This is a genomic window from Microbispora corallina, from assembly GCF_016863035.1.
In the GTDB taxonomy this organism is placed as follows: domain Bacteria; phylum Actinomycetota; class Actinomycetes; order Streptosporangiales; family Streptosporangiaceae; genus Microbispora; species Microbispora corallina.
Window position 1 is genome coordinate 55,577 of record NZ_BOOC01000031.1, and the last position, 56,284, is coordinate 111,860.

The window sequence follows — 56,284 nt, forward strand, 5'->3', positions numbered from 1 at the left end:
CGGGCTCCTCGCAGGGGAACAGGAAGAAGTCGGGGAACTCCCGCACCAGCGGCGCCTGCCCGGTGTTCACCCGGTGGGCGTTGACCACCACGCCCGACTCCTGGGCCTGGCGGAAGATCTGCGTCAGCCGCACCCGGGGGATCTCCGGGGCGGCCAGCAGATCGCGCAGCACCTCCCCCGCGCCGACCGAGGGAAGCTGGTCGACGTCGCCGACGAACAGCAGGTGCGCGCCGGGCGCGACAGCCTTGGCGAGCTTGTTGGCCAGCAGCAGGTCGAGCATCGAGGCCTCGTCGACCACGACCAGGTCGGCGTCGAGCGGGTTGTCCCTGTCGAAGGTCGCGTCGCCGCCGGGCCGCAGCTGGAGCAGCCGGTGGACGGTCGTGGCCTCGTGGCCCGTCAGCTCCGCCAGCCGCTTGGCCGCCCGGCCGGTGGGCGCGGCGAGGATCACCTTGGCCCGCTTGGCCCGGGCCAGCGTCACGATCGAGCGGACCGTGAAGCTCTTGCCGCAGCCCGGCCCTCCGGTCAGCACGGCCACCTTCTCCGTCAGCGCCAGCCGTACGGCCTCGGCCTGCTCGGGGGCGAGGTCGGCGCCGGTGCGGCCGCTCAGCCAGCCGAGCGCGGCCGGCCAGTCGACCCGGGCGAAGGCGCCGAGCCGGTCGTGCCCGGACGACAGCAGGCCGCGCAGCGTCCCCGCGAGCGACAGCTCGGCCCGGTGGAAGGGCACCAGGTAGATCGCCGGCACCGTGTTCTCGCCGCCCTCGCCGGCCGGGACCTCCTCGCGGACCACCCCCTCCTCCGCGACGAGCTCCTCCAGGCAGGACGCCGTCAGGTCGGCAGGCACCTCGAGGATCTTGACGGCGTCGGCGACCAGGTTGGGGGCGGGCAGGTAGCAGTGCCCGTCGTCGGCGGCCTGCGACAGCGTGTAGCGCAGGCCGGCCTTGACCCGCTCGGGGCTGTCGTGCGGGATGCCCACGGCCTGCGCGATCGTGTCGGCCGTCTTGAAGCCGATGCCCCACACGTCGTCGGCCAGCCGGTACGGCTCGGTGCGCACGACGTCGACGGAGCCCTCGCCGTACTGCTTGAAGATGCGCACCGCGATCGAGGTGGACACTCCCACACCCTGGAGGAAGATCATCACCTCCTTGATGATCTTCTGCTCCTCCCAGGCGGCCCCGATCATCTTGGTGCGCTTGGGGCCGAGGCCCGGGACCTCGACCAGCCGTCCCGGCTCCTCCTCGATGACGCGCAGCGTGTCGGTGCCGAAATGATCGACGATCCGCTCCGCCATCTTGGGCCCGATGCCCTTGATCAGCCCCGACCCCAGGTAGCGCTGGATGCCCTGGATCGTCGCCGGCAGGACCGTGCTGTACGACCAGACCTCGAACTGCCTGCCGTACCTCGGGTGGGACCCCCACCGGCCGGTCAGCCGCAGCGACTCGCCGACCTGGGCCCCGAGCAGCGGCCCGACGACCGTGAGCAGGTCGTTTCCCGAGCGCTCGGTCGCCACCCGGGCGATCGTATAGCCCGTCTCCTCGTTCGCGTACGTGATCCGTTCGAGCACCGCGGTCAGTTCGGTGCCGGGCGGCCTGGCGGGACCGCCGGGAGGGGTGGTCATGGGTGGCATTCTCCCTCAGCGCGTACGGCGACGGGCGCGACCAGCGGGCGCGCCCGGGCTACCAGGCCTGGGCCCAGGCAGGGGACGGCAGGGGTTCGGGGGTCAGCTCGCGCAGGTCCTGGGACCATGTCTCCGTCCACACTCCGGACCGCTGCTCCATGATCTTGACCATCCCGTCACGGGTGGCCATCAGCAGCCGACCCTCCTCGTCCCAGTCCGCCCAGGCCGCCTCGGGCAGCGGCGTGAGATCGCCGTCGTCCTCCTCCCGTAGGTAACTGACCTGTACGCCCTCGATTCCGTGCCTTCGGAAGTCGGTCCCGGTATGGGCCAGCACCAGCGCGCGGTCGCCGCCCGGCCGAACGCGCGCGATGAGTACGGCCTCACGCAACTCGGGGGGCATTCGCTCCGCCACGCCTTCGGCCAGGGGGCGCCAGCCGCGTCTGTACTCGTTCTGCAGGTCCCGATGGACCCAGTCGAGGGTGAGGTCCTCCACGACAGCGCCATGGGGGTAGCTGCCGTGAAAGGGCTTCTTGCCCATCGAAGCCCGGATCGTCAGGCCGTTGTCCGGGGCGAACTCGCAGCCGCCGGTCCAGGTGCCGAAGGTGCGCCAGGCCACCAGCGCGGTAAGCCACGGCACCTTGGACACGGCGAAATACGTGGTCCACGGTGACGGCCCGTGCCCGAGCGCGAAGTACCCGAGGAGCTTTCCGTCCGGCGAAATGTCACACCGGCGCGGGTACAGCGTCCCGCGAAGCCAGGCGCCCGGCCTCACCTCACGGCTCCGCAGGTCCCACTCCAGCAGATGCCACCAGCCGGCCGGACCGCGGCGCATGATCAGTGCGACGGGCGCCGCCCTGGCGACAAGTACGTGCAGGCGGCAGGGCGGTGCGGAGCTGGCCCCGGGCTGCCCGCCGGAAGGGGTGGTCATGCAGGGCATTGTCCCGCAGCCGCGGCGCCGCGTCCCGCGTCCGATCGCCTGCTGTGCCGCCGATCGGCGCTAGCCTGGTCTGATCGTCGAGCGGGAGGGACGGACGATGGTTCTGGAGGGTACGGCGCGGGCGCTGCTGCGCCGGCTGGCGGCGGAGCAGGCCCAGCAGCGGGTGCCGTCGATGGTGGCGGCCCTCGTCCGGGGCGGCGAGACCGTGTGGTTCGGCGCGCGCGGGCGGGTGGACGGCGAGCCGCCGACCGAGCGCACCCAGTACCGCGTCGGGTCCATCACCAAGACCTTCGTCGCCACCATGGTCATGCGGCTGCGCGACGAGGGCCTGGTCGACCTGCTCGACCCGCTCGGCAAGCACGTCCCCGGCACGCCGCTGGGCGACGTCACGATCGCGCAGCTGCTGTCGCACACCAGCGGCGCCACCGCCGAGTCGCCGGGCGCGTGGTGGGAGCGCACCCCCGGCGCGCCGGCGGCCGACATGCTCGCCGCGCTCGGGCCGGAGTCGGTCCGGCACCGCCCCGGCCGCCGCTACCACTACTCCAACCTGGGGTACGCCCTGCTCGGCGAGCTGGTCGCGCGCAAGCGGTCGGCGCCCTGGGAGCGGGCGGTCCGCGAGGAGATCCTCGAACCGCTCGGCATGCGCGACACCACGACGCGTCCGCGCGCCCCCCACGCCACCGGCTTCGCGGTGCACCCGTGGGCCGACGTCCTGCTGCCTGAGCCGGAGAACGACCACGGCGCGATGGCCCCCGCCGGGCAGCTGTGGTCCACCGCCGCCGACCTCGCCCGCTGGGCCGCGTTCGTCGCCGGCGACACCGGCGGCGTGCTGCGGCCCGAGACCCTGGCCGAGATGCGCGAGCCCGCCGCCGTGGAGGACGCCGACGTCTGGACCCGCGGGTACGGCCTCGGCCTGCAGCTCGCCCGGCACGCCGGCCCCGGCGGGCCCCGGCGGCTGGCCGGTCACACCGGGTCGATGCCCGGCTTCCTGGCCACGCTGTGGGCCGACCCCGCCGACGGCGTCGCCGTCCTCTGGATGGCCAACACCACCTCGGGCGTGCGGGGCGGCTTCGAGACCGACCTGCTCGACATCCTCGCCAAGCGCGAGCCGCCGCTGCCCGCCGAGTGGGTCCCCACACCGGTCGACGACGACCTGCTGTCCCTGACCGGGCCGTGGTACTGGGGGCCCACGCCGTACATGCTGCGCCTGCTGCCGCGGCGCGGCCTGTCGCTCACGCCGGTCAACGGGCAGGGGCGGGCCTCGCGGTTCGCCGCGCAGGCCGACGGCACCTGGCTGGGCCTCGACGGCTACTACGCCGGCGAGACCCTCCAGGTCGTCCGCTCCCCCGGTGGCGTCCACCTCGACATCAACACGTTCGTCTTCACCCGCGAGCCGTACGACCCGGCTGTGCCGGTGCCGGGCGGGGTCGACGCCGACGGCTGGCGGTGACGGAGGCGGCGCCGTACCTGGGTCACCAGGGCAGGTCGCCGGCCCTGTCGGAGAAGGTGCCGGTCGGCCCGTCCGGGCCGATCGTCGCCAGGCGCACGATCGCGTCGGCGCCCTCCTCGACTGACTGGATGCCGGGCCCGCTCATCCCGTGCAGGCCGGTCGCGGTGAAGCCCGGTTCGGCCGCGTTCACGCGGACTTCGGGCAGCCCCTTGGCGTACTGCACGGTGAGCATGTTGACCGCGGCCTTCGACGCCGCGTAGACGGGCAGGGACCACGCGGACTCGCCGCGCCGGGCGTCGGTGACGATCCCGAACCCGCCCAGCCCGCTGCTGACGTTCACCATCACCGGTGCGGCGGAGGCGCGCAGCAGCGGCAGGAACGCGTGGGTCGTCCGGATCACACCGAGGACGTTCACGTCGAACACGGGGCGCGCCTCGGCGGCCCCGGCCTCCTCGGGCGTCATCATGCCCTCGAAGACGCCCGCGTTGTTGACCAGCACGTCGAGCCTCCCCTCCCGCTCGCCGAGCTCGGCCGCCGCCGCGGCGACGGAGTCGTCGTCGGTCACGTCCAGCCGCAGCCACCGGGCGCCGAGGTCGGCGGCCGCGGTACGGCCCCGCTCCGCGTCCCGCGCGCCGAGGTAGACGGCGTGGCCGAGGGCGGTGAGACGGCGGCCGGTCTCGCGCCCCAGGCCCCTGGTGCCGCCGGTGATGAGGGTGATGGTCATCGTGATGCCTTTCGCGTCGGATGCCGGGTTACGGGTGAGAGCCTCGGCCCGTACGCGAGGGCGTGGGTAGGCCCCTGTCTTCCTGGGGCCGGCGGGGACAGTCAGCCGGGGTGACCTGGTGGGACGCGTGCCGTAGCCGTTACCCGTTCCGTAAAGGATTCGGCCCCCGCCGGGCGGCGCCGAGGGCTGGTGGCGTCCGGATCCGGCGAGGGGCCGGCGACCGGCGCCGCGATCACCGGCCGGAAAGTCGTCTCACAGTTCGGACACGCAGAATCCCGGAAAATGGGACGGCTGAGGGTGGCGCGCATCGGTGGCCTTACCTGGCCGCCGGCGGAAATCCCGGCCGTACCGGCCATGGCGCCGGCCGGCAGGACGCCGGCCGGGCTCCGGAGGCACTGGATGTCGTGGCGGCCGTCCATGATCGCTATGCGGGTCGCACGGGTATTCCCCCTGCCGCCGTCCGCCGGACGCGTGCCGCCACCCCGTCCGAGGGACGGGTTTGCGGGAGAGTTTGCAGACCCTATCGCACGTAAAACCCGACTTGTCCTTACTTGACCGGTTTCGGTGTAGCTATTACCTTTTAGGCAGCTCAGGGCATACCTGTCCAATTCTCGGTCAAGGGTGCCCACCTCAAGACCGACGCGGCCTCCCGGCTCCGGGATGCCGCCCGGCCGTCGAGTCCGCGTCCGCGCGGAGCCGGGGACCCACCTCTCCTGGGGTGAATCGGCACCTGTGCCGTAGGGCCACTTCCAGCCCGAACCCGTCAGCTAACCCGGTAGGCGGCAAGGAAGCAAGGGAGTAGACCCCAGCATGCACGCCCTTAAGACCTGTCTCCGTGCCGCACTCGTCACGGGTGTCGTGGCCTGTGCCGGTGTGGGCACCGCGTCGCTGACGGCGCACGCCGACGCCGCGCACGCCGTGGACCCCGCGGGCAACGGCGGCACGACCGTCGACCCCCTGGCCCAGGCGGCGGCGAGGCTTCCCAAGGTGGGCCCTGCCGACGTCATCAAGCTGGCCTCCAGCCAGGTGGGCATCAGCGAGAACGCCTACGGCGGCGGCACCAAGTTCCAGCAGTGGTACATGTCCACTCCCCGCGCCCGGCAGACGCTGGCCCGGGACGGCGGCAAGCTGTCGGCCTACCTCAACGCCCCGTGGTGCGACATGTTCGTCTCCTGGGTGGGCCAGAAGCTGGGCATCACGCCCGTCATGGGCTGGGACTCCTACACGGTCGAGCACGCCCGCTGGTTCTCCCAGCACGGCCGCTGGGGGAACGTTCCCAAGCCCGGTGCCGTGGTGTTCTTCGCCTGGAACGGCAGCAAGTCGATCGACGACATCGACCACGTCGGCTTCGTCGTCAAGGACAACGGCGACGGAACGATCAAGACCGTCGAGGGCAACACGGGCAACGGCGCCGTCGAGGTCCGCACCAGGCCGACGGACTCCGTCGCGGGATACGGCTACCCCTACTACCCCGCTTCCTGACCGGGTGCGCACACAGGGGAAGCGCGCACCGCTCTCGGTGCGCGCTTCCTTCGCGTCCACCCCGGGTTCAGCCGACCCCGGCCGGTTCCGGGGCCGGGTCCTGGATAGGGGCCTGGGCGGCGGGGGCCGTCCCGTCGTCCCCGGTCCTGCCCCTGAGCACGACCGCGGCGAGGACGGCGGTACCCATGAAGATCAGGGCGCCGACGGCGGCGACCACGTGGAGGCCGCTGGTGAACGCGGCCCGGGCCGCGTCGAGCACGTCGGCGCCGAGCGCGGCCGGCAGCTCGCGGGCTGAGGCGACCGCGGCGGCGACGCCGCCCTTCACCGCCTCGGCCGTCCGAGCCGGCAGGCCCGCCGGCAGCGCGAGGTGGGTGCGGTAGACGAGGGCGCCGAGGCTGCCCATGGCCGCGACGCCGACCGCCACCCCGAACTCGCCGCCCGTCTCCGACAGCGACGCGGCCGACCCGGCCCTCTCCGGCGGAGCCGAGCGGAGGAGCAGGCTCATCGTCAGCGACATGGGCAGGGCGACGCCGAAGGAGGCGAGCACCAGCCCGATCACCAGCAGCCCCACCCCGGCGACCTGGGTGTGCACCAGCAGCCCCACCGCCGCGATCGCCAGGCCGAGCGCGATCACGTACGCCGGGGGGAGGCGGCGGGCGAGGACGGGGGCGACCACGGTGGCGGCGACCATCGCGACGTTCTGCGGGGCCAGCCACAGGCCCGCGCCCATCGGGGACAGCCCGGCGACGGTCTGCAGGTAGAGCGTCGACATCAGTGAGATACCGGCCATGACGATCCCGCCGATCAGCCCGACGGCCAGTGCCATGGTGAAGACCGGGTTCCGGAACAGCCGCAGGTCGAGCAGGGGGCTGGTCAGACGACGCTGGCGCCGGACGAACACCACGGCCACGGCCGCCCCGGCCACGACGGCCAGCACGGGTACGGCGTGCACGCCGTTCCTGGCCAGCTCCTTGAGTCCGTAGACGACCGGCAGGATGGCGCCCAGCGAGAGCGCCACGCTGGCCAGGTCGAGCCGCCCGGCCGCCGGGTCGCGGTGCTCGGGCAGCAGGATCGGCCCAGCCACCAGCAGGACCACCATGAACGGCACGCCGAGCAGGAACGCCGAGCCCCACCAGAAGTGCTCCAGCAGCAGCCCGCCGACGAGCGGGCCGAGGGTCATGCCGCCGAGGAAGCAGCTGAACCAGACGCCCACGGCCTGCCCCATCTGACGCGGATCGTGGAACATGGTGCGGATCAGGGCCATCGTTGAGGGCATCAGCGTGGCCCCGGCGACCCCGAGCAGCGCCCGGGCCGCGATCAGCATCGCCGGGCTCGTGGAGTACGCGGCGAGCACCGAGGCGAGGCCGAACCCGGCCGCGCCGGCGAGCAGCAGCCTGCGGCGGCCGATCCGGTCACCGAGGGTGCCCATCGTGACGAGGAATCCCGCCAGCGCGAACGAGTAGACGTCGAGGATCCACAACTGCTCGGTGCCGTCGGCGCCGAGGTCCGCGCTCAGGTGCGGCAGCGCCAGGTAGAGCACGCTGATGTCGAGCGAGAGCAGGAGCGTGGGCAGGGCCAGCACCGCCAGCCCGATCCACTCGCGGCGGCCGGCGCGCGGGGCCGGTCCGGAGGCGCTGATCGTTTCCATGGGATGACCCTTTCGATCCGGTCGTACGCGTGACGGTCGTGGAAGCCGCGGTCAGGCCGTGGCGGGGGCGGAGAACGACCGGTCGAGCCAGGAGCGCCAGGCCCGCTCGATCCCCTCGTGATCGGCGTCCTTGGCGAAGTTGTGGTGCTCCACGAGCACGGTGTCCTGGTAGCCGTGGACGAACGTGTAGAGGCCGTCGTCCACCCGCACGCCCACCGCGGTCGGCAGGTCGGCGAACTCCACCACGCCGTCCTGGGGGCCCAGCCCCTCGATCCGGAGCCGCACCGGGGCGCCCGCCGTGAGCGGTCCGGTCAGGCCGAGCGCGTCGCGGACCGCCGCCCACGTCCGCTCGCCGTCCGCCTGGGGGCCCGGCGCGAAGACGTTGTGGACCGAGGTGAGGCCGGGGAAGTGCTCCAGGTAGGCGGCCAGTTTGCGCAGGTAGACGCGGTCACCCTTGGTGAGCGCGTCGTACTCGGCCGCCCAGTCGCCCCCCAGGGCGCCGCTGTGGACCATGCGCAGGACGGTCGAGCCGCCCTCGCGCTCCTCCAGCAGGTACTCGAACGCCATGTAGGAGTCGTCCTGCGGGTTGGGGGCGCTGGAGTAGGCGAAACGGCGGCCCGGCTCCCAGGCCGTGATGGTCGACGTCTGGGTGAAGCCCAGCATCGTCATGCGCGCGGCCCCGCCCACTCCGGGCTCGATCTCGGTGTGGCCCATCAGCCAGGAGTCGATCCCCGGCCCGGTGGCGATGGCCTCCCAGACCTGCTCCGGCGTGGCGGCCAGCTCGATCTCCTCGCGGATCGCGAACTCGTGCGACATGTCACTGCTCCTTCGTCTCGTCTCAGCGGCCCTCCCGGGCACGGGTCAACCGTCCCATCCGAAGAGAAGGCTTGTCAAGAATAAAAAAATTGTCGGAGCACGATCGGCTGCTTCGTCGTGACGGTCAGCCGGGCGTGGTTGACTGGTCGGGCCCGCCGGGGGACGCGCGGGCGCCGGCCCCAGCGCCGGTGAGGCGCCGGACCGCCGCACCGCCGTACGGGCCCGGACGGCGACGGAGACGACCTGGGACCCAGACGTGATGACCGATGACCTCGGCGTCGAGGACCTGCTGCGCCGGCTCGCGCCGCAGGCGCTCGGCGCGCTCATCCGCAGGTACGGCCACTTCGACGCCTGCGAGGACGCGGTTCAGGAGGCGCTGCTGGCCGCGGCCGTCCAGTGGCCGGAGGAGGGCGTGCCCGGCAACCCGCTGGGCTGGCTCACCACGGTGGCCGGGCGGCGGCTGATCGACCAGTGGCGCAGCGACGAGGCCCGCAAGCAGCGCGAGGCGACGGTGGCCGCGCTGTCCCCGGCGGACGCCTTCACCGCCCCGGGACCCGGCGACGACCTGCCGCCCGACGAGGACGACACGCTCACGCTGCTGTTCATGTGCTGCCATCCGGCCCTGTCGGCGCCCTCACAGGTGGCGCTCACGCTGCGGGCCGTCGGCGGTCTCACCACGGCCCAGATCGCGCGGGCCTTCTTCGTGCCCGAGGCCACGATGGCCCAGCGGATCAGCCGGGCCAAGCAGCGGGTGAAGAGCACCGGCATCCCGTTCGGCATGCCGCCCGAGCAGGAGCGCGAGGAGCGGCTGCGGGTGGTCCTGCACGTGCTGTACCTGATCTTCAACGAGGGCTACACCACCAGCTCGGGCCCCGACCTGCAGAGCCCCGAGCTGGCCGGCGAGGCGATCCGGCTGACCCGGTCGGTCCACCGGCTGCTCCCGGAGGACGGCGAGGTCGCCGGCCTGCTCGCGCTGATGCTGCTGACCGACGCCCGGCGCGGGGCGCGGACCAACCCCGACGGCACCCTCATCCCGCTCGCCGAGCAGGACCGAGGCCGGTGGAACCGCGACCAGATCGGCGAGGGCGTGGAGCTCATCACCGAGACCCTGTCCCGCGCGCCGCTCGGGCCGTACCAGCTGCAGGCGGCGATCGCGGCCGTGCACGCCGAGGCGCCGCGGGCCGACGACACCGACTGGCCGCAGATCCTCGCGCTGTACGAGCTGCTCGGGCGGGTCTCCCCCAACCCCATGGTCACGCTCAACCACGCCATCGCCGCCGCCATGGTGAACGGCCCAGAATCGGGGCTGGAGATGCTCCGGGCGCTCGACGCCGACGACCGGCTGGCCGAACACCACCGTCTCGACGCCGTACGCGCCCACCTGCTGGAAATGGCCGGCGACCACCGGGCGGCGTGGGAGAGCTACCGCACCGCCGCCCGGCGGACCACGAGCCTGCCCGAGCAGCGTTACCTGGAGGCCCGGGCGGCCCGGCTCGCCCCCGAAGGAGGCGTGCGCGAGACGGCCGAGCCGTAGGGGATCATCGTCTTATTCAGAGCTGACTTATATTCTGGCGTCATGCACGCGTTCGACGTCCTCGGGGATCCGGTGCGCCGCCGGATCCTCGAACTGCTCGCCGGCGGGGAGCGCTCGGCGGGCGAGATCGGCGCGGTGGTCCAGGAGGAGTTCGGGATCTCCCAGCCCGGGGTCTCCCAGCACCTGCGCGTGCTGCGCGAGACCGGCTTCACGACGGTCAGATCCGAGGGAACGCGCCGCCTGTACGCGGTGGACCCGGCGCCGCTGCGGGAGATCGACGGCTGGCTCGACAACTTCCGGAGGTTCTGGACCCAGCGTCTCGACGCGCTGGGCACCGAACTGGTCCGGGGCAGACGCGAGCGCCGCCTGGCCGAGGCACGGGAGGATCCCGCCGACCGGACCGGCTGAGGGGTGACGCGGGCCCTCGTCGTCCGGTCAGGGACGGCCCGCGTGGGCGACGGAGACCTCGGCGACCACCACCTGCCCAGTGCGGTGGGGCTCGTGGAGCCGGTCCATGCCGCGCCACTCGGCCGTGGTCATGAACAGCGTCCTCCCGTCCGGGCCCCCGAGGACGCAGGCGAAGCAGCCGCGGTCGAGATCGATCATCCGCAGCACCTCGCCGCCCTCCCGCACGCGGACGCAGCGCTGGTTCGGCACGTCGGCGTACCAGAGGGCGCCCTCGGCGTCGAGGCAGACGCCGTCGGGCGGCCCGTCGACCTCGGCCCACACCCGCCGGCCCGCCAGGCCGCCGTCCTCGGCGATGTCGAACGCGGTCAGCCTCCGGCCGTGGGACTCGGCGACGATCAGCGTCGAGCCGTCCTCCGTCACCGCCATGCCGTTGCCGAACGCGATGTCCCCGGCCACCTCCTGGGCCCGGCCGTCGGGCGTGACCAGGGCGACGATCGAGCCGTTGACGTAGGCGTTGCCCCGCGCGTCGACGACGATCTCGTTGAACACCTCCCCGAGGGCACGCAGGTCGGCGTGGGTCACCAGCGAGCCGTCGGGCTCCCGCCGCAGGACGAGCGCCTCCTGGCCGGACACGACGAGCATGCGCCCGTCGGGCAGCCAGTCGAAGGAGTACGGGATGGTGGTCGGGATCTCGGCCACGACCTCGCTCGCGCCGTCGAGGCCGACGGTCAGGATCTGCCCGGTGCCCCAGTTGGCCACCCACAGGCGGCCGTCGTGCCAGCGCGGCGACTCGCCGTACATCAGGCCGGTCAGCAGGACGTTCGGTGCGGTCATGGGGACCTCCGGGGCCCGTGGCGGGTTCAGCCGGCGCTCGCCGGCGGAGCCGCCGGGAGGTTCTCTGGCGGGGTCATCGGCGGCGTCGCAGCGAGGGTCGCCTGTGGCGTCACACGCGGGGTCGTGGGCGGCGGGGTCGTGGACGGGGTCGCCGGGCGAGGGAAGCAGGCGACGAGGCGCTCGGCGGCGCGGACGTCGCCGGTCAGGCGCAGATCGCCGGACTCGACCGCGTCCGCGATCGGGCGGCCCGCGAACATCACATCGCGCAGCACCGGGGCGGAGACATCGAGGAGCGCGTCGGCGCGTCCCGCCGGCCCCCGGGCGATCCAGAACCGCCCCGAGACGATCTCGGCGTGGAACCGGTCGTCGCCGAACGCCAGCTCGTAGCGGGCGTCCAGGTCACCGGCCGCCGCCGGGTCGAACGTCGTCTTCAGGGCCAGCACCAGCGCGTCCACGCTGAGGTCGCCGCCTGCGGGCAGCGGCTCGCGGCTGCCCCACCGGGCCAGCGCGAGCAGCACGTCCTCCAGCTCCTGCCCGCGCGTGGTCAGCTCGTAGACCCCCGTCCCCACCGGCGGCCCCAGCCGGCGCCAGCGGACGATTCCGGCCTGCTCCAGCTCTCGCAGCCGCTGGGACAGCACGTTCGGACTCATGCCCGGCAGGCCCCGGGTCAGGTCGCCGAACCTCTTCGGCCCGAACACCAGCTCCCGCACGACCAGCAGCGCCCACCGGTCGCCGACGACGTCGAGAGCGCGCGCGATCCCACAGGGGTCGTCGTAGCCCCGTCTTCCCGCCACGTCGTCAAGAATAGCTTGTGATTCCGCATGGACCACTCCTAATCTAGGACCGACTCGGAGGTGGTTTCGTGAACGACCCGATGACGCCGGTCCTGGGGAGGCACTGACATGGCGACCTATGTGCTGGTCCCGGGCGCGGGAGGCGGGGTGTGGTTCTGGCACCGGCTCATCCCCGAACTCCGCGCGCTCGGCCACGAGGCGATCCCGGTGGATCTGCCGACGGGCGACGAGACGGCCGGGCTGAAGGAGTACGCGGACGCCGTGGTCGACGCCGTCGACGGCCGGCCCGGCACGATCGTGGTCGCCCAGTCGATGGGCGCGTTCAGCGCGCCGCTGGCCTGCGCGCGCGCGCCGATCGGCCTGCTGGTCCTGCTCAACCCCATGATCCCCCGCCCCGGCGAGGCGGCCGACGACTGGTGGGCGGCGACCGGCATGGTCGCGGCCCGGGCTGAGCAGGCCGTGCGGGAGGGCCGCACGCCGCGGGAGGACGTGGACCTCCTCGTCGACTTCTTCCACGACGTCCCGCCCGACGTGACGGCCGAGGCCGTGGCCGCCGGTTCGCTTCCTCAGGCGAACAGGCCGTTCGGTGAGCCGTGGCCGGCGGCCGCGTGGCCCGAGGTGCCCACCCGGGTCCTCCAGGGCCGCGACGACCGCTTCTTCCCGCTCGACTTCCAACGACGCGTGGCCCGGGAACGGCTCGGCGTCGAGGTCGACGAGACGCCGGGCGGCCATCTCAGCGCCCTCAGCTACCCGGCCGAGCTCGCCGGCCACCTCGACCGCTACCGGTCGGAGCTCGGCCTCTGAACTGCCGGAACGGTCAGGACGCGTCCGGCTCGCCGGGGACGCCGGTGTAGAAGGCGGTCGTGCGGTCGGCGGCGGCCCGCGCCTCGTCGGGGTCGGTGCCGGAGGCCGCGCTGGCCTCGCCCCACAGCTGACTGCTGAGGGTCATGTACCGCCGGCCGTCCTCGGAGGCCACCCAGGCGTTGACCTCGTCGCGATCGGGGAGGCCGCCGGACGTCAGGTGGAGAGCGAGGCCGAGCAGGCCCATGTCCCAGCCCACGCCGACCGCGCCGGGGCCGAACTGCGCCCACCGCACGTCGTCCACGTGGGCGATGTGCTCCAGCTCGAACCGGGTCCGCCCGTCCGCCTCCCCGGTCACGCGCACCTCGATCCAGCTGACCTCGCCGCCCATCTCCCAGGTCGCGGCGTAGCTCCGCGGCGGGTCGCACCGCTCGACCGTGCCGCCCGCGTTGCCCTCCAGCTGGTAACGGCCGTGCAGCCGCAGGTCGCCGGAGACGGGGAGGAACCACCGCGAGATGCGCTCGGGGTTGGTGACCGCGTCCCAGACCTCGTCCACCGTCGCGTCGTAGGTCTGGCCGAGGGTCACGACGCGCGCCTCCCCCGCGTCGAGTACGCGCGTGCCGACGTGCCGGCGTACCGCGCTGATCTGCTCGTCCACCTTGATCACGGTCTTGTCCTCTCGTCGTGCCCGGTCGTGGACGGGACAGAAAGTATCACGACTAGCTTATATAAGCACGCGCTATGAGCTCTGGTCCTCTCTGCCGGCGCGCAGCTCCGCGGCGACGGCGCGCTCCCGGAGCTGGGCGGCCTCGGACCTGGCCACATCCAGCTGGGCGCGCAGATCCGAGAGCCGCGCCCGCTCCAGAGCCAGCTCGGCCCGGACCCGCTCCCGTTCCGCCGCGGCCGTACGGGCGTCCTCGACGGCCCGGGCGGTCTCCTCGGCGGACGCGCGCACGCGGGCCTCTGCCTGCGCCGCCTCCGCCGCGGCGCGCGCCGCGTCCGCGACCGCCTGCCCACGGGCCGACTCGGCCTCCTGGGCGCGGCCGAGCGCCCTGTCCCGCTCCTCGTGGGCGAGTGCGACGGCCCGATCGCGTTCGGCCTCCGCGCGGGCGACCGCGCGGTCGCGCTCCGCCTCCGCCGCCTGGGCTCGGGCCAGGGCGGCGGCTGTGGCCTGTTCGGCCTCACGGTGGGCGCGGCGGGCCAGTTCCGCCTCGTCGCGGGCCTGGGCGGCGCCGGTCAGGGCGCGGTCGCGCTCCTCCTCCGCCCGCGCGGCGCGGCCCCGCGTCTCGGCGGCCTCGGCCTCGGCGCGGTCCACCCGGTCGGCCAGCTCGCGAACGGCCTGCTCGCGGGCCGACTCCGCCGCCTCCGCCCGCCGGACGGCCGCCGCCGTCTCCTGGCGGGCGCGCCGCTCGATGCTCGCGGCCTCCCGCAGCGCCGCCAGCGCCTGCTCCCGCGCCGTCTCGGCGTCGGCGAACGCCGTGTCGCGCTCGGTGTAGGCCTCCTCGGCCCGGCGCCGGGACTCCTCCGCCTCCCGGCGCGCCTCCTCAGCCGCCTCCCTGGCCAGCCGTACCTGCTCCAGGGCCTGCTCGCGTTCCGCCCGGGCGATCGCCACGCTCGTGTGGGCCTCGGCCTGGATCGCGCTGAGCTTCGCCTCGACACCCGCCGGGCTCAGCTCCTCGGACAGCACCTGCGCCAACGGCTCGATGGCGGCGGCAAGGCCCTTCTCCATTCGCTCATACAGGTCCTCCACGCGCGCCAGCGCGCCCTCCAGCCCCGGGGTCGCCCGCCGCATCTCCCGCTCGCGCTTGGCAGCCGCCTGGCAGTCGCCGTCCGGGCAGTACTCCTTCGGCCTCCCCCGGCGCGCCTGCTGCTCGATCGACGCCCCGCAGTGCTTGCACGCCGTCCTGGTCGTGGAGATCGTCACGGGCCAGAGTGTAGCTATTTTCTGGATTTCTGGAAATCAATAGTCGAAAACATCAATCCGTTGCGTGCCTGACGGGCGTCGATAGCTTGGGAGACGTGTAATTCTCGCAAGTTATCCAGACGTAGATCGACTTGAGCGGTGAGGCTGAGACCGACCTGAGAGTGGTCACCTAGTTGGGCAGGCGTTTCGTCACGACCGTCAGCGGGCTCCTCACGGCGTGTCAGCGGCTTAGCCGCCTGCTCGTCGCCTGAATGCCCCGTTCGTGGCGGCCGACGAGAACCGCATCGTGTGGCTGATCGCCCAGGTGCCGCTGTTCTCCGGCGGCCAGCCGGTGATCCTCAAGTCGGTCGCGAACGTCCCGGTGGAGTCGCTGCTCGGCAGTCCCTGCCTGCACCTGGCGGACGATATCGGCGAGGATTTCGTCATGTGCCCGAGGGATGTAGGCGGGCAGCTCCCCTAGGCCGCGATCGGAGGTGTCGACGCGAATGGCCGGATGGACTTCCAGGTCCAGCGGCCGGACCTGGCTGATGGGCCAGCCAGGTCCTGTGGTGGCCGGGGGTGCGGTGGCGGAAGCAGACATCGGGAGGGGGAAGGTCAGCGGTCGGCCGTTTTGCGCGTCGTCGTAGGCCTGCTTCCAGGCCGCCATGCTGCCCAGCACGGTGTCGGGATCCCCGCGCTCATCGTCTTTCACCTTCTGGCGGTAGGCCTTAAGGAGGGGCTCGGCCTGCTCCGTCCAGTCCGGCAGTCGCTTACGCCTGCCGTTGATGAGCGATTCGACGGTGGTCTTCGGGATGCCCGAGTGGCGGGACAGCCACTGTGCCGGGGGTTCCAGGACGCCGACTGCGCCTGCATCAGGTAGCCGAGGAAGACACGCACGCCGTCGCCACGGTCGTTGGGCGGTCCCGCCATGTCGTGGCCCCTTCGCTGTCCTCCCCCGGCAGATCCCGGTACCGCCACCTACGGTGGCGATCTCACCCTAAATCGGATCAGCGGCGCCGTACCGTAGTCGTCGGATACGGTAACCCCGGATAATCCGGGGTCGCCCTGCAAACCGGACACCGCAGGCTGTCGGCGGATGAAATCGTGCCATGACCCGCTCGACTTTCCGCCCCGGCCGCGCCGCCGCGCTCGCGACCCTCGCGGCCGCCGTACCCGCTGCCGGCGGGGCCGTCCACCCCGCGCTGAGCACCGTCCTCGCCGGGCTCGAGGGCGCCGTCGGCCTCACCATCATGGCCACCGCTTTGTTCGGCTCCGACCGCCTCAGCGAGCGCGCCTTCCGGCTCCTACGCTGGATCGCCGACCGCCCCGAACCCTCCAAGCGCTCCCGTAGGTAGGCCACCACGTCAGTGCCTGGTGCATTCAGGGGAACTGCCCGCCTTCCGCGTGGGGCCGCTCGTTCCGCATCCCCGAGGAGCTCTTGACGACCACCTTCGTTCCCCCTCCCAATTTCCGGCTATGAGCGCCCGCATCCTCGGCGTGACGCCCGGCCGCGTGTCCCAGCGCCACAGCGATGCCCGGCGCCGCCTGGCCGACGGCCCGGTCGCCGCGTTCCACGACCTCTTCCGGGAGGAGGAGAGGCTCCGGGCAGTCGCCGAAGACGCCCAGACGCCGCTGTTCGAAAGGGTCCGCGCCGGCTCCGTGGCCGCGGCGCTCAAGAAGGCCGCCCAGCGCCTGCTCGGCTCCATGTCCGTCGCCGCGAACCCGGAAATCCACCACGGGGCGGAGCTGTCCTGAGCGGCCCCGCCCCGTCGTCAGACACAAGCCGGTGCGGTCACCTCAGTCCGAAGGCCCGCACGATGGTCTGGCTGACGCTGTTGCCCACGGTGTCCTTGGCGAACGTGCGCAGCGTGACGGCGCCGGCCGAGCCGGGGGCGCGGAGCTTCGCCGTCCATCCCTTGTTCGTGCGGTCGAGGTGCGCCCTGGTCCACGTCGCCCCGTCGTCGTACGAGATGTCCACGGTGATCGTGTCGATCGGACCGTTGTCCACCGCGGTCGGGATGTGCAGAGGAGTGACCGTCAGGTCCGCACGGCGTCCCGCCCGTCCCGCCGCGTCCAGGTCGACGTCGTAGTCGAGCTGGATCAGGGGCAGGTCCCTCGACGAGTCGCTCTCGACGTACCCCGACGTGAAGTTCCACTCGGTCAGGGTCCGGGTCGAGTACGGGTACACCGAGGCATCGCGGGAGGCCTCGTTGACGAGCCGGTAGGGCAGCCGGTCGGGGCTGACCAACGGCACCATGGACAGGCCACGGTCGAGCCGTTCCGTCTTCACCTGGTCCACGAGGTCGTCGCCCTGGTAGAGGGAGATGGTCTGCGTGGCATACGGGTTGAAGAGCGCCTCACCCGCGTGGCTCCCGCCGGAGTCACCCCATGAGGGGACGGTGATCGCGAGCGCGTCGCCGCCGCGGTTCGGGAACGAGACCGAGTTCATCCGCGGGCGCTGGATGGGGCCGAACCAGCGGACCGAGGTGGTCGTGCCGCCCACGTAGGCGAGCCTCTCCGAGGACTCCTGGATCTCCGCCGGGATGACGAGCGCGTTCTCGAACCACGTGACGCCGCCGTCCGCGGACACCCAGTCGGTGCGCCTGCTCTGGGCGGGCATGGCGGTGAGGTAGCCGCTGACGCCCGCGCGCCCGTCGGGCTGGATGTCGTAGCGGGACTCCATGGCCCTGTCCTGCTGGTAGTTCTCGAAGGAGACGTCGACGCGGGCCAGGTCGCCCTGCTTCGGGCGGTATGTCGGATCGGCCGGGACCGCTCCGTCCCACCAGTGCACGAGGTCGAAGAGATAGGCGACCTCCGGGTGGGAGACCACGTGCAGCGGCGTCCTCCCGTGCTGGACGCGGGAGATCAGCTGCTCGCCCTCGTCCCGGGTGATCGACGCCACCGGCAGCGGGGCGTCCGTCTGCACCGCGTCCCACGCGTCGAGCCGGCCGTACCCCGTGTTCACGATCAGGAGCAGCTTGGCCCCCGCCTTCGCGGCGGCGTCGGCCTGCGCCTCCGGCGCGACGTTGCCGGTCCAGCGCACCACGGCGACCTTGTCCCGGGCCTTCACCCGGGCGAAGTCCGCCGCGGAGCCCTCACCCGCGAAGACCGTGTCAAAGGTCCGCTGCCCCTCGGGCAGCGGCTTGAAGCGGGTCTGGAGGAGCAGGTCGTCGTAGTCGCGATCTCCCGTGGACACCGCGAGGCGGGGCTGCTCGTCACGCCAGCGCGCGCCGAAACGCAACGCCCCGTCGGTCGCCTTGTCGGTGGGCTGCGCCCACATGCTGTCGTACTGCCGGCCGAGCAGGTAGGAGTCGCCGATGCCGCCGTTGCCGAATCCGCGGAGGAAGTCGATCCTGGACTCCGCCGTGGTCCTCGGCTGGTCCCCGTCCGGGGGCAGGATGGTCCTGACCTGGTGTGCGGTGGAGGCGTCCAGGGTGACCTCCGTGTCGGCGGCGAGGTCGATCCGGGGCTTGCCGAGCAGGACCTTGCCGAGGGAGTACGGGCCGTGGACGCCCTGTACGTCGCCCCACATCCAGATGGCGTAGGTGCCGGTCGCCACTCGCAGCTCCGTTGTGCCGGAAGCGTCGACCGAGTAGTAGTCGATCGACTGGTGGCCGTTGGGCAGAAGGCGGGTCACCAGCAGGTCTCCGGCGAGGGGCTTGCCGTCCCTGTCCTTGGCGTGGACGGTGAGCCGCGCCCGCTCACCTTCCTTGTAGAAGCCGATCACGGTGTGGGCCAGCAGGGCGCCCTGGGCGTCGGACGCCTCGATCCGAGCGCTGAAGTGGCTGTCGAGATCCGCCCGGTCCAGGTTGGCTCTTACGGTCACGGTGCTCGTCCCGTGGGCCGGGATGGTGACCTGGGGCGTGGACAGCTCGAACAGGCCCGCCGGGGCCCCGCCCGAGACGGCGAGGTCGAGGGTGACCGGGCTGTCACCCGTGTTGGTGTAGGTCACCGGACGCTCGGCCCGCTGGCCTGCCGTGTACGGCCACTTCGCCGCGATGAACGCCGTGCCGGTGGCGAAGACCGTGTTCCGAGCGGCCGACGCGACGTCGAGGAGGCCGCCGCCCACCTGGTATGCGTTGTACTGCCGGAGCAGTTTGCTGGTGCTGATCAGACCGTCCTTGAGCTGCTGCCCGGTCCAGTCCGGGTGAGCGGCCGCCAGCAGCGCGGCGGCTCCCGCGACATGCGGGGTGGCCATCGAGGTGCCGCTGAGGGTCTGGTAGGAGCCCTCGCCCTCGGACGTGTACTGCGACCGGGCGGCCAGCACGTTCACGCCGGGCGCGGCGATCTCCGGCTTGGGGGCGGAGTCGCCGACGCGCGGGCCGCGGCTGGAGAACGACGCGAGGGCCGTGCCCTTCGCGCCGACGCTCACGGCCGCCACCGAGAGCGCGGCGTCGGCGGTGCTCGGCGTGCTGACGGTCCCGGGCTCCGGGCCCGCGTTGCCGGCCGCGATGGTGAAGAGCGCGCCGGTCTCGGTGCTGAGCTTGTTGACGGCCTGGCTCAGCGGGTCGGTGCCGTCGGTGGGGCCGGCGCCGAGGCTCATGCTGATGACCTTGGCGTGCTGGTCGCGGGCGGCCCATTCCATACCGGCGATGATCCAGGAGTCCTGGCCGCTTCCCGCGTTGGAGAGCACCTTGCCGATCAGGAGGTTCGCGCCGGGGGCGACGCCCCTTTCCAGTCCCCCCGAGGCTGCGCCGGTGCCGGCGATGGTCGAGGCGACATGAGTGCCGTGGCCGTTGTAGTCCTTGATGTCCTCATCGGGGACGAAGACGGCGGTGGCCGTGACCCTGTCCTTGAGGTCGGGGTGGTCGGCGTCGACTCCGGTGTCGAGGACGGCGATCTTGACGCCCTCGCCGGTGTTGCCCGCCGCCCACACCTCGGGGGCGCCGATCTGCGGGACGGTGTCGGCCAGGTCCGCCTTCGCCTTGCCGTCCAGCCAGATCTTGGCGATCCCGCCGGTCAGGGACGGCGCGGCGGACGTCTTGCGTGCCGAGTCCCCCGGGGCGGAGCCGGTGAGGGAGGTCCAGAAGCCGGCGGCGCTGTCGTGGTCGGCGGACAGCGCGGCGCCCTGGATGCTGCTGAGGGTGCGGACCTTCCTGGCCCCGCCCGGCACCGTCTCGGCCTGCTTGCGGGCGGCCGCGTCCGTGTAGGTGACGATCAGCGGCAGATGGTCGCTCCGCGCGTCGTCGTAGCCGTCGGCGACGAGCTCGGTGACGTCGAAGAGACCCTTGTCGAGCAGTCCCGCCGCGACGTACGGCACGGCCGAGTCGGGGAAGACGTAAAGATGATCGTCGACGGTGGTCACCCTGGCGCCGGCCCGCCCGCCGTTCGGGCCCTGGATGGAGACGCCCGCGGGGCCGGAGGTCCCACCCCTGAGCGAGACCTTGTCACCCGTGATCAGCGTTACGGTGCGTGTGGTGGCGCCGGCCGCGGCGGCCAGGGCGGCGGTCTTGTCCGGGGGAGGTGAGGTCGTGGCCGCGAGGACCGGCGAGGCCGCCATGACCGCCGTTAGGGCGGCGGAGAGGACGGTCAGCCCACGCCGATGAGAGAGGGGGTTGCGCAAGGAGTTTCTCCCGAAATGGGGCATAAAGAGCACTCGACATGATCGAGAGCACCTAGGGAGTAATCAACTCCAGCTCTTGGCGGCTTTGCGACATGTCGCGGTTTCGACAGTCAGCGGCGAAACCAGATGCCCCGCAGGCGGTCATCCGGCATCGTGGTCGCCGACGTGCCGGTAGACCGGCCGGCGGTAGCGCTGGGCATGCTTGAAGATCTTTCCCGTTCGCAGCCAGCTCTCCACGATCGGGTGGCCGTACTCCAGCTGTCTTCTCGCCAGCTGCTTCCACCGCTCGCCCCTGAAACCGTCACGGCCGAGGATCTCCACGATTCGCCGCTCAGCGACGAGCCGCCTGTGTCGCATTCCCGGGCTGTCACGGGCCACGCCCGGGGCGTGCTCTCTCTCGATCTCATGGAGATCGTTAGGTGAGAGTTCCACCGGCTCGACGTCGGCGCCGTCCACCCGGTTGTCGCCCGCCTCAGAGCTGTCGCCTTCTGGCCCATCGCCGTCTTCATGACTACCATCCGCCGTCCCCTCCCCACTTCGCGACTCCTCTTGAAGGAATTGGCTGACCTCCGAGAGGTCCGATCCAGGTGTCGCACGCGCCACGGGATCCCTGCTGGGCGGAGATGTGTGCGACACCATGAACGCCTCCTCGCGGGGGAGGGACGGGCGCGGCTCGCCATCGAGCCGCACCTATAGGTGTAAGCCGAGGGCCTGCGCCATCACGGCCGGGACATGACCAGGCCGCTGACGCTCTTCGGACTCACGTGATCATTCCCGACCGATCGCGAGAACGACGGAGCCCTGGGGAAGCGGCAGCCTACTTCCGGGCGTCGCCTTCGGGCCGCTCTCTTGGGGTCAGCCGCCCGGCGACAGGCGGTAGTTCCAGGAATCCCAGCGCCAGCAGCAGTGCGGATATGGCGGTCAGCACCCCGCCTGCGACGTCGGGGGGGTAGTGCACTCCCAGGTACATCCGGGCCAGCGCCACCCCGGCCGTCACCAATGCCCCGAGTACCGCTGCCAGGGCTCGAGCGCGCCCGCGCAGCACGAGGACCAGGGCGAGCGCCACGGCTGCGGCGATCGTGGTGTGCCCACTGGGGAAGCTCTGCGCATTGTCCGGAGCTTCGACCCACAGCCGGGCCGGTGGGCGGTGCTCAGATACCGTTACCTTCGCCACGAGGGCCAGAACCAGCGCCCCGCAGAGGGCGAGCAGCACCCGGACCGCATCCCGCCGCCGGTGCAGCATCCACAGCACTGAGGGAATCAGTATGGCCAGCGCCACCCCGACCAAGGTCTGCGACGCGTCCGTCGCCGATTTCGCCAGCCATGTCAGTGCACCGTCACGCCGTTCGGCGAGTTGCTCGTCGAAGGCTATGTCCCACCGTGTCAATACGGCCGTTTTAGCCGCCAGCCCCAGCCCGAACAGCGCCGCCAGCACGACCAGGCCACTGGTCAGCTTTTTTCCACCTGAGGTCACGTCACGTCCTTATCACGGCCGGCTATCTTCGCCGCCGAATACTTCCTGGGTGAGCGAGCGCAGTAGTGATGGACCAAGAACGCACACTCCTGCCTATTGGCGATTGCGCGGTTTTCCCATGCACCGAGAAAGAATTTTTTAGCGCCCCAGGCTGCAATATCTGTAATGTCGCGTCCGCATTGCGGCCTATGAGGAAATCTGAATCAAACGCTCTGCCGCACTAAACCCGGCGCAGCTGCTGCAGTAGGCAGGCAACGCCCCAAGCGCGCGTCCGACCTCGGCATACCCAAAGCTAAGAGTCACGCCCCCGGGTGACGATCACGCGTTCCAGCCGCCGTCTACGCGGATTTCTCCGCCGGTCGTGTAGGAGGCATCGGGGCTCGCCAGGAAGGCGATCACACCGGCTACTTCGTCGGGAGACGCGTAGCGGTGGTAGGGCAGGAGGCCAAGGAGAAACTTGCCGAGGTCGCTTTCCTGGGGGATTCCCATGTCGGTGTCCGAGGGGCCGGGCAGGACCGCGTTGACCGTGATCCGCCGGGGTGCCAGGTCGTGGGCCCAGGAGCGTGTGTAGGCCGACACTGCGGCTTTCGTCGCCGCATAGTCCACGAGGCCGGCGGCGGCGCTGCGTTCCCCGTTGACAGAACCCATGTTGATGATGCGCCCGCCGTCAGGCATGGACTTGACCGCTTCCAGCGTGGTCGCGACCAAGCCCTGCACGTTCACGGCCCACTGGCGCGTGATGTCGTCGAGTGACAGCGAGCCGATCGGGCCGGTGACGAAGACACCGGCATTGTTGACGAGTACGTCGATGCGGCCGAAGCGGTCCGCGACACCGCGCACCATGCCGATGACCTCGTCCGGCTTGCCCTGGTCGGCCTGGAACGCCGCCGCTTTCACCCCGAGGCTGGTCAGCTCGTCGACCACTGCCTCGGCCTTGTCCTTCTCGTGGACGTAGGTGAGGGCGACATCTGCGCCTTCCCGTGCGAGGCGATCAACCTTAAGAAGATCATCACTTGGTGGCCGGACATGCTGCGCGTGGCCGGGTCGCTGATCACCAACCAGGTCCGCGCCTATGACCTGCTGCGCATGTTCGGCCGCGAAGGCCGCCCCACGCCGCTCGGGCAGGCCTTCGAGGAGTACGGCCGCATCGCCAAGACTCTCCATCTCCTCGCCGTGATCGACCCGGTCGATGACACCTACCGGCGCCGGGTCAACCGGCAGCTCACTATCCAAGAAGCCCGCCACACGCTGGCCCGGGAGATCTGCCACGGTCGACGCGGCCGTATCCACCAGGCGTACCGTGAGGGCCAGGAGGATCAGCTCGGATCCCTCGGCCTTATCCTGAACGCGATTGTCCTGTGGAACAGCCGCCACCTGGATGCCGCCGTGGAACAGCTGCGTGCCCATCCGCCCAAGGACCGAGAAGTGCTCGACGAGGACGTGGCCCGGCTCTCACCCCTCGGCTATAAGCACATCAACACGCTGGGCCGCTACAACTTCATCGCCTCCCAGCCCGGCGAAGGCCTTCGCCCGCTACGAGACCCCTCCCAGCACGAAGAAGACGAGGGCTGATTGCAGGCCTTAACCCGCCCATGAGGGGTCGTAAGTAAGAGGCATGCGCCCAGCCGCCAAATTCGTGATCATGGCGACCCCGTCCGACCTTGTCCAGGATTGGGATTTCGTTCCAAATCACTCCGACCCCCTCAACCGTGCGGGCAAGATCGATCGTCGAGCGCTCGCCAAGGTGCTCGATCCCGCACTCCCCCACCCGGACGCAACACGCAACCCTCACGTTGTGCCGTTCACTGGCACGGGCGGGACGGATACGGGAAACTGTCCCAATGCCTGCTGAGTACACCCAAAGTGACCAGTTCCGTGGTGCCCGCATCCACCTGAGCGACCTCTCCGGCCTCGAGATTCGCGATTGCGACGTCACCGGCCTGAAGATCGTGGACTGCTATGGGGGCAACGTCTCCCTCGGTGGCGGCTTCGAGCGTGTCGTTGTCAACGACGTCGACGTGACCGCCTACGTCGAGGCCGAGCTCGACCGGCTGCATCCCAACCGGGTGCTGGCCCGTGAGGCCACGTCCGCCGCCGAATACCGGGCCGCTTGGGATGCCATCGAGAAGCAATGGGAGGAGACGCTCGACCGCGCCAGGCGCCTACCCGAGGCGAAGCTGCACGAGCAGGTCGACGGCGAGTGGTCGTTCGTCGAGACGCAGCGGCATCTGCTGATGGCCAGCGATGCCTGGATCGGCAACGCCGTACTCGAGGAGGACGCGCCGTACCACCCGTTGGGCCTTCCTAGCGGCGGGATGCCGGCCGAAGCATCGGCGAAGCTCGGGCTCACCCTCGATGCCACCCCGACGCTCGACGAGGTACTCGCGCCGCGGCTCGCCCGCATGGCCACAATGCGCCGGGTCGTCGACGAGCTCACCGAGGCCGAGCTCGACCGGGTATGTGGTCGCAAGCCGGCCGACCCCTACCCGGACAAGGAGTACGTCGTGCGCCGCTGCCTCACAGTGGTGTCCAAGGAAGAGGCCGAGCATCACCGGTATGCGGTCCGCGACCTCACCGTGCTCGAGGCCGGTGCCCGAACCGAGTGAAGGCGCGTCCCGGCAACGGACGGCGATCTCGCGATCCTGCGCTTGACCAGCCCATCTTGCTGTCGGAGCCCCTCATCGCACCCGCACTGCCCAGCCAGGGCGCGGTGCCGACCGGCGAGGTAGTCCCGACCGGCGAGGTAGTCACGACCGGCTACGGAAAGACCAGCAATGCGGGCTTCCCCAACGAACGACGCGAGGTCTTCCTCGATGTCACGCCGAGGTGGACCTGCGAAGGCATCCACCAGTTCGTGAAGCCGATCACGCCCGGAATGAACTGCACCCGCAAATCCGGCCAGACGACCCGAGCATGCGGCACTGGGTGATGTCGTCATCGGAATCGACTCCTGAAATATCTCTGGCCAGTGCGGCAACCGACCTATCCCACCGTGATTAGGAATGTTTCTCAGCACCGAACCTGGATAAGCGGCAACGTGGGGAGGTAGCCGGCGGTTCATCCCCCTGCCTTCAGCCGGAACGCGAGGCGGCGGGGCGCCTGCACGCGATAGCTGTCCGTCACCAGCTCGGCAACCTCGACCCAGTCCGTCTCGTCGTCCAGCACCATTCCCACGACATTCACACCCCAGTCGGCCCGGAAGAACGGAGGGCCGGCATGCGCCAGCGCGGCCGACTCCCCGGGCGGCGCCCGGAAGGTCATCAGGATGGCCGGATCGTCCATATCGATGTACGCCGACCCCCTCACGTCGGTGGTGTAGACGTGCAGGAACGTCCGCCGGCGAATCCGCCACCGCAAGCCGATCCACGCCGGCTCCTCGTACGCCTCGGGCAGTTCCCCGCAGATCACCCGGAGCCGGCCCACAACGGCGGGTGGAACGTCCGCGATGTCACTCATCTATACCTCCCGCGCCCATCCTGCCCGCCGGGTAGGACATCAGCACATCAGAGTCTCCGGGGTTGGCGGGGCCGCGCCGACGTCATAGGACTATCGGGCCCTGGGCGCGCGCTTCACGTGGCCGATCTTGACGCCCTGGATGGCACGCCGGTGCTGGACATCAAACCGTACCTCCGCGAGTTCGCGCCGCAGGACGAGGTACGGCAAGCCCCCTGGGCAACCAACCTGATGCATCAGTACTACTAAAACTGGATCGCGGGCCCCGGAAGATCTCGTCCCACAGAACCGGTCGGCTGAAGGCTGGGCCCGCGAGATCACTTCCGGTCGATCCCGGCGGGCGTTTGATAGACGAGCACACATGAAACAGTTCTCACCGGAGATCGCGAACAGGGCATTCGCCGTTTCATAGGTCGTTTCAAAACTGTAGCCACATGAAACGACCCCATGAAACACTCACCGGGTGAATGACGGGTACCTCAGCGTGGAAACCCACGGCTGCCCCATGTCCAGCTGTGCCGCGCCTGCCGGGTCACCTTGCCGGACCAGCAAGGGCAGGGTGGCGATCAACTACCACACCGCCCGGTTCCGCCTCGTCCCCTCGCTCGCCAAGGCCCTGACGGTTGTCACCCCGCCGATCCGCAAGCCGGGCACTCCGTGGGTCGAACTGCCCCGCCCCGCAAGCTCCGGGGCCGAGCTGAGCGGGCACGTCCGGATCGGGTACGCTCGCGCGTCCACAGCCCGACAGTCGCTCGACACCCAGCTCGACTCTCTCACCGCCGCGGGCGTGACGAAGATCTTCTCCGAGAAGATCTCAACCCGCGCCGTCAGTCGTCCCGAGCTCGACCGTGCGGTGGAGTTCGCGCGGGAGCTGCGGGCCGCCAGCCTCGGTGTCACGCTAGTGGTCCACGAGCACAAGCGCCTCGGACGCGGCCTGGCCCTGGCTGAGCTCGCCGAGCAGCTCAAGTCCTATGGCGTCGCCCTGGAATTCCTCACCGGCGAACTTCAGGGCAACCACAACCCGTCCGGCATCGTGTTCACCGTGCTCGCCGCGCTTTCCGGCATGGAACGCGAGTACATCCGCGACCGCAGCCTGGAAGGCCACGAGTCAGCCCGTACCCGCGGCCAGACCATCGGCGGCGCCACCGTCACCGACGACGCCATGCTCTCCCTGGCCCTCCACCTGCGCGAGAAGAACCTCAGCCTGCGCGAGATCGCGGCCAAACTCGTCATCACCAAGGGCAAGAAGAAGGGCCGACATCCCTCGCCCGCGACCGTCCTGCGGATGCTCCGCGAACACGACGAAGCCGATGAAGATCATTCTCACCGCTAATGGCTGTACCGCTGTTCCTCAACCCCGGGCCCGCTGGGGTCAGCACCAGCAGGGACGATCGGCGGTCGTCCGGGTTGGCCTTGCGCCGACACCAGCCCTTGGCCTCGAGCCGGTCGACGACGGGCGGCCCCTCGCAGTTGTCCGTGTCGTGGATGACGACGCGGCGCGACGCCGCCGATATCCGTACACATCAGAGACGGCCGCGGCGGCCGCGCCGATGTCGCCGGCCGCGAGCGGGAGGACCTACTGGACGATTCGGCGCTGTATCTCCTGTCGATCGGCCTCCCAGGTGCGTCCGGGCACGGTCGCCAGGACCGTGGTCACGACTTCGCCGCACCCTCGCAGCGAGTATGACCAGGTCCTGGCGTCCTTCAGTTGTCGAAAGGGATGTGCCGGCAGGGCTCAGCGGGCCGTGCGCAGCGTCGTGGGCGCCGGCTCGCCGGTGGCCACCGGAACGTCGGCCGTGCGTGCGGCGGCCAGGCTGCTGGTGATCGGACGTCCTCCGGCGACGGTGAAGGTTCCCTCGTTGAACGTGCTGCCCGAGGGGGCCGTCGCCACCGCGAAGGCGGCGAAGGCGTTGCCGCCGGGGATGACCGAGGTGGAGATGTAGTCGCCCACCATGCGGCCCTGCGAGGTGTCGGCGATCCAGGACAGCGACATCGGCCCCTGGATCTGGGTGGGCGCCGCCCAGCTCGATCCGCCGTTCGTGGATGAGGTGGCGGCGACGGTGAGCTGGCAGGTGGCGGCCGTACAGCTGGAGGCCGGGTAGCGGTAGTAGGTGAGCGCCAACCGGGCGGTGGCGCCGGAGGTGGTGCGGTCGACGCCGAGACCGGGGATGAAGTGGTCGCCGCCGTCGCTGGTGATCCGGGTGACCGCGCCCCAGGTGGTCTCGCTGGTGGACTTGCTCATCACGATGTCGTTGCCGGCGCAGCCGGACTGGAAGCGGCAGTCCTGCCAGGCCACGTATGCGGTCCCGGCGGAGTCGATCTCGGCCGTCGGCAGCGGCTCGCTGCGCAGGCCGCCCGCGACGGTGTGGTCCTGCACGGCCGACACCAGGACGGAGGCCCGCCAGGAGACGCCGCCGTCGATGGAGCGGAAGGAGCGGATCTGGTTGTTGTTGCTCAGGTACGGCACCAGCACGGTGCCGTTCGGCCGCACCACCGGCTGTCCGCCGAGGCCGGTCGACGAGGTGCCGACCACGGTCCAGCTCGCGCCGCCGTCGCTGGAGCGCGCCATCCTGATGGCGTTGCCCGCACCGTTGTCGTCGAACTCCGTGTAGCAGCGGCCGAAGAACGGGCTGGTGGAGGTGTTGTCGCAGACGATCCAGTTCTTGTCCAAGTTGGCCGATCCGGTGGCCGCGGCGGTGGTGACCGGACTGCCCCAGGTGTGTCCGCCGTCGGTGCTGCGGCTGGTCAGGACAGCCGCGCCGGCGACCCCAGAGGTGTCGGTGATCGCGAGCGTGGAGATCATCCAGACGTTGTCCCGGGCGTCGAAGGCCACGGACGCGTCGCTGACCCGGTTGAACCTGCCTCCCGAGAAGGTGGTGATGCCGGGCAGGTTGCCCCGTGTCCAGGTGACGCCGTTGTCGCCGGAGGTGGCGAAGGCGACGTCGGACGCGCCGCCGTCGAAGAACCGGCCGGTCTGCTGGGCGGTGACGATGGTGCTGCCGAACTGGAAGGTGTCCGGTTCCACCTGGGTGCGATGCTGGCTGGTGGAGTTGGTGAACGTGTCGGCCCCGATCTCGGTCACGGCGACGTTCGCCAGTGCGGGGGTGGCGGCGAGGATCAGAGCCGCGGCGATGACGACCGGTGAGGTGGTCAGGGCGGCGATTCCTCGGCGCCCGGCGGGGGTGGGCATCTGTCCGTCTCCAAGGGGGTGGGAGGAGTACCGCGCCGAGACCGGAGTATGGCCTCGGCACGGCGGATGACCTGTTTAATGGCGTTTCAAGGGGATCGCGCAGTGGCCGTGACGGTCTGCGTGTCATCGGCGAGGTCGGCCCATGACGCGGGTTCGGTACCGGGAGCAAGGGCGGGACACAGGGCAGGCCGATGCCGACGGCCTGGGCGGGACACAGCGCAGGCCGGTGCCCGCGGCCGTACCCGTGACGGGGGACGTCGAGGAACGCGCCCGGGGCGGCCGCTTGAGCGCACGCCGAAATCGCATCCTGCCTCCGTGGGACGACGGGACGACGCCGGGCACTCCCGACAGCTTCCCGACCACGAAGGAAGGACCCGAGAACGTGACGGTATGCCGGGCTTCCCGGTCCGCCAAGGCCCAATAATCGGCCGCACGCGGACCGGGGCCGGACGGCGTACGCCCCCAGGCATCGGCCTCACGGTTGCGGACGGCGATCAGATCCCCGATGAGGTGGCTGAGCGTCGGCCCTCAGCCGAGATCGGTGGCGATGATCTTCTCCATGTTGCGCTCGGCGAGGGCGGTGATCGTGACGAACGGGTTGACGCCGGTGCTGCCGGGAATCAGCGAGCCGTCCATCACGTAGAGGCCCCGATATCCGGGCAGGCGGCCGTAGTCGTCCGTCCCCGGCCGAGCACACAACCGCCGAGGGGATGGTAGGTGAGGTCATCGCCCCAGACCTTGCCGACGCCGAACAGGTCCGAGCGGTAGGCCGTGCCCTCCTCCTGATAGATCACGTCGAGCACCGACCTCGCCGCGTCGATGGAGGACTGGTTCTGCGACGTCTGCCAGTCCAGCCGCGCCGTTCCCGTCCCGGAGTCGAACAGGAACCGGCCTCGGTTCGGATTCTTGGTGATTGCCAGGTAGAGACTGATCCACGTGTCCACGCCCACAGGAAACGGGGCGATCTCGGTGAAGCAGGGTCGGCTCGACTCCCAGCTGTCGATGGCCACGATGGGGATGGTCGACTGCGCCGGCCCGTTGGGGTTCCAGAGGTTGTCGCCCCTGGCGACCATCACGTTCCCGTTGTTGCCCCAGCCCACGCCGACGGCGTCGGGCAGGTCGCCTAGGGCGCGTATCGGGTTGTGATCAATGATCGGGATTCGCCCTTGCGGCAGGGCCTGATCCGGTAGGTCGTCATGGGTGACGCGGACCCAGCTGACAGACGAAGAGTGGGAGTTCATCAAGCCTTACCTGCCGATCGGCAGGTTCGGCCCCTACCCCGAGCGGCTGCGGCAGCACTTCGAGGGCGTGATCTGGCGGTTCAGGACGGGCGGGCAGTGGCGGGAGATGCCCGAGGAGTTCGGCGCCTGGCCGACCGTCCACAACCGCTTCCGGCAGTGGAGGGACGCCGGCGTCTTCGAGGCTCTGCTGGACGGGGCGATCGCGGAAGCCGCCAAACGCGGCGAGGTGGACTTATCTCTGGTCAGCGTGGACTCCACCACTGCCCGGGCTCATCACGATGCCGCCGGGATACACCTCGGCCGCGACCTTGTCGCCGTCCTGGAGAAGGCCACCGAAGAGCAAAAGGGGGCGAGTCGGAAGGACGACAGGAGCAGAACGCCGCAAACGACGCCGGGGCAGAACAACGGCGACGCATCCGGCACCGGCGTAAGCTCCGGCTGAAAGCTGCCCTGCTCGGACGATCCAGGGGCGGGCAGACCAGCAAGATTCACCTTGCCGCCGACCGCAAATGCCGCCCGCTGGCGTTCGTCTTGACCGCGGGACAGGCCGCCGACAGCCCGCAGTTCATCCCCGTGCTGAAGAAGGTACGCGTCCGGGTGCCCATCGGGCGTCCCCGCACCCGGCCCGGCGCGGTCGCCGCCGACAAGGCCTACTCCTCCCGCGGCAACCGGGCCTACCTGCGAAGACGTCGGATCCAAATAGTCATCCCGGAAAAGAGGGACCAGGCCGCCAACCGGAAGAAGAAGGGCAGCAAGGGCGGCCGGCCCGTCAGCCACGACACCGAGCTCTACAAGGAGCGCAACACCGTCGAACGGCTGATCAACAAGCTGAAGGCATGGCGAGGGATCGCCACCCGCTACGACAAGACCCCTGCGAACTACCTCGCCGGCCTCCACCTCCGCGCCGCGATGATCTGGATCAAAGACCTCGCCCGGGCCATCCATTGATCACAACCAAATACACGCCCTAGCAGGCCCCGGGCCTTCATCGCGACGAGCAACTTGCTCGTGCCGACGCTTCCGGCAGCGAAGAAAACCCTATCCGTGATCACCCGCTTGGTGGCGACCACGGCGCCGGACGTGTCGAGTTGCTCCATCTCGACCTGGTAGGCGCTCCCCGACGCCGGGGAGACGGCGGTGACCCTGTGCAGCGTGGTGATCGTGAGCCTGCCCGTCGCGGAGGCCGCCGGCAGGTAGGTCTTGGCGAGCGACTTCTTCCCGTGGTTGTTGCCGTAGATGACCTCGCCTGCCAGCGCGGAGGGCGGCGCCTGACCGGCCTGCTCCTTCTTCATGTAGTCGAAGTCGTAGACGTTCGGCACCAAGGTGGTGGGGAAGCCGGAGCGCAGTGCGGCGTCGCGGCTGGCCCGCGCGTACCGGTAGCACTCGGCGTGCTCGAGCCAGTCGGGGTCGACGTTCCCCACGCCCAGCCCGGCGTTCGCCCGCGGGTAGTACGTGGAGTACATCTCGTCGGCGTCGACGGACGGGAGGATCTCCTCGAAGTACGCCCGCCTGGGGACGACGGCCATGCCGCCGTTGACGAGCGACCCATTATCAAACGGTTGCGATTCGCACGCGCGCGGGAAGCCGGAGTGCGGACCGGGCCGAAGGCGGCCGGACGATCGCCGACGGCGACACCCAGTGGATGAGGGCGGGCGCGGGCCGCCGCACGCCGCACGAAGCGCCTGGTGCGCCACCTGGACGACGCTCCTCAGGCTCCGTCCGGCGCGGTCACCCTGATCTGCATGGAGCCTCTCATCCCGGGTACGGACGACATTGCCGTCGATCAAGTCTTCCCGTACTCGTACATGGTGCTGCTCGACTCGGGAAACCGACCTCGACGCGATCTGGAACCTGGCGCCCGCGCACGCACTCTGCGATGTGCAGAAGAACAACCGGCCCCGACCCCGGATGAGCTCACCAGACTGGCACAGCGGAACGAAGCGATCATGCATCTTCCCCATCCGCTGAAGAGAACCTTGCAGCACCCACCTCAGCCCCACCGACCCACGCCGTCCTGATCCCCGGATGACGGCCCGGTCGCCCAGCTCAACGCGCGGTGATGGGCCTGCGCGATGGCATACGCGCTCGGCACCGCGGACCGACGGCGCCCTGGTCCCCAGCGGCGGCCGTCCTCCAGCCGGGGAACCGTTGGGTCAGCCGCTGACAACGTCCCTGCCTTCCGGGGTCCTTCTCGGTGACCAGGCACTCGGCGTGGTCAAACACGATCTGTATTCGCATGTGCGGTCTCCAGCTCCTCCCTCCCCAACCCCAGGTCTCATCAGCCGCTCTCACATGAGGGAGCAACTGGGCGAGGGTCCCGGAAACGCACCGTTTCCGGGACGCTCGTCTCCGGGGGTGGAGCTCTCCGGGCCGGGCTGATGACGCGCGTCGCGGTAGCGGCCCACGCGATCGCCGCGTTATGACAGGCCCGCTCTTCGTACCGTTGCGCGCTGGCGCCTCCACTATTGCCCGGTGCGACCATATAGCCGCACCGGGCGTCACCCGCAATCTAGGCCAGATCGAGCAGCAGGGCCCGAAGTTCGGGATCCGGCTCGCTCTCCCTCTCTTCGTGCTTGAGCCGGCCGTCCGGCTGTCTTACGACCTCGCTACGAATGAGCCGGCCGCCGAGTGAGGCGATGGCGGCGGCCTGCCAGGCGATCTCCTCTGGGACCCCGCAGGCAGCGGCGGCCTCGTCGACGGAGCGGCGGGCCTTGATCTCTTCCACAAAGCGCGCTTCGAGCGCCCGCGGCAGCAGGTTCTTCGGCCGCTGCAGATCCTCATGCGCGTTCATAGCGGTAGGGGTACCAGACGAACGAACTAAGGTCGCGCCTGAACGTGCGTGAGAGGCCGCAAGCGAGCCGGTGTGATAACGCTGGCGCCGCTCCCCCACCGTGCCCAAGGTGACCACGGCGAAGCACAGCGGCTAGGCCACATCTGCTGCAACCAGAAGGGCCTGTCAGTACCCAGTGAGCTTGTTCCGCTTTGACGGACACCGTTGGTGTGGTGGTCAGGCCGCGCGGCACCTCGAACGCCAGCACCCCACGAACCCGGCCCGCCAGGCTATGAGGTCATAGAACATGGCCGTGTCGAAGTAGGCCCCCGCCTCTGGGACAGCGGAGTAGCGCTGGTCCTGAGCGTCGAACAGGGCTTGGTTCTCGTCCATGAGCTGTCCCCGCACGCCGCCGAGGTTCGTCATCGTGATGTGGTCGATGACGAACTGCCCCTGAGCTGTCCGGCCGAGGTTGTACGCCAGCTTGCCGAACAGCTCGGGCACTACCCGGCGGGCGGACTCGACCTTGTCCACCCAGAGCTCCAACGAGCCGTCCCGCACTGGGAGGTTGTTCCACGTCGCGGTCGCGACCGGCTCGGCGCCGGCGAGCCGGGTCGCCTCGGCGGTCGCGGCGGGTTGCGCACCGCCTCCGATGGCGCCGGCGGAGATGAGCACCCAGCCCGCAGCCCCGACGACGACAGCGGCTACCGCGAGCGCGGCGATCACGACCACGAGGTTCACGGACCAGCGCGGCGGTGCGGCCGAGAAGTCGCCCCCCAGCAGCGGCGTGAAACGACGCCTGCCCTGGCTCTGCCCGCCGCCCTGCCGCTGTCCCATCACCACGTTCTCAGACATCTACGTGGGTGCCATCAGCGACGGGCACCCCGGCGACGATGATGAGGCCCGAGCGTGACATTTCTCTTTACTTACGGCCAGAAGAATCAAGCATCATGCCCGATAGCCCGTTTCGTGATTAACCACGATCCTCGCCGTGGCATCCGGTCATGCCCTGACGGCGAGGGGACGACGTGCTGTTCTCCAGACGACGCGAACGCAGGGAGATCCACAACTGGGCGCGGGGCCTGCTGACCTCCCTGCGCGATGATCAGCAGGCAGGACAGTACCTGCTCGAGCGCGCGACTGCGGCGACGCACCGCGCTCGGCAGATCATGCGCGATCACAAGATCGAGGCTCGGCTCGCCCAGCTTTCTGTGCAGCGCCTGGACTATGACGGGCACAGAGTTCCCGCCGCTCCCCTGCAGGCTGCCGGACTCCACTCTGCGGCCGACATCTACCACCACCAGCACCGTTTGACTCAGTTCGAGGGCATCGGGCCGAAAAACGCGGCCAAACTCCGTCAAGGTCTCGCCAACGCTCTTCGTCCTGTGGCGGAGGACCTGCGGCCTTCGCTGGACGAGCGTGCTTGGCAGGCGCACGAGGTGGACGTGGCCAGAGCCCTGTACGCCCTGCACGCGGCGAGAAATCTCGCCCAGGCTCCGGCGTGGCAGGTTCTCGAGCCCCTGATGGACGACCTGCGCGGGCTGGTTAACGCGACACGACGACGGTCGTGGTTCACCGCCGCCGATGATCGCCGGCGGCGGCTGCTCATCGAACATCAGACGCTGTGGGAGCGAGCGCATGCTCCGTCCACCGGCATGCTCTTGGCTGAGGTGAGACGACGACGCGATCTGGTGGAGGCACTCCTACAGACACCCCTGGCCAGCGATGAGGTCAAGACTGCATGGAAGCAGCACAACGCAAGGCTGATGGCCCTGCTCGAACAGCTCACCGTGCACGAGGGCGACCGCAGTGAGCAGGAGGTCATCCTGGAGCGTGCGAGCCCCCGTTCGATCCCGGCCGACCTCGCCAGTCAGATAACCGCCCTCCACCTCGACCGCTCGCTGCTACGCAAGGAGCTTCGCCTCTACCAGGAACTGGGTGCGTCCTTCGCGCTCGTGGTGGGGCGGGCCATCCTGGGGGACGAGATGGGGTTAGGTAAGAGCGTGCAGGCGCTGGCGGCGATCGGGCATGTCATCGCGCGTGAGCGACAGCATCACCACCTCATCATCTGCCCGGCCTCGGTGATCGACACCTGGGTGCGGGAAATCGCCGAAACAGTGCCGGACGTGCCGGCCTTCACCTACCGCGGCCCGGACGCTGACACCAACCTGCGCCGCTGGATGGCTGGACGCGGCATCATGGTCGTCTCCTACAACAAGGCCGCGGCACTGGTCGACCTCCGGCTCCCGCACCTGGGTTTCGCCGTCGTCGACGAGGCCCGTCTGGTCAAGAACCCCGCCAGCCAGCGCACGCAGGTGACCGCCGCATTGATTGCCCCGGCACAACGGTGCCTGCTCATGGACGGCACTCCACTGGAGAACGACGCCAGCGAATTTCTTAACGTGATCGAACTGGCGAATTCGGACAAAGGTCGCACGCTGCGCAGGATCTTCGAGCGGGGAGAGCGTGCCCACCGTGAGCCCGACCGCTTCCGCCGCGCCGTCGCCGACGTCTACCTGCGGCGCAACAAGGAAGAGGTGATGCAGGAGCTGCCACCGCTCACATTGCACGACGAGCTCATCCCCCTGACAAGCACCGAACAGCGCGAGTATGAGCAGGTCGCTCTCACTCAGCACGTCATGACCGTCCGGAACAAGCTGACCACGCTTGGCGGCAATACATCCAGCAAAATGCAGCGGCTGCGCGAAATCGCCGCAGAATGCCGCGCGAATGACCAGAAGCTACTGGTGTTCAGCTTCTTCCGTGAGGCACTCGTTTTGGCCGAGGCGGTCTTGGGATCCAATTGCTCGGTTCTGCATGGAGACGTACGTTCTCCCGAAAGAGCTCGGCAGGTCGAGGCCTTCGAACGTGCGCCTGGCTTTGCCGCTCTCGTCGCGCAGATCACTGTCGGCGGCCAGGGCCTGAACCTCCACAGCGCCTCCGTGATCGTCATCCTGGAACCGCAGGACAAGCCCAGCACTGAATGGCAGGCCGCCGGGCGCGCTCACCGGATCGGCCAGACGCGCCCCGTCACGGTCCATCGGCTCATCGCCCTGAAATCGCTGGAGGAAAAGCTGGTGCAGCGTGGGCACGTCAAAGCGGAGATCTTCAACCGGGTGGCGCGCCCGAGCGACCTGGCCGAAGACATCGAGGCGCGGTTCGTCGCGCCGGACCTCGACCTCGACGCGCTCCTCGAAGAGGAACGACAGCAAATCCGCCTCCGGAAGCTGTCCCCCGCTGCGACGGGCAATCCACATGGAGATCCCGACCGGCCCGCCTGATCACCGAGTGGACACCAAGACGACACCTGCAGATCGCCGGCGGCGGCAGGCCAATGTTTGAGACGAAGGCGTGAGGAGCGGTCATCCTTCCGACGACCAGGTTTCCACGCTATTACCCGAGGTAGAGCGTCAAAACTGGTCACCTACGAAGTCCAACGCTCGAGGCGATGCCGCTGACGCAGGTACACGAGACCGTCGACCAGGCCGCCGGCGTAGGCGTCGCGCCAACAACGGTTCACAGTCACCACCACCGGGCCACTTCCCTAACCCACGCCCTTAGACGCCAAGCAATCGACTGGCGCACCGAGTGGGACCGGAGAAAGCTTCACCAGCGGAAACGACAGGCTTTGGCAGTGGCGGCGCCAAGTTTTGTCAGCAGTCAGCAACCTCGCGCCATGTTCTGTCACCAGCCCCACGAGCTCTTACCAACAGGAAAGATCGGGAGTCCCAATTAAGATGGTCAGCTTGAATGCGATCCAAGCAGGTCAACGCACCTTCGGAGGAAGAGGCAGAGCCTCCCAGTGACAAAACTTGGCGCTAGTAGTGTCAATAACTTTACGCTCAACACTCGTCGCCGCCGGTCTCGCCGACCGGGGCGAGATCAACGGCGTTCAGCGCGCCGTCCTGCACGGTTACGACGAGTCGGCATGAGCGACCCCGGCACAGATCACCGCCCGCCCTCACCGTAGCCCGCTGACCTGTACGTTCAGGAGAAACTATGATCGCGGGGACACACCACTACAAGGGCCGCTTCAAGCAGGAGTGCATGACGTTCAGCATCGCGGCCGCCATCATCGGGCCGAACACGATGTTGCGCTCATCCTCGCGTCCTGGGACATGCCCAACCCCAGCAGGTCACAGCCGACATCGTCAGCTAGTTAATGCTGGAGGGCTGGCGGCCGACCGCCACCCCGCCTCGCTCTTCCCATCCCGACCAGACATCCGGTCGCCTCTCCCGAGATCTCCCGCCGCGGCGCCGACTTCATGTCGGGAGACTTGCGCCGGTTCAGGATCATCCCCGCGTGCGCGGGGCTTCAGGGCCGGGCCGTCCAATGTGCTGGCCTGCATGGGATCATCCCCGCGTGCGCGGGGCCGACTTCCCGGAGGACTTCGACCCGACCGAGGGCCTGTGGATCATCCCCGCGTGCGCGGGGCCGACGAGGTGGAGTTCCGCAGGGTGCCGGTCGTGTAGGGATCATCCCCGCGTGCGCGGGGCCGACGCCCGGCACGCCGTGGTGATGCGCGGCCGCGAGGGATCATCCCCGCGTGCGCGGCGCGGCTCGACGCGGGCGAGCGCTACCGGTCCCCGTCGGCGCAACGGCCCGACGAACTCCCGGTCGTGTACATCGACGGAGCCGTGCCACCCGTTCTGGAGTCGCTCGCGCGGGCCGTGATCGGCACCGCGGAGTCCCGGCGGGCGCACACCTGCGCCGAGGCCTACGCGCGTTCGCGGCGCCGGGGCGGGACGGCGGGCGGACCGCCCCGGCGGTCGCCGGCGGACACTCAGTCCTTGTTCGACTGCCGCCAGTCGCGCACCGCGTCACGGACCTTGTCGAACACCGCCACAGGCGGGCCGACCAGCATGTTCGCGGTGGCGGACTCGCCGGCGCCCGGGTGCGGGCGGGTGGGCGAGACCGCCTCGGCGGCCCGGACGGCCCCGGCCATCCGGCGCAGCCGATCAGGTGACGTCTCCTGTCGCAGCCGCGGAAACTCCTCCAGTTCCTCGTGCGTGGCGTGGTCGAGGACCGCCTTCTCCAGCGCGGCGAGCCGCACGTCGAACTCGGGGTGCTCGACGCCGAGGTCGTACAGGTCGGAAAGCGCGTGCTTCGCCTCGTTCTCCTCGTTCAGCCGGGCCTCCACGATCTCGTCTCCCGCCTTCGACCGCGCCGCCGGGTGCACGACCTGCTCCTCGGCGCTCTCGTGCACGGCCAGCAGCCGCACCAGGTCGTGGAACAGCTCGCGCCTGCGGTCACCCCGCGCGCCGGCGACCTCCGCGAACATGGCCTTGATCTCGTTGTGCTGCGCCAGCAGCAGGTCGACGACGTCCTGCTCTCCGGTAGTGGTCACTGCCGTCACCCTTCGACTCGGGGACTGCCACCCCCGCTGCCCGGCCCCCGTTCCGCTACACCCGCGAGCGGATCCCGCTCCGTACGAGACCGGCCGTCTCGGCGCCCGGCAGAACCAGGACACGGGCAGCAGGGCGTCGAGATCCTGCCGTCGGCGACCCGGAATCCGCTTCCGCGGGCGTAGATCATGTGGCGGGGAATCTGTAACATCTCATCGCACCGTGGATCTCTGGCGTGGTCGCCGGCTCGCGCTCCGGCGGCCGGCGTGAGCGCCGGAAGGACCGGAGGATGCCATGATCGATGGCGGCTCGGCGAGTTTGGGTGGCGTCCGGCCGGTAGGGCCTGAGCTGGTCGGGCGGGACGACGAGACGGCCACGATCGAGGCCGCCGTCGCCGGCGGGGCGGACGGCGCCTGCCGCCTGCTGCTGATCGACGGCGAGCCGGGGGTGGGCAAGACCCGGTTGCTCGCGTACCTGGTCGAGCGGGCGCACGCGGCGGGGCGCACGGTGCTCGCCGGCGGCGCCGCCGAGTTCGAGCGCCTCGTCCCGTTCGGCATGTACGTGGACGCCTTCACCCGCCTGTCGGACGAGTACGGCACCCCGGGCGCCGGGCCGGCCGCCGGCACCGGGCCCGGCGACCTGGCGGAGGCGGCGCTGCGCACCCTGCTGTCGGCGGGCGCCACCGATCAGGGACAGTTGGACCGTTATCACACCTATCGGGGGATCCGAGCGCTCCTGGCCCACCTGGCCGCCGACCGCGGCGCCGTGCTGGCGCTCGACGACCTGCACTGGGCGGACGCCCCGTCGCTCGAACTGACCGAGTTCCTGATCCGCCGCCCGCCGGCCACCGGGTTGCTGCTGGCGCTCGCGTGCCGGTCGAGCATGATCCCGCCGGTGGTCGCCGACGCCGTGGCGCGGCGTGACCCGCACGTCGTCCGGCTGAGCCTGGCACCGCTGGACGAGGACGCGGCGGCGTCGCTGATGCCGCCGGACGTGGACCCGCGCCGGCGGCGGTCTATGTACCGGGTCAGCGGCGGCAACCCGCTGTTCCTGCGGGCGTTGCTGGACGCCGACGACACCACGCTGGCCGAGCTGGCCGACGGCCGTCCGGGGGCGACGCTCGCCCTCGAGCAGACGCTGCTGGCGGTGCTGGGCCGCGAGCTGGACCGGCTCAGCCCGGACGGGCGCCGGGCGGCGCAGGCGGGGGCGGTCGCGGGCGAGCTGGCCTCGCCTGTCGTCATCTCCCACGTGGCCGAGCTCGACGCTCCGGCCGCGGCCGCCGCCTTGGACGAGCTGTGCGGGCAGGGGCTCGGGACGCTGACGGGCCCGCGGTTCGCGTTCCGGCACCCGCTGGTGCGCGCCGCCGCGTACGACACGTGCGGCGCGGGCTGGCGCGTCGCGGCCCACGCCAGGGTCGCCGACTACCTGCGCCGCACCGACGGGTCGCTGGCGTTGCTCGCCCACCACACCGAGCGGTGCGCCGAGCACGGGGACGAGCAGGCGGCCCGGACGCTGGGCGACGCGGGCATCGCGTACCTGAACTCGGCGCCGGCGACCGCGGTGCGGCTGCTCCGCGAGGCCCTGCGGGTGCTGCCCGAACGCGACGACCTGGTGCCGTACCGCGGCCAGTTGCTCACCGGCCTGGCGCGGGGCACCGGCGTCATGGGCTCCCTGGCCGAGAGCCGCCAGATCCTCCACCAGGTCATCCACCTGCCGCACGAGGTGGCCGCCGCGGCGGTGGCCTTCTCCTCGGTCATCTCGCGGATGCTCGGCCGGCTGGACGAGGCTCGGGCCCTGCTCAGCACGCGGACGCGCGAGGCCGGGTACGACCAGCGGGTGCGGGCCCAGCTCCTGGTGGAGCTGGCCGCCGTGGCGGTGTTGCGGGCGGACACCGGCGAGGCGCGCCGGCACGCGCTCGACGCCATCGCGCTGCTGTCGAAGACGACCGATCCGGCGCTCGGCGCCTCGGCGTACGCGTTGCTGGCCCTGGCGTGCCTGCAGGAAGGCGACGTGACCACGGCGCGGGCGCACAGCAGGCGGGGCGGATGGCTGATGGACAGCGCGTCGGACACCGCCATCGTGCCGCACGTGGAGATCGCCGCGCCGCTGGCCTGGAGCGAGATCCTCCTCCAACGTCCGGCCGACGCCGCGCGCCACCTGGCCAGGGGCATCGACCCGGCGACCATGTCCGGCCGCAGTTACGCGATGCCGTACCTGCTGATCACCCAGGCCCACCACCAGGCCCGGGCCGGCCGCCTGACGGAGGCCATCGGCATCGCGGAGCACGCCGCCGCCGCGTCCGAGTACCTCCGCAGCAGCGAGACACTGGCGATGGGCCGGTGCGTCATGCTGCTGCCGGTGCTGTGGCGGCACGGTGTCCGTCCCGCCACGGCGCTCGCGGACCGGCTCGCCGACGCCGCCCCAGGTTCGGCCTGGTGGCGGGCGATGGCCCATGTCTCCGTGGCCAGGGTCCGGCTCGCCGCCGGCCAGGCCGGGGCCGGCCACGGGCCGCCGCTGCCACCGGTCCTCTCCCGGGACACCGAGGTGGAACGGCTGGCGGTGCGGTCGCTCCGCGCCGGGGCCGACGGTGACGCCCGGACCGCGCTCTCCCTGGCGGACGCGGCGGTCGCCGCGGCCGCCGCCACCGGCCTCTCCTACCACCTCGGCACCGCCTACGACGCCTGGGCGCGCGCGTCGTCCGGCTGTGACGACCTGGACGGGGCCGCGGAGGCCGCCCGGGCCGCAGTCGAGCGGTTCGGCGAATGCGGCGCCGTCGTCGAGCGGGGCCTCGCACATCAGCTCCTCGCCTCCGTCCAGGACCGCATGGGGGACGAGGTGGCGTGCCGCGCCGAGGTCGGCCGGGCCAAGGCCGCCTACCGGGACTCGGGCGCGGACTGGCTCGCCGGCGGGCTCGCCCGGATGGAGCGGCGGCTCGCCGCACGGGGGCCCCGGCAGGCGGCGCGGCGCACGGCGGGCCCGCCGGTGCTGACCGCGCGGGAGCGCCAGGTGGCCGATCTCATCGGCCAGGGTTTGACCAACCGGGAGGTCGCGGAGCGTCTCCAGGTCAGCCAGAAGACGGTGGAGACGCACGTCGCGAACATGTTCAGCAAGTTCGACGTGCGGTCGCGGGCGGCGCTGGCCAGCCGGCTGGCGAGGGGGCACATCCCGGTCGTCGGATGACGGCCGCGCGTCCGCCTGGACGCGAGCGACCGACCGGGCCGATCGTCCGACGGCCATGAACGGTGACGGGAGCCGCCGGGCGGGGTGCGGCCCGCCCGGCGGCTCCGGTCATGGAACGCCGGTCACTCCTCAGGCGGCGTTATTCCACCAGCTGTCACCACCGAGCGTGTCGTAGATGGTCGGGTCGCAGGGGTCGCGCTCCGGGACGATGTCCTCCTTCAGGAACGCGGCCCAGGTGACGTTCCTGGGCAGGCGCAGCGGACCGCCCTGCACCACGGACGTCTGGGCCACGAAGGCCCAACCGCCCGAGATGCCGCCGCCGGGATCCTGCGCGGGGTTGCAGGGGTCTCCGGTGGGGGTGTTCGTGATCCCGCCCCCGCCGCCACCGCCGGTGCCGCCGGTACCACCAGTGCCACCGGTCCCGCCGGTCCCACCTTCGCCGGTACCCCCGGTGCCGCCCTCGCCGGTACCCCCGGTGCCGCCTTCGCCGGTCCCGCCTTCGCCAGTGCCACCGATCCCACCGGTCCCACCGGTCCCACCGGTCCCACCGGTGCCACCGGTCCCGCCGGTGCCACCGGTCCCGCCGGTGCCGCCGCCGGATCCACCGCCGCCGTAGCCACCGCCGTAGCCGCCGCCCAGGCCCGAGCCGGGAAGTCCGGGCGGGCCGTTGGTGTAGGTGGCGGGAATCCAGTTCCAGTCGCCGCCGCCGGAGCCGCCGCTTCCACCGCCTCCGACGGTCGGAGCTCCCGGGAGCGGGTCAAGCGGGATGGGGTTGTTCATGACGTCGACCGGGAACACGATGCCGTCGGGGCCGACGAAGTGGCAGATGCTGTCGGGGAGGGCCTCTTCACACCCCTCCTCCGGGTGGGCGAGGGCGTACTCCTCGAGCTTCTGGTGGGTCTCCGGGTCTTCCTCGGCGTAGTCCGCGCTGACCTGCAGGAGGTTGAAGTCCGGGCCCTTCGGCCAGTACTGCGGGAACTCCTTCGCCATCCAGACCGCCAGCGCCTTGCCGATCGCCACCGAACCCGGCTCGTTGGGGTGGAAGCTCTCCTGGAAGATCTTGAACAGCTTGTAGTGCCCCAAGAGCTTCCATCGGAACCGCGGCCCGTTGAAGTACGACTCCGGCTGGCCCATCTCATGGCCGGCCACGATGCTGCCGCCGTTCGGCCCCGCCGTGTTGGGGTCGAAGACGTGCACCTTGACGCCCGGGTTCTTGGCCTGGAACGACGCGACCGCGTTCCTGACCGCCTTGTTCACCTCGACGGCGAACGGATACATGCGGTCCAGGGCGGCCCCGACCATCTCGGGTGTGTCGGCGTTCCCGGACTGTTTGACGCCCAGGGGGTAGAGCGCCACGATGATCTCGGCGTCCTTCGCCTTCTCATGTGTCAGCTCCAGTCCCCGTTCGATGTTCGCGGTGGCCGGCTCGATGCGCTTGAGCAGCTTGGCCACTTCGAGCTCGACGGCGCGGATCTGGAGCGGCACCCAGTTGCGGTGGATGTTCTTGTAGTACGTCGACAGCGCGGTCTCCATCAGCGACCCGAAACCCACGTCGTTGCCGCCGAAGCCGAAGTAGACGATGTTGCTGTCCGAGGGAACCCCGTCGAGCTGGGGAGGGTTGCGCACCACGGTCCTGGCCTCGTCCTCGTACTGTGGCTCCAGCAGGTGTTTGGTCGCGGCGCCGGACGAGGCGTTGAAGTGGAAGCTGTCGCTGCCCCAGGTGGACAGGAATTCGGTGTCCTTGATCGTGTAGGGCGCCAGCGATTGTTTGCCCAGTTCCAGGGCGGCCCACGCCACGTGGATGGGCGCGCGGCCGTTCTGGTGCCGGAAGTCCTCGGTGCCGTCCGCGTTGCCCCGGTAGGTGTGGTTCTTGCTCGCGCCCTCACCACTGCTGAAGCTGTCGCCGATCGCGGCGGTGATGTTCGGCTTGGGCGGCGTCGTCGGCGGCGGGTCGGTCGGTGTGGGGGCCGGGGTGAACGGAGGGAGCGTAGGTATTGGGGGCACCGGCACGAACGTCGGGCTGGTCGGTGGGGTGGTCGGCCGGGGGATCACGGGCCCGGCGCTCGCAGGACCGCTCGACAGCAGGGCAGCGGCGAGCACGGCGACGGACCCGATCAGGAACAGATGCCACGGCAGGCGCCATCGCCGTGACCGGCGGGGAGGACGCATGGAGAGCCTTCCTTTTCGCGGGGGGTTCGAAATGGGCGGGCAGTGCTGCACGAATCATCCACCGCCGGGCGAGCGCTAGCATCGGGTGTTACCCGCACGACCACCCCGAGATCCAACACCCCGAATCCGGTCAGGCGTTGCGGAGACCCTCCCCGGCGAAGGCCGCCACGGCGTCGAGGCCGATGTAGACCAGGCCGGGTGCGGGCGGGTGGGCGAGATCGCCTCGGCGGCCCGGACCGCGCCGGCCCCCATTCTCGATTTCTCCGCTTTGCCGGCATTCCTCGGTCTCGGTGTCATAGCGACCGGGCCGTCGGCCTATCGCGGCACGCGGGGCCCGCTCACACTGAAGCCGTGCCCAGTCTGGACGGCGAGTGGCCGCTTGTCGGCCGGGACGGTTTCACTGGGAATCCTTCCCGTCGATGGTGTGATGTGCCTCCATCAATCTCGGCGCGATTCATGCTCAACCAGCCCGGGCACCAGCCACACGGCTTGGCTGGAGTCCACCGCGCCTGACCACCGGCCGGCCGTGCTGTTCCTCGGCGTCGGCGGCGGTCTCAGCATCAAGCGCGGCGCCTGCCTGGGCTGCGAATGGGAGGGCCCCGACCGGTCCAGGGAGACCGAAGCCGTCGAGGACGCGCACGACCACGCATGGCCCGGCTGGAATTGTCCACCTGTGCGCTGGAGCCCGCCCGGCAGGCGGGGCGGGCCGTCTTTTTTGCCCGGAGCAGGCCGTTCCCCTCGGAAGCGGCGGCATAAGCTGAGACCGTGATCAATGGCGTGCACATGATCCTCTACAGCCGTGACGCGGAAGCGGATCGCGACTTCCTCCGGAACGTGCTCGGATTCCCGTGGGTCGACGCGGGCGACGGCTGGCTCATCTTCAAGACGCCGCCCGGCGAGGCCGCCGTCCACCCGACCGACGGTCCGGGGCACCACGAGATCTACCTGATGTGCGACGACATCAAGAGCACCGAGGCGGAGCTCGCGGACAAGGGCGTCCGGCTCGCCCGGCCGGTTTCCGACCAGGGCTGGGGCCTGCTGTCCGCGGTCAGGCTGCCCGGCGGCGGCGAGCTCGGGCTGTACGAGCCGCGTCACCCCACCGCCCACGATCTCTGACGCGCGATCGCATTCACCCGATCCGTCGCCGATGTCGGCGAACGGACGCGGGACGGCTCAGCCGGCGACGGCCGGGGGGACCGTTCTGGTTCAGCCGGAAGAGGTTGTCCGGATCCCACTCGCTTGCTCCGCACATCCGCTCGATCAACGCCGCCGCCAGCCACCGCGTCGGGTGGTACGACTGCATCCCCGGCTTCGCCCCGTCGTACCGGGGGCGGAAGATCCCCATCGGCGCGGTCGTCGAGGTCAAGGAAACGACCTTAGCCGCGGGTGGAAGGGCCGGATCGTCGAGCACATGATGTGGCACGGTGGTGACTACACCGGGCTGTCCATCGCCGAATGCCTCGACACCGGCGGCATCCTCAACAAGGTCGTCGGCCGGGCCGACCAGGTGGAGATCACCCACTGCAAGATCACCCCTTTGCGGACGAACCGGTGAACTTGAGGTGCGACCCAAATCCAGCCTCCGTCGGTCAGTCGGCCGGAGCGCAGATCGCGTACACCTCGACGTCGATCTTCTGCCGCGTTGGGTTCACCACAACGAAGTCCCAGGCGTCCTGGACCGCGCCGGGGGCGTCGCTCGCGCTGCCGGGGGCGCTGACCGGGAAGGCCACGGGCGAGCGCGGATCGTGAGCGCCGCGGAAGGCGTGGCCGCCGCCGATGGCGCGCCTGCCCTTCTCGCAGACCACATTCGTGCTCAGGAGGCCCGGTCCCTCGACACTTCGTGTCTGCTTCACGATGGTCCGTCACCGGAACATACGACGGCCGGCACGCCACCGGCTCCAGCTACGTCGAAGTCACCAACAGCCGGTAATTGCTACAACCGGCGTGCCCGGGCCGGGAAGCCCGGGCACGCACAGTCCTCGGGGGGCGCCGGGGGGCTCCGTCAGCCGACGCCGAGCACCGCGTGCAGCCCGGGGCTCGACGGTGAGGCCTCGTCGGGCGAGCCTGGCGTGCGTCGCAAGAACCCGTCCACCACCTCGTAGTGCCCGATGGCGCGCAGCGGCGGCGAATAGACGTGGATCGTGATCGCACCCGCCTCGTGATCCATCCGATGGATGCCGGTCCCAGGGAAGGAGAACGACTCGCCGGCTCGATAGAACCCGAGACGCCGCGTGCCTCCGATCGGAAGCCCTTCGTTGGACACCCTGCCCGCCAGGACGTACACACCGACCGCCGATCCGTCGTGGTCGTGGAAACCGGTGTCACGAGCCTCCCACCAGGTGTTGAGCCAGGCGATGGAGTGCTCGTCAGACCACAGCAGCACATATCCCCCGGGCCCGCTCCGCGGCAGGTCTTCGACGTCGACGAACTCCGCGGCGCGACGGGCGAGCTCAGCGCATTCCTCCGGCTCGTACGGCCGATGGGTGGCGGCGAGGGCGGAGAAATCGGTGCTCATGACCCAAGCTTTCTGAGGCGTTCGGAGAACAGGGTGGTCGGGCGCTCCAGTTTCACGCCGTCCACGATGATGTCGACCGCTTCGTTGTAGAAGGCGACGTGGTCCTTGATCTGCGCGGCGGCAGGGATCGGCTCGGGGTAGGCCCAAGCTACATTCGGCGGAGCCGTACCCGCCTCCTTCGCAGACCAGTAGGACGCGATCCCTTTGTACGGGCAACGGGTGTGCTCGTCGGTGGATTCGAGCAGGTCGAAGTTCACATCGTCCGGTGGGATGTAGTAGCGGATCGGCAGGCCGGTCTCGAACAGCAGGACAGGACGGCGGGTGTCGGCGACCACCTGCCCGTCGACCTCCACCCGGACGTGCCGGCTGCTCGGGATGGGATCGATCCGCTTGTACGGGTCCCGGGGGTGCACGAAGATCTCCTCGTCCTCCTCATACCAGTGGTCCAGCACTCGGCCGGGATGGTTGAACCACTCGAAGGCGATGTACTCGGACAACTGCGCGATCGGGTAACTCCACGCCGCGTTCTCGACGACTTCGTCGCCGACGAGCAGGTCGTAGAACACCGTGGCGCCGGCATGCGCGCCGACCGGCGGGTTCGCGCTGGGGCGCAACAGGTCGGTGCGTACCTCGGATGTGGGGAAGGCGTAACGAGGTACCGGGTGGCCGGGCTCCCAGACCAGGACTGGGTGAGGGCTGTCGACGATCGTCGTGTCGCCCCTCACTCCGCGGACCCAGCGCTCGCTCGGCTCCCAGTTGAGCGTGTCGGAGGCGGGCATCGCGGCTACGCCTCCGCCTCGGCGAGTTCGGCGACGTACGGCCGGCCTTCGCGCCACGCGGCGACCTGCTCGGGACGCCCGAACACCTGGAGGTAGTCCTCGACGTTGTCCTTGACGTCGTCCCACAGCAGGGTGGGCTCGAAGTCGGTCCCTTCCGAGCGGACGAACGGCGCGAGCGGCTCGATGACCGTGTCGAGGCTGGGGTGCCAGAAGACGGCGGTCGAGCGCCGTGTCACGGTGCCGCCGGCGACGACGCGATGCCGGCCTGGGCGCAGCAGGCCGTTGGTCCATTTGGTGAGCAGCGTGCCGGAGAAGACCTGTAGGGCGCCGGGCACGATGGGCACCGGGATCCACGACCCGTCGGGGGCCTGGCCTTGCAGTCCCTCGTAGTCGCCGCGCTGGTGCAGCACGGTGAGCGCGGACCCGTCGGCGTGTTCGAGGAGGAGCAGCTTGTCCTCGTCTGCGGTCGACCCGTTGTCGGTATACGTCCAGGTCGGGTAGTTGTTCACGACGAAGCTGGTGTAGTACGGCCGGCCTGCCGTCGGAAACGCCGAGACCGGCACGTCCAGCACGCGGGCGTACAACGCGAGCACCTTCTCGGCCACGCCGACCGAGGCGTCGTGGTATCGCCGGGCGACGTCGGCCAGGCTGGGGTCGTCCTCGGGCCACACGTTGGCGTGTTCGTACAGCTTGGCGTACTCCTCGGGAAGACCGGCCGCCACAGCCTCGTCAGGGGTGGCGAACTGGCCGATGGAGAATCGTTCCAGCTCCAGGCGGCCGAAGTCGTCGGGCCACTGCCGCCAGCCCCGATATGGGTGTCCGGTGGGGCTGGCCAGCGCCTTCTTGTCCTCGCGCGGGAGATCGAGGATGCGGCCGACCCGTTCGTGGAACTCGTCGATCAGTTCGGCGGGGACGCCGTGGTTGACGACCTGGATGATCCCGACCTGCTCGGCGGCCGCACGGGCCGCGTCGAGCAGATCCGCGGGGGCGTCGTCGCTCAGCGCCAACTCGAGGTCGATGACGGGAAGCTTGGTGATGGTCATGCGAGTCTCCCTTGGAATCGATCGAAAGTGGAAAGAACGTCGTGGATGAGTTCGGCAAGACGCAGTGACTGATCGGACTCGACAACTCCCGTGGATTCGGCGAGCGTGACGACCCGTGCCGTGACCACTCGCCGGCGCAGTTCACCCAGAGACGCCTCCTTCAGGCGGCTGCCTGTGCCCGGCCGTACCACCACGATCGGCACTCCGCGTGCGGCGACGGCTGCGAGCAGGTCCCACAGCGTCTCGTCGTCCAGGCCGTCGCTGTCCTCCGCGGGCAGGTTGCCCAGGTGGTGCCGCCAGGTCCACGAACCGTCGGATTCCTGCGTCGTCTCGTGGCGAACGTCCGCGGCGGTCACCTCCGGCGGCGCCCACGGACTGGTCTCACGCAGCCACGCGAGCGCCTGCTCCCGGGAAGCGAACCGCGTCGGGCCCTCGGCCGGGCGGCCAGGAAGGGTTCCAGGCAACGTGTCGATCAGTACGAGCCCATGAACCAGGTCCGGGTGGCGCGCGTTCAGCGCGATCGCGGTGAGCGCGCCGAGTCCGGTCCCGGCGATCACTTTGGCGCTGGGTGCGAAGGACTTGATGGCCTCGGCGACGGCGGGCGCCAGCTTGCGCGGGGTATAGACGCCGTCCTTACGCCAGTTGGATCGGCCGTGCCCGGGCAGATCCAACGCCAGCGTGGGGATGTCGAGGGCGAGTGCCAGTGCATCCCAGGCCCGGGCGCTGCGCCGCGCGTCATGCAGTAGGACCGCCTGGGCCGAGCCGGTGCCCCAGGAGACACCGCTGACGTGGCCCCCGGTGATGACGTTGACCCATCGCCGCTGAACGGCCGGCGCGTCCACCCGGCTCAGGCCGAGATCGTCCGCGATCGCGGTCAGATCGGTGAACTCGTTTTCCGCCACGGCTTGCTTGGATGTCATGTTTCTCCTTCCAGTGCGGTGGCCTCAGGAAGCCCGGTGGCGTCGAGATGGCACCGCACGGTGTGGTCGTTCGCGAGCGTGATCAGGGGCGGATCCTCGTTTTCGCAGAGCCCGTCGACGCGAAGCGGACAGCGAGCAGCGAACCGGCAGCCGACCGCGTCCTTCGCCGTCACGTCGCCCACGGCGTACGCATCGGCCTTGCCGAGCGGCGCGAGCGACGCCTCCACCAGAGAGGCGGTATAGGGATGGTGAGGGCCGGCCAGGACATCGTCGGCGGGGCCCTGCTCGACGATCTGCCCGCGATACATGACCGCGATACGGTCGGCCAGGTAGCCGACCACAGCGAGGTCGTGCGAGATGAACAGGTAGGACGTTCGCGTGCGGCGCTGCTGGTCGGCCAGCAACCGGAGCACCCCGGCCTGGACGCTCACATCGAGGGCTGAGACAGGCTCGTCGCACACCACCAGTTCCGGGTCGCCGGCGAAGGCGCGGGCAATGGCCACGCGCTGCTTCTGGCCGCCCGACAGCCGGTCGGTGCGGGAGTCCAACAGGTACGCGTCGAGATCGGCGCGTGCGGCCAGTTCGCCTGGCGCGAGTGTGCCCCGGAGACTGCGCCGCGCCCTGGCCAGCACGGTCCGCACCGTATGGCTGGGGTTCAGCGACGCGTCCGGGTTCTGGAACACCATCTGGACGGCACGCCGGATCCTTGCGTCACGCCTCCCGACACCAGCCGCGAGTTCGCGCCCATCGAGCCGGATGACACCGCTCCCCTGCGGCCCCAATCCTGCGACGGCTCGCGCCAGCGTCGTCTTGCCGCTCCCCGACTCCCCGACCAGTCCCAGCACTTCACCGCGGTTAATCGTCAGATCGACGTCGTCCACTACCGGAGTCCCGCCGTAGTGACGGGTCAGCCCCTGGATCTCCAGCAACCGCCCGCCGCCGTCAACCGCGGTCGGCTCCGCACGTGCCGCGGGGCCGTCGTGGCTCAGATCGATCAGGTTGGCGGCGTGGTGACAGCGGACCGTACGCCTCCCGCTGACCATGTCGAGCGGAGGCAGACCAGCCCGGCACGTGTCGTCCGCGTACGTGCAGCGGGGCGCGAAGGCGCAGCCCGTGCCGGCCTCGCCGGGCGCGGGAGGACGGCCTGGAATGGCGGCGAGAGGATGCGTCCTTCGTGTCCGGCCCAGTTGAGGAGCACTCGCGAGCAGCGCCGACGTGTAGGGGTGCCGGGGCGTGGCCAGCACCTCGCCCGCTGGGCCCTCCTCGATCAGTCGGCCCGCGTAGAGCACGCCGACCCGGTCGCACAGCCGCCCGACGAGGGCCAGGTCGTGGCTGATGAACACGACGGCGGCGCCGAGTTCGGCACGCAGGGCCCAGATCAGGCCGAGGATCTCGTGCTGGACCGTGGCGTCCAAGCCTGTGGTCGGCTCGTCGAGGACAAGCAGGCGCGGCCGGGCCGCCAGCGCCTGCGCGATCACCACGCGCTGTTGCTGGCCACCTGAGAGCTGGTGCGGGTAGCGCCGGGCGATGGCCTCCGGATCAGGCAGCCGTACGCGATCGAGCAACCGTGGCACCTGCATCCGCGCCTCACGCCGGGTGCGCCCCTGCAGCCGCAGCACCTCGGCGAGCTGCGCGCCGATCCGCATCGTCGGGTCGAGCGCGCTTCCCGCCTCCTGGTGGACGACGGCCAGCGAGGACGCTCGCCACCGGCGCAGTTCCGCGGGCGCCAGCGCGAGCACGTCGGTCCCGTCCACGCTCACCCGGCCGCCCGTGATCGCGCCCCCCCGCGGCAGATGCCGGCCGAGCGCCCGGCCCAGCGTCGTCTTGCCACAGCCGGACTCGCCCACCAAGCCGTACGTCTCCCCCGCCGCGACCTCGAACGACACGTCGGAGACCGCCTCGACCGGACCGCGAGCCGTCTCGTACGCCACCGTCAACCCGTCGACCCTCAGGCCGCGTTCTCCGCTCATGGCGCCTCCCAACGGCTGCGGAGGGCGTCGGCGACCAGCGCCGTGGCCACCACGAGCGACGCGATGGCCAATGCGGGAGCGAGCACGGTCCACGGGGCGATCTGCAGCCAGGTCCGGTTGTCCGATACGGAAGCGCCCCACTCGGGCGAGCCCGGCGGCTGCCCCAGGCCCAGGAACGACAGCGTGGCCGCCGCGAAGATCGCGTCGCCGAAGCGGGAGGTGGCCTCCACCAGAACGGTCGTGGTGACGTTGGGGAGGATCTCGCGCAGCATCAGCGACCAGGACCGCTCGCCGCGCAGGCGGGCCGCCTCGACATAGGCCTTCTCGCGCTCGACCAGCGTCGCCGCTCGTACGCTGCGGGCCACGATCGTGGTGAACGACGCGGCGATCACCAGCACCACGGCCGTCACCGAACGCCCGGACAGCGCGACGAACAGCACCGCCGCGATGATCGTCGGGAAGACCACGATCGCGTCGAGCACCCGCATCACGACCTCGTCGACGAGCCCGCCGAAGGTGCCCGCCACCAGACCGACCACGGTGCCGGCCAGGGTGCCCAGCGCGGTCGCCAGCGGTGCGACCTGAAGCACCGGACGCGCCCCGGCCAGCATCCGGGACAAGGTGTCGCGCCCGAACTGGTCAGTGCCCAGCCAGTGGCCTGGACCGGGCGGGGCGAAGCGGTGCAGCGGGTCCTGGTGGACGGGATCGTAAGGAGCCAGATGCGGCCAGAACAGCGCGATCACCGCCCAGGCCAGGATCAGCGTTCCGCCGACGGCCAGCGCCACCCGCGAGCGACCCCCCACCCCGCGCGAGATCCTCGGCACAATGCCTTTGGCGATGACGCTTGTGGTCATCGGGCGGCCACCCCCAGCCGTACGCGCGGGTCGAGCACGCGGTAGACCACGTCGGCGCCGAGCACGACCAGCATGTACAGAATCCCCAGCACCATCGCGGTGGTCTGCAACGTCGGGAGGTCCTTGTCGATGGCCGACTGCAGGAGCAGCGCGCCGATGCCGGGGTAGTTGAACAGCAGCTCCACGGCGACAAGACCACCCAGCAGGAACTGCAACTGCACGCCGAGCGCGCTGGTGGCGGGCACGGTCGCGTTGCGCAGGACGTGCCGCCGAACGACCTGCGCCCGGGTGAAGCCGCGCAGTTCGGCGGCTCGGGCGTACGCGCTCTCGACGGCCGTCACCGTGCTCGCGCGGACATGGCGGGCCACGTATCCGGTGCACAGGATCACCAGCGACAGCGCCGGCAGCAGCAGGTGGTTGAGGGCCTCCACCGGCGATGCGTCCGGCGGTATCTGCGCCGAGGCGGGCAACCAGCGCAGCTTCACAGAAAACACCACCAGCAGGATCACACCCGTGACGAACTCCGGAGTCGCGCCGAACGTGAGACCCGTGACGCTGATGACGCGGTCCGCCGGGCGGTCGTGGTTGATCCCGGCGACCAGTCCCAAAGTCACCGCCACCGGGACCAGCAGCACGAACGCGAGCAGCGCCAGCAGCAAAGACGCCCCGAGCCTGTCGAGCACCAGATCACGTACGGGGACCTTGAGCGTGTAGGAGTCCCCCCACCGCCCGGTGACGAACCCGCCCAGCCAGTCGACGTAGCGTGTCGCCGCGGGCCGGTCCAGCCCGAGCTGGACGCGCAACGCACGGACGGCCGATTCGCTCGCCTCACGCCCGAGGATCGCGCGGGCCACGTCGCCAGGGATGAGCTCGGTGGCCGCGAAGACGAGCGCGGACACCGCGACCAGCGTGAGCGGGATCGCCGCCAGCCGCCGCAGCAGGAATCGCCTCATCGCCGTCTAAAGCGCCGACACCGACGTAAAGTCCACGTAACTGGCCGGATGCGCCTGGACCCCGGTGAACTTCTTTCCGTTGTACGCCCGCACGTTGCCGCTCCAGACACTGATGATCACGGGCACGTCGTCGTTCAGCGCCTTGGCGATGATCTCTGCCTGAGCCTTGCGGTCGGCATCGGTGGTCGCCGCGTCGTAGGCGGTAGCGGCGGCGTCCAGCGCCGGGTTGGCGTACTTGGACCCGTTCCACACTGCCTTGCTCTTGACCATCGGGATGATGAACTGGCTGGGCACCGCTCGCCCGGCCCAGCCCACCAGGTTGGCCTTGGTGAACAGCCAGGGCGTGTCCTTCTCCTGGTCGCCGCCGTAGAAGTCGGCCGAGGTGCGCTGGTCCAGCGTCACCTCGATGCCCACCTCCTTGAGCTGGCTCTGGACCGTCAGGGCGTAGTCCTTGCTCGGGGGGTCGAAGGTCAGCGGGAATGAGAGCTTGCTCACCCCAGCAGCGGCGAGGAGGGCGGCGACCTTGGCCGGGTCCTTGGCCCGCTGCGGGAGGTCGGTCGGCGCCGCGGGGAACAGCGCGGCGAACAGGTGGTCGTTGCCGAGCGCGCCGATGCCGTCGTAGGTCGTGGCGTTCACGCCGGGCCGGTCGAGCGCGTACGCGACCGCCTGCCTGACTTCCTTTCTGTCGAACGGCGCCTGGTCGGTGCGCAGCGTCAGGGCGATGAACCCGGTGCTCTTGACCTGGTCGATCGCGATGTCCCCGGCGCCTTTCAGCGGGCTCACCAGGGCGGGACGGCTGAGGATCTGCGTGTCGACGTCCCCGCCCTGCAGCGCGAGCAGGTCGGCCTGGTCGTCGGCGTAGAACTTGATCTCCACGCCGTCGAGGTACGGCTTGCCCTGCTCCCAGTACTTGGGATTGCGCACAAGGGTGGCACCCTTGGACGGGTCGTAGGACTGCAGCAGGAACGGCCCGGTGCCGATCGGCTTCTTGGTGAAGTCGCCCGCGTAGTCCTTCTTGAGGATCAGCGTGTTGTAGTTGCCGGCCGACACCAGATACGGGAAGTCGGAGAACGCCCGCTCCAGCGTGAAGACGACCGTCGACGGGTCCTTGACGGCGACCCCGCCCTTGGCCAGCACGGTGTCGAACGCCGACAACGCGGCGGACTTGTTGTCGGGGTCCAGCAGCCGGTCGAAGGACGCCTTGACGGTCTCGGCGTCCAGTGGCGTGCCATCGGAGAAGACGACACCATGCCGAAGGGCGAACGACCAGGTCTTGCCGCCGTCCGGGGTCTCCCAGCGCTCGGCCAGTCGCGGCACCAGCGTGAAGTCCTTGTCCAGCCAGATGAGGTAGTCGGCGACAAGCTGGACGATGGCGATCGCGGTTCCGTCGTACATGGTGATCGGGTCGACCGCGGTCGGCGGCGGCGGAGAGCCGGCGCGTAGCGTTCCCCCGCGCTTGGAGGTGGCAGGGAGCGAACCTGTGGCGGATTGCTGAGAGCTCGCTCCGGTGCTCGTGCCGGCGCCACCCGAGCAGGCGGCGACCAGGGCGAGCAGCCCTGCCACCCCCGATCCGGCCAGGAAGCGGCGCCGGTCAAGCAGGTTCTGGCTGTGCATATCCATACTATCTAGGTAGGAATAATAGGTTGTCAATAAGCGCGCCGGCTAGACGAGACGATGGACCTGGCGATGGCTGAGGGCTTCCAGTTCGTCGCCACGGCCCGCGCCCTGCTCCCGCGAGCCCGACCTGGTCGACCGCATGCGCCGGGGCGCCACCACCCGGTCACTGTGCGTCCACTGCAAGAAGTGCATGCCGACGATCTACACCGGCACCCACTGCGTCCTCTCCTGAGGCAAGGGCCCGCCCGAGGACGTCTCCGCAGACGCGGGGCCGCGGGCGCCGCGGGCGCCCGGGGCGCGGGGGGCCGCCGGGGGCGCTGTCCGCCCTCTCCGGCCGGCGCCAACTGGCCGCCTCCAGGGAAAGCCTGGTCAAACCTTCTCCGGGTGTGATCTGCGCCATATTTCGGTCCGGCCGGAATCCTTCTTTCGACGCGGGATGTTGCCATTCCGGACAATTACCCCAAAGAAGGACCAAGACGTGCCCTTGCCCGCGGCGACGCTGCGCTCCCTTCGTCATCACAACTACCGCCTCTGGGCAGGAGCAGACCTGGTCTCGGTCACCGGCACCTGGATGCAGGTGCTGGGGGTCAACTGGCTGATCCTCTCGGCCACCGGGTCGGCGACCAGCGTGGGCCTCAGCCTGGTCCTCCAGGCCGCGCCCACGCTCCTGCTGGGGCTGTGGGGCGGCTCCCTGGCCGACCGGCTCCCCGCCCGCCCGGTCGTGCTCGCCACGCAGGTGGCCCAGGCGGCGCTCGCCGCTCTCCTCGCGCTCGCCGCCGCGGGCGCCCCCGGCTCGGTGGCACCGGTGTACGCCATCGTGTTCGCGAGCGGCGTCGTGAACGCCATCGGCGGCCCGGCCCTCGGCAGATTCGGCGCCGAGGTGGTCCCTGCACGTGACCTGCCGAACACCTTCGCGCTGGGATCGATCATCAATTCGGCCGGCCGCATTCTCGGCATGAGCCTGGCCGGGGCCCTTCTCCCGCTCACCGGCACGGCCGGCCTGTTCCTTGTCAACGCCCTGAGCTTCGCCGCCGTCATCGTGGCCGTCTTCGCCATGCGCGCCTCCGAGATGCACCGGCTCCTGCGCTCCGAGACGGACCGGGGCGGGGTGCGGGCCGGCCTGTCCTACGTGCTTCGCACGCCCTGGCTCGTGGTGCTGCTGGCGCTCGCGCTGATTCTGGGCAGCCTGGGCCGCAACTACCAGGTCACCATGGCGGCGATGAGCTCCGGACCGCTGGCCGCGGGCGCCGGAGGATACGGGCTGCTGTCGACGATCTTCGCGATCGGCACCGTGATCGGCGGGGTGATCGCCGCCGGACGTCCCCGCCTCACGGTGGCCCTGCTGCTCGTCACCGCGCTACTGACCGGCGTGGGCCAGAGCGTCAGCGCCTTCATGCCCGGCCTGGCCTCCTTCGCCGTGCTCATGCTGCCGATCGCCGCCGGCGCTGTGATCATCGACACCACCCTCGCGACCCGCGCCCAGCTGGACAGCCCCGAGCACATGCGCGGCCGGGTCATCGCCGTCCAGGGCGTGGTCAGCGCGGGCGCGGGGGCCATTGGCGGGCCGCTCCTCGGCCTGCTCTGCGACATCGTGGGCCCCCGCGTGACTTTGCAGGTCACCGGTGTCGCGGTGGTCCTGGCCACCGTGGCCGCAGGGCTCGCCCTGGCCCGGCTGCGCGGGCGCGCGCCGGCCCGGCCCGCACTCGCGCACGCGGCTCCCCTCCAGTTGCCGCCCGTGCCTGAGCCACCCGCCCGGGAGCCCGCCCAGCAGCGTGTCCCCGCCGGTGTGGCGGCCGGCGTGGCGTCCGGTTCGGCCGAGCAGGCGCCGGCGTCGAGCAACCTATGGACGCGCCTTCTCACTGAGCATCGCCATTCAGGACTGTGGCCGCTCCTACAGCCGATCCGAACTGTTCCTGAGCGTCGCAGCCCCACCAACCACCATGGACGAGCGCTCCACATCGCCGCCGAACACTTCGCGCTGTGTCCGGACCACATCTGGCAGGGGCAGAAGCCGTACAACCTGACCGGCTACGCCGAACGACTCATGGGATCCAACGCATGGGAATCCTTGTGGGATTGAGCCTTCTGAGAGCTTCGCGCACCTGAAGACCTGGCGCATCCTCACCCAACTCCGCACGGGCCCCCGCCCGCGCCACCCACCTGCTCCGCGCCCTGCTCGTCCTGACGGACCTCGAACTCGACCGCTGACAGACGATCAAGACCGAAGACAGCCGCCCACGACTGGGGACCCCGGTCAGTCGATGCCTTCGACGATGCGGAAGTCGCGCTCGACGCCGTCAG

At 70.4% G+C, this 56,284-nt stretch carries 53 protein-coding genes, 1 pseudogene, 1 CRISPR repeat array and 1 riboswitch (2 of these 56 cut by a window edge); of the genes and pseudogenes, 19 read left to right on the top strand and 35 right to left on the bottom strand.

Annotation, left to right across the window (positions count from 1 at the left end; all coding sequences use genetic code 11):
* Together recD2 and Mco01_RS27335 are read right to left on the bottom strand one after the other, a co-directional pair.
* A protein-coding gene (gene recD2, locus Mco01_RS27330; RefSeq protein ID WP_204059728.1) for an SF1B family DNA helicase RecD2 crosses the window boundary here: on the bottom strand, positions 1-1,615 show its 5' portion. It extends 617 nt beyond the left edge of the window; 1,615 of the gene's 2,232 nt are visible here — the first part of the coding sequence; its start codon is at positions 1,613-1,615; the stop codon falls past the left edge of the window.
* A gap of 58 nt (positions 1,616-1,673) precedes the next feature.
* Positions 1,674-2,543: a hypothetical protein gene (locus Mco01_RS27335; protein WP_204059729.1), complete on the bottom strand. Its 870-nt coding sequence runs from the start codon at positions 2,541-2,543 to the stop codon at positions 1,674-1,676.
* A 106-nt stretch (positions 2,544-2,649) separates the two neighbouring features.
* On the opposite strand from Mco01_RS27335, the gene Mco01_RS27340 reads away from it, so the two are divergent.
* Complete coding sequence (locus Mco01_RS27340; protein ID WP_204059730.1) at positions 2,650-4,002, top strand: serine hydrolase domain-containing protein; 1,353 nt, start codon at positions 2,650-2,652, stop codon at positions 4,000-4,002.
* A 22-nt stretch (positions 4,003-4,024) separates the two neighbouring features.
* Here Mco01_RS27340 and Mco01_RS27345 read toward each other — a convergent pair whose 3' ends face one another.
* Positions 4,025-4,726 (bottom strand): SDR family NAD(P)-dependent oxidoreductase, encoded by a 702-nt coding sequence (locus Mco01_RS27345; RefSeq protein WP_204059731.1) that lies wholly within the window; start codon positions 4,724-4,726, stop codon positions 4,025-4,027.
* Positions 4,727-5,388: 662 nt separating this feature from the next.
* A riboswitch (cyclic di-AMP (ydaO/yuaA leader) is annotated at positions 5,389-5,522 on the top strand.
* A 14-nt stretch (positions 5,523-5,536) separates the two neighbouring features.
* Between Mco01_RS27345 and Mco01_RS27350 the strand changes: the two genes are divergently transcribed.
* Complete coding sequence (locus Mco01_RS27350) at positions 5,537-6,208, top strand: CHAP domain-containing protein (RefSeq protein WP_204059732.1); 672 nt, start codon at positions 5,537-5,539, stop codon at positions 6,206-6,208.
* Between the two features lie 67 nt (positions 6,209-6,275).
* Here Mco01_RS27350 and Mco01_RS27355 read toward each other — a convergent pair whose 3' ends face one another.
* Positions 6,276-7,856: an MFS transporter gene (locus tag Mco01_RS27355; protein WP_204059733.1), complete on the bottom strand. Its 1,581-nt coding sequence runs from the start codon at positions 7,854-7,856 to the stop codon at positions 6,276-6,278.
* Positions 7,857-7,907: 51 nt separating this feature from the next.
* Complete coding sequence (locus tag Mco01_RS27360) at positions 7,908-8,672, bottom strand: SRPBCC family protein (protein ID WP_204059734.1); 765 nt, start codon at positions 8,670-8,672, stop codon at positions 7,908-7,910.
* 259 nt (positions 8,673-8,931) lie between these two features.
* On the opposite strand from Mco01_RS27360, the gene Mco01_RS27365 reads away from it, so the two are divergent.
* Positions 8,932-10,206, top strand: coding sequence for an RNA polymerase sigma factor (locus Mco01_RS27365; RefSeq protein WP_204059834.1), 1,275 nt, complete (start codon positions 8,932-8,934; stop codon positions 10,204-10,206).
* Between the two features lie 42 nt (positions 10,207-10,248).
* The gene (locus tag Mco01_RS27370; RefSeq protein WP_036319098.1) at positions 10,249-10,614 is read left to right on the top strand and encodes an ArsR/SmtB family transcription factor; all 366 of its coding nucleotides are present in this window, start codon (positions 10,249-10,251) and stop codon (positions 10,612-10,614) included.
* Positions 10,615-10,641: 27 nt separating this feature from the next.
* On the opposite strand, the gene Mco01_RS27375 is transcribed toward Mco01_RS27370, so the two are convergent.
* A complete protein-coding gene (locus tag Mco01_RS27375) occupies positions 10,642-11,448 on the bottom strand; it encodes an SMP-30/gluconolactonase/LRE family protein (protein WP_204059735.1) in 807 nt (268 codons plus the stop codon).
* Between the two features lie 26 nt (positions 11,449-11,474).
* A complete protein-coding gene (locus tag Mco01_RS27380; RefSeq protein ID WP_204059736.1) occupies positions 11,475-12,242 on the bottom strand; it encodes a winged helix-turn-helix transcriptional regulator in 768 nt (255 codons plus the stop codon).
* 108 nt (positions 12,243-12,350) lie between these two features.
* Here Mco01_RS27380 and Mco01_RS27385 point away from each other — a divergent pair, with 108 nt between their 5' ends.
* A complete protein-coding gene (locus Mco01_RS27385) occupies positions 12,351-13,046 on the top strand; it encodes an alpha/beta fold hydrolase (RefSeq protein ID WP_204059737.1) in 696 nt (231 codons plus the stop codon).
* A 13-nt stretch (positions 13,047-13,059) separates the two neighbouring features.
* Here the strand turns inward: Mco01_RS27385 and Mco01_RS27390 are convergent, their stop codons facing one another.
* The 3 genes from Mco01_RS27390 to Mco01_RS27400 form a co-directional block, all read right to left on the bottom strand.
* Entirely contained in the window at positions 13,060-13,710 is a 651-nt protein-coding gene (locus Mco01_RS27390; protein WP_204059738.1) for an SRPBCC family protein, read from the bottom strand.
* 72 nt (positions 13,711-13,782) lie between these two features.
* Entirely contained in the window at positions 13,783-14,967 is a 1,185-nt protein-coding gene (locus Mco01_RS27395) for a hypothetical protein (protein WP_204059739.1), read from the bottom strand.
* A 220-nt stretch (positions 14,968-15,187) separates the two neighbouring features.
* A complete protein-coding gene (locus tag Mco01_RS27400; protein ID WP_204059740.1) occupies positions 15,188-15,658 on the bottom strand; it encodes a hypothetical protein in 471 nt (156 codons plus the stop codon).
* Positions 15,659-16,055: 397 nt separating this feature from the next.
* Here Mco01_RS27400 and Mco01_RS27405 point away from each other — a divergent pair, with 397 nt between their 5' ends.
* A complete protein-coding gene (locus Mco01_RS27405; RefSeq protein ID WP_204059741.1) occupies positions 16,056-16,301 on the top strand; it encodes a hypothetical protein in 246 nt (81 codons plus the stop codon).
* 121 nt (positions 16,302-16,422) lie between these two features.
* Positions 16,423-16,701: a hypothetical protein gene (locus tag Mco01_RS27410; RefSeq protein WP_204059742.1), complete on the top strand. Its 279-nt coding sequence runs from the start codon at positions 16,423-16,425 to the stop codon at positions 16,699-16,701.
* A 37-nt stretch (positions 16,702-16,738) separates the two neighbouring features.
* Here the strand turns inward: Mco01_RS27410 and Mco01_RS27415 are convergent, their stop codons facing one another.
* The 4 genes from Mco01_RS27415 to Mco01_RS27430 all read right to left on the bottom strand — a co-directional run bounded on the left by Mco01_RS27415 (position 16,739) and on the right by Mco01_RS27430 (position 23,045).
* Positions 16,739-20,446, bottom strand: a complete 3,708-nt coding sequence (locus Mco01_RS27415) for a S8 family peptidase (RefSeq protein ID WP_204059743.1) — start codon at positions 20,444-20,446, stop codon at positions 16,739-16,741.
* A 204-nt stretch (positions 20,447-20,650) separates the two neighbouring features.
* The gene (locus tag Mco01_RS27420; RefSeq protein WP_204059744.1) at positions 20,651-21,148 is read right to left on the bottom strand and encodes a hypothetical protein; all 498 of its coding nucleotides are present in this window, start codon (positions 21,146-21,148) and stop codon (positions 20,651-20,653) included.
* 178 nt (positions 21,149-21,326) lie between these two features.
* A complete protein-coding gene (locus Mco01_RS27425; RefSeq protein WP_204059745.1) occupies positions 21,327-21,983 on the bottom strand; it encodes a phosphatase PAP2 family protein in 657 nt (218 codons plus the stop codon).
* A 318-nt stretch (positions 21,984-22,301) separates the two neighbouring features.
* Positions 22,302-23,045 carry an SDR family NAD(P)-dependent oxidoreductase gene (locus Mco01_RS27430; RefSeq protein ID WP_372444992.1) on the bottom strand — a complete coding sequence of 248 codons (744 nt, stop codon included), beginning with the start codon at positions 23,043-23,045 and terminating at the stop codon, positions 22,302-22,304.
* Between Mco01_RS27430 and Mco01_RS39295 the strand changes: the two genes are divergently transcribed.
* The 3 genes from Mco01_RS39295 to Mco01_RS27445 all read left to right on the top strand — a co-directional run bounded on the left by Mco01_RS39295 (position 22,929) and on the right by Mco01_RS27445 (position 24,912).
* Complete coding sequence (locus Mco01_RS39295; protein ID WP_372444990.1) at positions 22,929-23,555, top strand: Tn3 family transposase; 627 nt, start codon at positions 22,929-22,931, stop codon at positions 23,553-23,555. The genes Mco01_RS27430 and Mco01_RS39295 overlap by 117 nt on opposite strands.
* 269 nt (positions 23,556-23,824) lie before the next feature.
* Positions 23,825-24,589: a DinB family protein gene (locus tag Mco01_RS27440; RefSeq protein ID WP_204059748.1), complete on the top strand. Its 765-nt coding sequence runs from the start codon at positions 23,825-23,827 to the stop codon at positions 24,587-24,589.
* A gap of 104 nt (positions 24,590-24,693) precedes the next feature.
* Positions 24,694-24,912, top strand: a complete 219-nt coding sequence (locus Mco01_RS27445) for a hypothetical protein (protein WP_204059749.1) — start codon at positions 24,694-24,696, stop codon at positions 24,910-24,912.
* A gap of 128 nt (positions 24,913-25,040) precedes the next feature.
* Here Mco01_RS27445 and Mco01_RS39300 read toward each other — a convergent pair whose 3' ends face one another.
* Positions 25,041-25,439: an MmcQ/YjbR family DNA-binding protein gene (locus Mco01_RS39300; protein WP_239103948.1), complete on the bottom strand. Its 399-nt coding sequence runs from the start codon at positions 25,437-25,439 to the stop codon at positions 25,041-25,043.
* 84 nt (positions 25,440-25,523) lie between these two features.
* Here Mco01_RS39300 and Mco01_RS39305 point away from each other — a divergent pair, with 84 nt between their 5' ends.
* Together Mco01_RS39305 and Mco01_RS27455 are read left to right on the top strand one after the other, a co-directional pair.
* A complete protein-coding gene (locus Mco01_RS39305) occupies positions 25,524-25,685 on the top strand; it encodes a TrmO family methyltransferase domain-containing protein (RefSeq protein ID WP_271217825.1) in 162 nt (53 codons plus the stop codon).
* A gap of 235 nt (positions 25,686-25,920) precedes the next feature.
* Entirely contained in the window at positions 25,921-26,769 is an 849-nt protein-coding gene (locus Mco01_RS27455; protein WP_425559998.1) for a recombinase family protein, read from the top strand.
* Here Mco01_RS27455 and Mco01_RS27460 read toward each other — a convergent pair.
* The 4 genes from Mco01_RS27460 to Mco01_RS27470 all read right to left on the bottom strand — a co-directional run bounded on the left by Mco01_RS27460 (position 26,669) and on the right by Mco01_RS27470 (position 29,867).
* Positions 26,669-26,950: a MarR family transcriptional regulator gene (locus tag Mco01_RS27460; protein WP_307825673.1), complete on the bottom strand. Its 282-nt coding sequence runs from the start codon at positions 26,948-26,950 to the stop codon at positions 26,669-26,671. The genes Mco01_RS27455 and Mco01_RS27460 overlap by 101 nt on opposite strands.
* 221 nt (positions 26,951-27,171) lie before the next feature.
* Positions 27,172-28,626 carry a sialidase family protein gene (locus Mco01_RS27465; protein WP_204059750.1) on the bottom strand — a complete coding sequence of 485 codons (1,455 nt, stop codon included), beginning with the start codon at positions 28,624-28,626 and terminating at the stop codon, positions 27,172-27,174.
* A 528-nt stretch (positions 28,627-29,154) separates the two neighbouring features.
* On the bottom strand, positions 29,155-29,262 hold the full coding sequence (locus Mco01_RS39310; protein WP_239103951.1) for a GMC family oxidoreductase: 108 nt from the start codon (positions 29,260-29,262) through the stop codon (positions 29,155-29,157).
* Positions 29,262-29,867, bottom strand: a complete 606-nt coding sequence (locus tag Mco01_RS27470) for a hypothetical protein (RefSeq protein WP_239103952.1) — start codon at positions 29,865-29,867, stop codon at positions 29,262-29,264. The genes Mco01_RS39310 and Mco01_RS27470 overlap by 1 nt, the downstream gene beginning before the upstream one ends.
* Here Mco01_RS27470 and Mco01_RS27475 point away from each other — a divergent pair.
* Positions 29,827-30,815: pseudogene (locus tag Mco01_RS27475) on the top strand (IS5 family transposase). The gene Mco01_RS27470 and the pseudogene Mco01_RS27475 sit on opposite strands and share 41 nt — an antisense overlap.
* Here Mco01_RS27475 and Mco01_RS27480 read toward each other — a convergent pair.
* The 3 genes from Mco01_RS27480 to Mco01_RS27490 form a co-directional block, all read right to left on the bottom strand.
* Positions 30,746-31,393: a hypothetical protein gene (locus tag Mco01_RS27480; RefSeq protein WP_204059751.1), complete on the bottom strand. Its 648-nt coding sequence runs from the start codon at positions 31,391-31,393 to the stop codon at positions 30,746-30,748. The pseudogene Mco01_RS27475 and the gene Mco01_RS27480 overlap by 70 nt on opposite strands.
* Positions 31,394-32,376: 983 nt before the next feature.
* Positions 32,377-32,658 carry a hypothetical protein gene (locus Mco01_RS27485; protein ID WP_204059752.1) on the bottom strand — a complete coding sequence of 94 codons (282 nt, stop codon included), beginning with the start codon at positions 32,656-32,658 and terminating at the stop codon, positions 32,377-32,379.
* Positions 32,659-32,874: 216 nt separating this feature from the next.
* Positions 32,875-33,492, bottom strand: a complete 618-nt coding sequence (locus tag Mco01_RS27490; protein WP_204059753.1) for a DUF4352 domain-containing protein — start codon at positions 33,490-33,492, stop codon at positions 32,875-32,877.
* Between the two features lie 173 nt (positions 33,493-33,665).
* Between Mco01_RS27490 and Mco01_RS27495 the strand changes: the two genes are divergently transcribed.
* Positions 33,666-35,918: a DEAD/DEAH box helicase gene (locus Mco01_RS27495; protein ID WP_204059754.1), complete on the top strand. Its 2,253-nt coding sequence runs from the start codon at positions 33,666-33,668 to the stop codon at positions 35,916-35,918.
* 1,009 nt (positions 35,919-36,927) lie between these two features.
* Positions 36,928-37,195: a CRISPR direct-repeat array (repeat unit 24 nt; unit sequence GGATCATCCCCGCGTGCGCGGGGC).
* Positions 37,196-37,421: 226 nt separating this feature from the next.
* On the opposite strand, the gene Mco01_RS27500 is transcribed toward Mco01_RS27495, so the two are convergent.
* Positions 37,422-37,985, bottom strand: a complete 564-nt coding sequence (locus Mco01_RS27500; RefSeq protein ID WP_239103953.1) for a hemerythrin domain-containing protein — start codon at positions 37,983-37,985, stop codon at positions 37,422-37,424.
* 292 nt (positions 37,986-38,277) lie between these two features.
* Here Mco01_RS27500 and Mco01_RS27505 point away from each other — a divergent pair, with 292 nt between their 5' ends.
* Positions 38,278-41,163 carry a helix-turn-helix transcriptional regulator gene (locus tag Mco01_RS27505; protein WP_204059755.1) on the top strand — a complete coding sequence of 962 codons (2,886 nt, stop codon included), beginning with the start codon at positions 38,278-38,280 and terminating at the stop codon, positions 41,161-41,163.
* 129 nt (positions 41,164-41,292) lie between these two features.
* Here Mco01_RS27505 and Mco01_RS39900 read toward each other — a convergent pair whose 3' ends face one another.
* Positions 41,293-43,332 (bottom strand): SGNH/GDSL hydrolase family protein, encoded by a 2,040-nt coding sequence (locus Mco01_RS39900; protein WP_275410582.1) that lies wholly within the window; start codon positions 43,330-43,332, stop codon positions 41,293-41,295.
* A gap of 427 nt (positions 43,333-43,759) precedes the next feature.
* On the opposite strand from Mco01_RS39900, the gene Mco01_RS40270 reads away from it, so the two are divergent.
* Complete coding sequence (locus Mco01_RS40270) at positions 43,760-44,101, top strand: DUF6349 family protein (protein ID WP_372444993.1); 342 nt, start codon at positions 43,760-43,762, stop codon at positions 44,099-44,101.
* Positions 44,098-44,448, top strand: a complete 351-nt coding sequence (locus tag Mco01_RS27515; RefSeq protein ID WP_204059756.1) for a VOC family protein — start codon at positions 44,098-44,100, stop codon at positions 44,446-44,448. The genes Mco01_RS40270 and Mco01_RS27515 overlap by 4 nt, the downstream gene beginning before the upstream one ends.
* A 13-nt stretch (positions 44,449-44,461) precedes the next feature.
* On the opposite strand, the gene Mco01_RS27520 is transcribed toward Mco01_RS27515, so the two are convergent.
* A complete protein-coding gene (locus tag Mco01_RS27520) occupies positions 44,462-44,698 on the bottom strand; it encodes a hypothetical protein (RefSeq protein ID WP_204059757.1) in 237 nt (78 codons plus the stop codon).
* Positions 44,699-44,743: 45 nt separating this feature from the next.
* Here Mco01_RS27520 and Mco01_RS27525 point away from each other — a divergent pair, with 45 nt between their 5' ends.
* Positions 44,744-44,887 (top strand): hypothetical protein, encoded by a 144-nt coding sequence (locus tag Mco01_RS27525; protein ID WP_204059758.1) that lies wholly within the window; start codon positions 44,744-44,746, stop codon positions 44,885-44,887.
* A 34-nt stretch (positions 44,888-44,921) separates the two neighbouring features.
* On the opposite strand, the gene Mco01_RS27530 is transcribed toward Mco01_RS27525, so the two are convergent.
* The 9 genes from Mco01_RS27530 to Mco01_RS27570 all read right to left on the bottom strand — a co-directional run bounded on the left by Mco01_RS27530 (position 44,922) and on the right by Mco01_RS27570 (position 53,980).
* Positions 44,922-45,185: a hypothetical protein gene (locus Mco01_RS27530; protein WP_204059759.1), complete on the bottom strand. Its 264-nt coding sequence runs from the start codon at positions 45,183-45,185 to the stop codon at positions 44,922-44,924.
* A 149-nt stretch (positions 45,186-45,334) separates the two neighbouring features.
* Positions 45,335-45,847: a cupin domain-containing protein gene (locus tag Mco01_RS27535; RefSeq protein ID WP_204059760.1), complete on the bottom strand. Its 513-nt coding sequence runs from the start codon at positions 45,845-45,847 to the stop codon at positions 45,335-45,337.
* Complete coding sequence (locus Mco01_RS27540; protein ID WP_204059761.1) at positions 45,844-46,626, bottom strand: DUF427 domain-containing protein; 783 nt, start codon at positions 46,624-46,626, stop codon at positions 45,844-45,846. The genes Mco01_RS27535 and Mco01_RS27540 overlap by 4 nt, the downstream gene beginning before the upstream one ends.
* 5 nt (positions 46,627-46,631) lie before the next feature.
* Positions 46,632-47,669 (bottom strand): 2-oxoglutarate and iron-dependent oxygenase domain-containing protein, encoded by a 1,038-nt coding sequence (locus Mco01_RS27545; protein WP_204059762.1) that lies wholly within the window; start codon positions 47,667-47,669, stop codon positions 46,632-46,634.
* Positions 47,666-48,589 carry an alpha/beta fold hydrolase gene (locus tag Mco01_RS27550; protein ID WP_204059763.1) on the bottom strand — a complete coding sequence of 308 codons (924 nt, stop codon included), beginning with the start codon at positions 48,587-48,589 and terminating at the stop codon, positions 47,666-47,668. The genes Mco01_RS27545 and Mco01_RS27550 overlap by 4 nt, the downstream gene beginning before the upstream one ends.
* A complete protein-coding gene (locus Mco01_RS27555; protein WP_204059764.1) occupies positions 48,586-50,559 on the bottom strand; it encodes a dipeptide ABC transporter ATP-binding protein in 1,974 nt (657 codons plus the stop codon). Before Mco01_RS27555 ends, Mco01_RS27550 begins: the two co-directional genes overlap by 4 nt.
* Complete coding sequence (locus Mco01_RS27560) at positions 50,556-51,362, bottom strand: ABC transporter permease (RefSeq protein WP_204059765.1); 807 nt, start codon at positions 51,360-51,362, stop codon at positions 50,556-50,558. Before Mco01_RS27560 ends, Mco01_RS27555 begins: the two co-directional genes overlap by 4 nt.
* A gap of 47 nt (positions 51,363-51,409) precedes the next feature.
* Positions 51,410-52,366, bottom strand: a complete 957-nt coding sequence (locus Mco01_RS27565; protein WP_204059766.1) for an ABC transporter permease — start codon at positions 52,364-52,366, stop codon at positions 51,410-51,412.
* A gap of 6 nt (positions 52,367-52,372) precedes the next feature.
* Entirely contained in the window at positions 52,373-53,980 is a 1,608-nt protein-coding gene (locus Mco01_RS27570) for an ABC transporter substrate-binding protein (protein WP_204059767.1), read from the bottom strand.
* A gap of 481 nt (positions 53,981-54,461) precedes the next feature.
* On the opposite strand from Mco01_RS27570, the gene Mco01_RS27575 reads away from it, so the two are divergent.
* Positions 54,462-56,063 carry an MFS transporter gene (locus Mco01_RS27575; protein ID WP_204059768.1) on the top strand — a complete coding sequence of 534 codons (1,602 nt, stop codon included), beginning with the start codon at positions 54,462-54,464 and terminating at the stop codon, positions 56,061-56,063.
* 174 nt (positions 56,064-56,237) lie between these two features.
* On the opposite strand, the gene Mco01_RS27580 is transcribed toward Mco01_RS27575, so the two are convergent.
* Positions 56,238-56,284: the end of a DUF1330 domain-containing protein gene (locus tag Mco01_RS27580; RefSeq protein ID WP_204059769.1), read on the bottom strand. 247 nt of this gene lie beyond the right edge of the window; 47 of the gene's 294 nt are visible here — the last part of the coding sequence; its start codon lies beyond the right edge, outside the window; the stop codon is at positions 56,238-56,240.

Coding starts and splice junctions, on each gene's coding strand:
- Mco01_RS27335 (WP_204059729.1), bottom strand. CDS start 2,543: ATGACCACCCCTTCCGGCGGGCAGCCCGGGGCCAGCTCCGCACCGCCC.
- Mco01_RS27340 (WP_204059730.1), top strand. CDS start 2,650: ATGGTTCTGGAGGGTACGGCGCGGGCGCTGCTGCGCCGGCTGGCGGCG.
- Mco01_RS27345 (WP_204059731.1), bottom strand. CDS start 4,726: ATGACCATCACCCTCATCACCGGCGGCACCAGGGGCCTGGGGCGCGAG.
- Mco01_RS27350 (WP_204059732.1), top strand. CDS start 5,537: ATGCACGCCCTTAAGACCTGTCTCCGTGCCGCACTCGTCACGGGTGTC.
- Mco01_RS27355 (WP_204059733.1), bottom strand. CDS start 7,856: ATGGAAACGATCAGCGCCTCCGGACCGGCCCCGCGCGCCGGCCGCCGC.
- Mco01_RS27360 (WP_204059734.1), bottom strand. CDS start 8,672: ATGTCGCACGAGTTCGCGATCCGCGAGGAGATCGAGCTGGCCGCCACG.
- Mco01_RS27365 (WP_204059834.1), top strand. CDS start 8,932: ATGACCGATGACCTCGGCGTCGAGGACCTGCTGCGCCGGCTCGCGCCG.
- Mco01_RS27370 (WP_036319098.1), top strand. CDS start 10,249: ATGCACGCGTTCGACGTCCTCGGGGATCCGGTGCGCCGCCGGATCCTC.
- Mco01_RS27375 (WP_204059735.1), bottom strand. CDS start 11,448: ATGACCGCACCGAACGTCCTGCTGACCGGCCTGATGTACGGCGAGTCG.
- Mco01_RS27385 (WP_204059737.1), top strand. CDS start 12,351: ATGGCGACCTATGTGCTGGTCCCGGGCGCGGGAGGCGGGGTGTGGTTC.
- Mco01_RS27405 (WP_204059741.1), top strand. CDS start 16,056: ATGACCCGCTCGACTTTCCGCCCCGGCCGCGCCGCCGCGCTCGCGACC.
- Mco01_RS27410 (WP_204059742.1), top strand. CDS start 16,423: ATGAGCGCCCGCATCCTCGGCGTGACGCCCGGCCGCGTGTCCCAGCGC.
- Mco01_RS27415 (WP_204059743.1), bottom strand. CDS start 20,446: ATGGCGGCCTCGCCGGTCCTCGCGGCCACGACCTCACCTCCCCCGGAC.
- Mco01_RS27420 (WP_204059744.1), bottom strand. CDS start 21,148: ATGGTGTCGCACACATCTCCGCCCAGCAGGGATCCCGTGGCGCGTGCG.
- Mco01_RS27440 (WP_204059748.1), top strand. CDS start 23,825: ATGCCTGCTGAGTACACCCAAAGTGACCAGTTCCGTGGTGCCCGCATC.
- Mco01_RS39300 (WP_239103948.1), bottom strand. CDS start 25,439: ATGAGTGACATCGCGGACGTTCCACCCGCCGTTGTGGGCCGGCTCCGG.
- Mco01_RS27465 (WP_204059750.1), bottom strand. CDS start 28,626: ATGCCCACCCCCGCCGGGCGCCGAGGAATCGCCGCCCTGACCACCTCA.
- Mco01_RS39310 (WP_239103951.1), bottom strand. CDS start 29,262: ATGGACGGCTCGCTGATTCCCGGCAGCACCGGCGTCAACCCGTTCGTC.
- Mco01_RS27470 (WP_239103952.1), bottom strand. CDS start 29,867: ATGAACTCCCACTCTTCGTCTGTCAGCTGGGTCCGCGTCACCCATGAC.
- Mco01_RS27480 (WP_204059751.1), bottom strand. CDS start 31,393: ATGGCCGTCGTCCCCAGGCGGGCGTACTTCGAGGAGATCCTCCCGTCC.
- Mco01_RS27485 (WP_204059752.1), bottom strand. CDS start 32,658: ATGAACGCGCATGAGGATCTGCAGCGGCCGAAGAACCTGCTGCCGCGG.
- Mco01_RS27490 (WP_204059753.1), bottom strand. CDS start 33,492: ATGTCTGAGAACGTGGTGATGGGACAGCGGCAGGGCGGCGGGCAGAGC.
- Mco01_RS27505 (WP_204059755.1), top strand. CDS start 38,278: ATGATCGATGGCGGCTCGGCGAGTTTGGGTGGCGTCCGGCCGGTAGGG.
- Mco01_RS39900 (WP_275410582.1), bottom strand. CDS start 43,332: ATGCGTCCTCCCCGCCGGTCACGGCGATGGCGCCTGCCGTGGCATCTG.
- Mco01_RS40270 (WP_372444993.1), top strand. CDS start 43,760: ATGTGCCTCCATCAATCTCGGCGCGATTCATGCTCAACCAGCCCGGGC.
- Mco01_RS27525 (WP_204059758.1), top strand. CDS start 44,744: ATGATGTGGCACGGTGGTGACTACACCGGGCTGTCCATCGCCGAATGC.
- Mco01_RS27535 (WP_204059760.1), bottom strand. CDS start 45,847: ATGAGCACCGATTTCTCCGCCCTCGCCGCCACCCATCGGCCGTACGAG.
- Mco01_RS27540 (WP_204059761.1), bottom strand. CDS start 46,626: ATGCCCGCCTCCGACACGCTCAACTGGGAGCCGAGCGAGCGCTGGGTC.
- Mco01_RS27545 (WP_204059762.1), bottom strand. CDS start 47,669: ATGACCATCACCAAGCTTCCCGTCATCGACCTCGAGTTGGCGCTGAGC.
- Mco01_RS27550 (WP_204059763.1), bottom strand. CDS start 48,589: ATGACATCCAAGCAAGCCGTGGCGGAAAACGAGTTCACCGATCTGACC.
- Mco01_RS27555 (WP_204059764.1), bottom strand. CDS start 50,559: ATGAGCGGAGAACGCGGCCTGAGGGTCGACGGGTTGACGGTGGCGTAC.
- Mco01_RS27565 (WP_204059766.1), bottom strand. CDS start 52,366: ATGAGGCGATTCCTGCTGCGGCGGCTGGCGGCGATCCCGCTCACGCTG.
- Mco01_RS27570 (WP_204059767.1), bottom strand. CDS start 53,980: ATGCACAGCCAGAACCTGCTTGACCGGCGCCGCTTCCTGGCCGGATCG.